38 protein-coding genes (2 of these 38 only partly in view) are annotated in these 57,671 nt (G+C 63.1%); 7 read left to right on the top strand and 31 right to left on the bottom strand.

Annotated features, from left to right (window positions below):
• From VG99_RS07375 to mobA, 18 genes are all read right to left on the bottom strand, one after another.
• A protein-coding gene (locus VG99_RS07375) for a Bug family tripartite tricarboxylate transporter substrate binding protein (protein WP_044499118.1) crosses the window boundary here: on the bottom strand, positions 1-168 show its 5' end (the start). It extends 819 nt beyond the left edge of the window; 168 of the gene's 987 nt are visible here — the first part of the coding sequence; its start codon is at positions 166-168; the stop codon falls past the left edge of the window.
• Between the two features lie 426 nt (positions 169-594).
• A complete protein-coding gene (locus VG99_RS07370) occupies positions 595-2,076 on the bottom strand; it encodes a carbon starvation CstA family protein (protein ID WP_044499116.1) in 1,482 nt (493 codons plus the stop codon).
• A 150-nt stretch (positions 2,077-2,226) separates the two neighbouring features.
• Positions 2,227-3,075, bottom strand: a complete 849-nt coding sequence (locus VG99_RS07365; RefSeq protein WP_204216698.1) for an oxygenase MpaB family protein — start codon at positions 3,073-3,075, stop codon at positions 2,227-2,229.
• Between the two features lie 38 nt (positions 3,076-3,113).
• On the bottom strand, positions 3,114-3,635 hold the full coding sequence (locus VG99_RS07360) for a lipocalin family protein (RefSeq protein ID WP_044499114.1): 522 nt from the start codon (positions 3,633-3,635) through the stop codon (positions 3,114-3,116).
• A gap of 114 nt (positions 3,636-3,749) precedes the next feature.
• Positions 3,750-4,337, bottom strand: coding sequence for an IMPACT family protein (locus tag VG99_RS07355; RefSeq protein WP_044499112.1), 588 nt, complete (start codon positions 4,335-4,337; stop codon positions 3,750-3,752).
• A gap of 177 nt (positions 4,338-4,514) precedes the next feature.
• Positions 4,515-5,861: an OprD family porin gene (locus VG99_RS07350; RefSeq protein WP_044499110.1), complete on the bottom strand. Its 1,347-nt coding sequence runs from the start codon at positions 5,859-5,861 to the stop codon at positions 4,515-4,517.
• 66 nt (positions 5,862-5,927) lie between these two features.
• Positions 5,928-7,781, bottom strand: a complete 1,854-nt coding sequence (locus VG99_RS07345) for a WD40/YVTN/BNR-like repeat-containing protein (RefSeq protein ID WP_044499108.1) — start codon at positions 7,779-7,781, stop codon at positions 5,928-5,930.
• 75 nt (positions 7,782-7,856) lie between these two features.
• Complete coding sequence (locus VG99_RS07340) at positions 7,857-8,936, bottom strand: Mrp/NBP35 family ATP-binding protein (protein ID WP_044499107.1); 1,080 nt, start codon at positions 8,934-8,936, stop codon at positions 7,857-7,859.
• 28 nt (positions 8,937-8,964) lie between these two features.
• Complete coding sequence (locus VG99_RS07335) at positions 8,965-9,747, bottom strand: ethylbenzene dehydrogenase-related protein (protein WP_044499104.1); 783 nt, start codon at positions 9,745-9,747, stop codon at positions 8,965-8,967.
• A 46-nt stretch (positions 9,748-9,793) separates the two neighbouring features.
• Positions 9,794-10,534: a molecular chaperone TorD family protein gene (locus VG99_RS07330; RefSeq protein ID WP_052508731.1), complete on the bottom strand. Its 741-nt coding sequence runs from the start codon at positions 10,532-10,534 to the stop codon at positions 9,794-9,796.
• Positions 10,535-10,548: 14 nt separating this feature from the next.
• Positions 10,549-11,529 carry a chlorate reductase subunit beta gene (gene clrB / locus VG99_RS07325; RefSeq protein WP_044499102.1) on the bottom strand — a complete coding sequence of 327 codons (981 nt, stop codon included), beginning with the start codon at positions 11,527-11,529 and terminating at the stop codon, positions 10,549-10,551.
• 12 nt (positions 11,530-11,541) lie between these two features.
• A complete protein-coding gene (clrA, locus tag VG99_RS07320; protein ID WP_204216697.1) occupies positions 11,542-14,319 on the bottom strand; it encodes a chlorate reductase subunit alpha in 2,778 nt (925 codons plus the stop codon).
• 112 nt (positions 14,320-14,431) lie between these two features.
• Positions 14,432-14,755 (bottom strand): c-type cytochrome, encoded by a 324-nt coding sequence (locus VG99_RS07315; protein ID WP_044499100.1) that lies wholly within the window; start codon positions 14,753-14,755, stop codon positions 14,432-14,434.
• A 107-nt stretch (positions 14,756-14,862) separates the two neighbouring features.
• On the bottom strand, positions 14,863-16,095 hold the full coding sequence (locus VG99_RS07310; protein ID WP_044499099.1) for a molybdopterin molybdotransferase MoeA: 1,233 nt from the start codon (positions 16,093-16,095) through the stop codon (positions 14,863-14,865).
• Positions 16,092-16,559, bottom strand: coding sequence for a molybdenum cofactor biosynthesis protein MoaE (locus VG99_RS07305; RefSeq protein ID WP_044501509.1), 468 nt, complete (start codon positions 16,557-16,559; stop codon positions 16,092-16,094). Before VG99_RS07305 ends, VG99_RS07310 begins: the two co-directional genes overlap by 4 nt.
• 6 nt (positions 16,560-16,565) lie before the next feature.
• On the bottom strand, positions 16,566-16,814 hold the full coding sequence (locus VG99_RS07300) for a MoaD/ThiS family protein (RefSeq protein ID WP_044499097.1): 249 nt from the start codon (positions 16,812-16,814) through the stop codon (positions 16,566-16,568).
• 12 nt (positions 16,815-16,826) lie between these two features.
• Complete coding sequence (gene moaC, locus VG99_RS07295; RefSeq protein WP_044499095.1) at positions 16,827-17,300, bottom strand: cyclic pyranopterin monophosphate synthase MoaC; 474 nt, start codon at positions 17,298-17,300, stop codon at positions 16,827-16,829.
• Positions 17,301-17,302: 2 nt separating this feature from the next.
• The gene (gene mobA / locus VG99_RS07290) at positions 17,303-17,902 is read right to left on the bottom strand and encodes a molybdenum cofactor guanylyltransferase MobA (protein ID WP_044499093.1); all 600 of its coding nucleotides are present in this window, start codon (positions 17,900-17,902) and stop codon (positions 17,303-17,305) included.
• A gap of 177 nt (positions 17,903-18,079) precedes the next feature.
• On the opposite strand from mobA, the gene moaA reads away from it, so the two are divergent.
• The 3 genes from moaA to VG99_RS07275 are packed head-to-tail and all read left to right on the top strand — an operon-like array spanning position 18,080 to position 20,835.
• A complete protein-coding gene (gene moaA / locus VG99_RS07285; protein ID WP_044499092.1) occupies positions 18,080-19,072 on the top strand; it encodes a GTP 3',8-cyclase MoaA in 993 nt (330 codons plus the stop codon).
• A 24-nt stretch (positions 19,073-19,096) separates the two neighbouring features.
• Complete coding sequence (gene moaB / locus VG99_RS07280) at positions 19,097-19,633, top strand: molybdenum cofactor biosynthesis protein B (protein WP_044499090.1); 537 nt, start codon at positions 19,097-19,099, stop codon at positions 19,631-19,633.
• 2 nt (positions 19,634-19,635) lie between these two features.
• Positions 19,636-20,835, top strand: a complete 1,200-nt coding sequence (locus VG99_RS07275) for a molybdopterin molybdotransferase MoeA (RefSeq protein ID WP_044499088.1) — start codon at positions 19,636-19,638, stop codon at positions 20,833-20,835.
• On the opposite strand, the gene VG99_RS07270 is transcribed toward VG99_RS07275, so the two are convergent.
• The 4 genes from VG99_RS07270 to VG99_RS07255 form a co-directional block, all read right to left on the bottom strand.
• The gene (locus VG99_RS07270; RefSeq protein ID WP_044499086.1) at positions 20,824-21,501 is read right to left on the bottom strand and encodes a sulfate/molybdate ABC transporter ATP-binding protein; all 678 of its coding nucleotides are present in this window, start codon (positions 21,499-21,501) and stop codon (positions 20,824-20,826) included. The two genes, VG99_RS07275 and VG99_RS07270, sit on opposite strands and share 12 nt — an antisense overlap.
• Positions 21,498-22,175, bottom strand: coding sequence for a molybdate ABC transporter permease subunit (modB, locus tag VG99_RS07265; protein ID WP_044499084.1), 678 nt, complete (start codon positions 22,173-22,175; stop codon positions 21,498-21,500). Before modB ends, VG99_RS07270 begins: the two co-directional genes overlap by 4 nt.
• A 5-nt stretch (positions 22,176-22,180) precedes the next feature.
• Positions 22,181-22,924 carry a molybdate ABC transporter substrate-binding protein gene (gene modA, locus VG99_RS07260; protein ID WP_044499082.1) on the bottom strand — a complete coding sequence of 248 codons (744 nt, stop codon included), beginning with the start codon at positions 22,922-22,924 and terminating at the stop codon, positions 22,181-22,183.
• Between the two features lie 160 nt (positions 22,925-23,084).
• The gene (locus tag VG99_RS07255; protein WP_044499081.1) at positions 23,085-23,891 is read right to left on the bottom strand and encodes a class I SAM-dependent methyltransferase; all 807 of its coding nucleotides are present in this window, start codon (positions 23,889-23,891) and stop codon (positions 23,085-23,087) included.
• Between the two features lie 144 nt (positions 23,892-24,035).
• Here VG99_RS07255 and VG99_RS07250 point away from each other — a divergent pair, with 144 nt between their 5' ends.
• Positions 24,036-24,779, top strand: coding sequence for an SIR2 family NAD-dependent protein deacylase (locus VG99_RS07250; protein ID WP_044499079.1), 744 nt, complete (start codon positions 24,036-24,038; stop codon positions 24,777-24,779).
• 19 nt (positions 24,780-24,798) lie between these two features.
• Here VG99_RS07250 and pgaD read toward each other — a convergent pair whose 3' ends face one another.
• From pgaD to VG99_RS07235, 3 genes are all read right to left on the bottom strand, one after another.
• Positions 24,799-25,242 (bottom strand): poly-beta-1,6-N-acetyl-D-glucosamine biosynthesis protein PgaD, encoded by a 444-nt coding sequence (gene pgaD, locus VG99_RS07245; RefSeq protein WP_044499078.1) that lies wholly within the window; start codon positions 25,240-25,242, stop codon positions 24,799-24,801.
• 691 nt (positions 25,243-25,933) lie between these two features.
• The gene (locus VG99_RS07240) at positions 25,934-27,703 is read right to left on the bottom strand and encodes an ATP-binding response regulator (protein ID WP_082050085.1); all 1,770 of its coding nucleotides are present in this window, start codon (positions 27,701-27,703) and stop codon (positions 25,934-25,936) included.
• Positions 27,704-27,789: 86 nt separating this feature from the next.
• Complete coding sequence (locus VG99_RS07235) at positions 27,790-28,398, bottom strand: response regulator (protein ID WP_044499076.1); 609 nt, start codon at positions 28,396-28,398, stop codon at positions 27,790-27,792.
• Positions 28,399-28,996: 598 nt separating this feature from the next.
• Between VG99_RS07235 and VG99_RS07230 the strand changes: the two genes are divergently transcribed.
• Genes VG99_RS07230 through VG99_RS07220 form a run of 3 tightly spaced genes read left to right on the top strand, consistent with a single transcriptional unit; the run spans position 28,997 to position 50,811 of the window.
• Complete coding sequence (locus VG99_RS07230; RefSeq protein ID WP_082050011.1) at positions 28,997-48,397, top strand: leukotoxin LktA family filamentous adhesin; 19,401 nt, start codon at positions 28,997-28,999, stop codon at positions 48,395-48,397.
• Entirely contained in the window at positions 48,397-50,037 is a 1,641-nt protein-coding gene (locus VG99_RS07225; RefSeq protein WP_158023891.1) for a ShlB/FhaC/HecB family hemolysin secretion/activation protein, read from the top strand. The genes VG99_RS07230 and VG99_RS07225 overlap by 1 nt, the downstream gene beginning before the upstream one ends.
• 24 nt (positions 50,038-50,061) lie before the next feature.
• Positions 50,062-50,811 carry a SapC family protein gene (locus tag VG99_RS07220; protein ID WP_044499072.1) on the top strand — a complete coding sequence of 250 codons (750 nt, stop codon included), beginning with the start codon at positions 50,062-50,064 and terminating at the stop codon, positions 50,809-50,811.
• A gap of 329 nt (positions 50,812-51,140) precedes the next feature.
• Here the strand turns inward: VG99_RS07220 and codA are convergent, their stop codons facing one another.
• The 6 genes in view from codA to VG99_RS07190 are tightly spaced (at most 51 nt apart) and all read right to left on the bottom strand, a layout consistent with a single transcriptional unit that may run on beyond the window.
• Entirely contained in the window at positions 51,141-52,364 is a 1,224-nt protein-coding gene (gene codA / locus VG99_RS07215; RefSeq protein ID WP_044499071.1) for a cytosine deaminase, read from the bottom strand.
• 51 nt (positions 52,365-52,415) lie between these two features.
• Positions 52,416-53,927, bottom strand: coding sequence for an amidohydrolase (locus VG99_RS07210; protein WP_044499069.1), 1,512 nt, complete (start codon positions 53,925-53,927; stop codon positions 52,416-52,418).
• Positions 53,928-53,953: 26 nt separating this feature from the next.
• Entirely contained in the window at positions 53,954-55,030 is a 1,077-nt protein-coding gene (locus tag VG99_RS07205; protein ID WP_044499068.1) for an ABC transporter ATP-binding protein, read from the bottom strand.
• Positions 55,031-55,045: 15 nt separating this feature from the next.
• Positions 55,046-55,846: an ABC transporter permease gene (locus tag VG99_RS07200; RefSeq protein WP_044499066.1), complete on the bottom strand. Its 801-nt coding sequence runs from the start codon at positions 55,844-55,846 to the stop codon at positions 55,046-55,048.
• A complete protein-coding gene (locus VG99_RS07195; protein WP_239419838.1) occupies positions 55,843-56,775 on the bottom strand; it encodes an ABC transporter permease in 933 nt (310 codons plus the stop codon). The genes VG99_RS07200 and VG99_RS07195 overlap by 4 nt, the downstream gene beginning before the upstream one ends.
• 45 nt (positions 56,776-56,820) lie before the next feature.
• A protein-coding gene (locus VG99_RS07190) for a polyamine ABC transporter substrate-binding protein (protein WP_044499063.1) crosses the window boundary here: on the bottom strand, positions 56,821-57,671 show its 3' portion. 289 nt of this gene lie beyond the right edge of the window; only the last 851 of its 1,140 coding nucleotides appear in the window; the start codon falls outside the window, past its right edge; it ends in the stop codon at positions 56,821-56,823.

Below are 57,671 nucleotides of genomic sequence, written 5' to 3'. Positions count from 1 at the left end.
CACACGGCGGGACAGCACGTCGGTGGTGCCGCCAGCGGCATAGGGTACGACCATACGGACGGTATCGGTCGGCCATTCGTCCTTGGCGTGGACGCTGGCAGACATCAGCGGCAGGGCCAGTGCGCCGCTCAGCGCGGTCGCCAGTGTCATACGAAGTAATTTTTTCATTTTTCTATACCTTTCTGAGCTGGATTGGGCCGGACTATGCGCAAACGGCTCTCTCCGGAATGTATCGCGAGAGCTGTCTGGGAGCGCACTTCTGGAACCAGATATCGGTAGACGGCAGTGACTACCTTAGAATGGCAATGTTCGCATAGCGAACAATGGTTTTTGCTGCGAACAAATCTAACGAAGAATGAACCTTGCGTCAAACAGCAATGTGGCAGGTAAAGCGGCTCGATTTTCCTCGCTGATGGGCAAGAAAGCCTGCATTACCGCAGTCTAGAAGGGATGTGAGTATGGGATGTCCGTAGCCGCCTGCGACCAAGGTAGTACGCCGCCCGTCCGCTATCGCTCGAGTGGACGGGTTGAAGGCAAACACCTGACCGGAGTCAGGTGTTTGCCTAGCGCGTTTTGCCGATTGCCACGGCGGTATTACGGCGCGCCAGCGTCCACCGCGACATGCGGGGCATGCTTGTTATGGGCAACCACCAACCCGATGAAACAGATCACACCCACCACGATGCCGATCAGCTTGCTGTACTCCATCGGCAGGTTGAGACCGATGCCGGCGGTGGCGATATAGGACACCGTGATGGCCGTACCGATGACCGCGGGAATGCTGGCGATCCAGTGGAAGGTGCCCCGGTCCAGCAGGTACTTGGTGGCCAGCCACAGGATGCTGGTCGACAGCAGCATGTTGGAGAAGGCGAAGTAACGCCAGATCAGCGAGAAGTCCAGGAAGGTCATCAGGTAGGCCACGCCCAGCAGGGGAGCGGCCAACGCCAGCCGGCGCATGGCCGATTGCTTGATGTTGAAGGCATCGGTGATGGTCAGGCGCAGCGAGCGGAATGCCGTATCCCCGGAGGTGATCGGGAAGATGGCGACCGCCAGAATGGCCATGACTCCGCCGAAGACGCCGAGATAGCCCGTGGCAATATGGTTGACCACCAGCCCCGGCCCACCCTGGTCAAGCATCGCCTTCAGCTCCACATAGCCACCAGGGAAGGTGGCAATGCCGGCGGTGGCCCAAACGCAGGCGACAATGCCTTCGCACATCATCGCGCCGTAGAACACCGGGCGAGCATACTTTTCATTGGTCAGGCAGCGGGCGATCATCGGTGACTGGGTGGAATGGAAGCCACTGATCGCGCCACAGGTGATGGTCAGGAACAACAGCGGCCAGACGGGCAGACCATCGGGGTTGGGGGCGAGGAAGTCATGCTCATGATGCCCATCGAAGAAGGCGAAGATATCCCCGAACTGGGGCAGGTGAGGTGCTTCCAGGATGACGGCGATAGCGACCAGGCTGGTCATCACGATCATCAGCAGGCCGAACAGCGGATACAGCCTGGTAATGATCTTGTCGATGGGCAGCAGGGTGGCGAAGAAGTAATAGGCGAGAATCACCAGCACCCAGAACGTATTGCCCCCCAGCAGCGTCCCTTCGAAGTAAGACAGGTTACTCAGCAGCCCGGCCGGGCTCATGATGAAAACCACGCCGACGAAGAACAGCAGCATGCAGGTGAAGATCAGCATGACGCCCTTGAACACCACGTTGTAATAGTGCCCGGCGATCTCCGGCAAGCTCTTGCCGTCTTCCTTCAGGCTCATGACGCCCGAGAAATAGTCATGCACCGCGCCGCCGACCACGTTACCAATGACGATCCAGACCAGGGCGATCGGACCATAGAGGGCACCCAGGATGGGGCCGAAGATGGGGCCGATGCCGGCAATGTTGAGGAACTGGATCAGAAAGGCCCTGGCCGGGCTGATCGCCACGTAGTCCACGCCATCATTCAGGCGCTGCTGGGGAGTTATGGCACCAGGATCTATGCCGGCCTGTTTTTCAACAAAGGGGCTGTAGAACTTGTAGCCGAGTATCAATATCGCCAAGCTGGCAAAGAAAAGCAGCATTTATCACGTTCCTCGTTATTAGTGTGCAGGGGTCTCACGGACCCTTGCCCTTCCTCAAGGCGCAAGCCCTTCAAGAAAAAGCCCTGCAAACTAACAGAGCGCAGCGGCGGTTGGCTACTAGCCTATGGTTGCAGCGTGAAAGGCTCTAGCTCAAGGCTTCATCCGCCGACTGGCCTGGGCCGGTGGCAGCTGGGGCAGGGGGAGGATACTGGCAGTGCGACCGAGCAGGCGAATCAGGCCGGCTTCGCCTGGGCGCAGGCGCCGCGACTGCAGGGAGGGGAAGTCCCGTACCGGCGCTGGCGTCATCTCCACCGCAGCGCGCACCAGCATCCGTTGTAGCGGGCGCAGCCAGGCCGGCAGCAGCGGCGCGTTATCCATCAGGTCGAGAAGTTCGCCCAGGGTGGGCGAGTCTTCCAGCGTAGGCGCGGTCTCGTGCAGCAGGCGTTCCCAGGCCGCCCAATCCGCCGGGGGCTCGGTCGCGCCATACAGATGGGCCGCTTCCTGACCCTCGATGAAGGCGCGGGACCGGTCGGCTGCCGACAGGGGTGTGACATAGCGGCTATAGGCCTCGGCAAAGCCCCATAGCGCAGTGGCGTGCACCCAACGCAGCAGCTGCGGGTCGTTGGCATGATAGGGAGTGCCATCGGGCGTGGTGCCGGTGACCCGGTCATGCATCCGCACCACACGACCGATCATGCGCTGCGCCTCGGCGCGGGGTGCATAGACGGTCACCAGCGCGGCAAAGCCGGTGCGACGCAATCGGGTGACGGGATCCTTGCGGAAGTTGCTGTGATCCCACACACCGGAGCGCACCGCAGGTTCGGCCAGTTCCAACAGGACGGCACCGACGCCGCCGATGAAGAGGGCGAGCGGGTTGGCGAAGATCCGCCAGGAAATACCGTCGGCAGGTACCAGGGCTTCAGCGCCGCGCGGGGCGCTGAAGTCCACATCCAGGCCCGGCGGGGGCTGCATCAGATCGCGAATAGCGGTAGGTAGCACAAGCGGGTCTCATCGGGCCTCGGTTATGACTGTGACCGTCATTGCGTCTCGGAGTGCTCCACTATTATCAATTCATCCAGGTCAAACCCTTCCGCGGTCGCCCGCGCCTTGAAGGCTTCCAGCTCCTCGTCGCTGACCTGCGGTGTGCGGGAGAGGAACCACAGGTAATCCCGGTTGTAGCCGGTGATATAGGCCCGGGAATAATCCTCGTCCAGGTCGAATACCACGTAGGAGCTGTAGAAAGGTCCGAAGAAGGAGACTTTCAGGTGGGCCTTGTCGGGTCCATCAACGAACTTGGCCCGGCCCTCGGCTTCCTCCCATTTGCCCTCGGCCTGCTTGTAGCCGCGGTTGACCACCTTGATGCTGCCGTCGTCATTCAGCTGGTACTCGGCACTCACCTGGCTCAAGCCCTCTTCAAAGGAGTGATCGAGCCGGGCGATCTCATACCAGGTACCCAGGTATCGCTCCTGGTCAAAGCCGGTGACCGGCTCGATATCCTTGGGCACTCCGGTACATCCGGCGAGAAGAAGCAGGGCGGCGATCATGCTGGGTAGTTTCATGGCTGATTCCTTGAAATGGGTTTGCTGAACCATAGCAGAGGCGGGACGGCTGCGCCCTTCGGTGAGCCACCAACGTTGACAGCACGGAGTACCAGGCATCCTTGCGCCCGAAAGCTAGGGCAAAACGGACCAACTGCATTCGCCCCGGGTCGCCGCCAGCATTTGGTCATGCAGCTCCTCTGCACTGGTCGCCGGCAAACGCAGGCTCAGTTGTACAGTGGTGCCGTGCCGGACCTCCAGCAGCTCGGCGCCGATCTGGGCCAGCAGGTAGCGGGCGGTGCTTTCATGGGCGTAGGGCAATTCGCAGTGCACCTGCACGGTCGGCACGTGGGCGATCTTCTGCGCCTGCAGCAGCGCCTGGGCAATCGCATCGGTATAGGCGCGCACCAGGCCGCCGGCGCCCAGCTTGATGCCGCCGTAGTAGCGCACCACGGTGGCCAGTACGCCGTCGAGCTGCTGATGCCGCAGCACTTCCAGCATCGGCCGGCCGGCGGTACCGGAAGGCTCGCCATCGTCCACCGCCGCACTGTGCCCGCCGGCCAGCAGGGCCCAGCAGACATGCGTGCTATCCGGATGGTCGGCCCGCAGTTCCGCGACGCGCAGCTGGGCGCTGGCCCGGTCGGCTATTGGCTCGACGCAGGCGATAAAGCGGCTTTTGCGGATTTCCAGGGTGTGGTGGACGGGTTGGGCAAGGCTGTACATGGCAACATCGGGTCAAGGCTGAATAGCGAGTATACGCCAGGGCGGGCATGGGCCGCAGCGACGGGACGGTCCGCCGCCGGACCTTGAGTGCAAGGCGCAAGCCTCGCCCCCCGCGGGGCAAGGCTGCGAAGTATCAGAGACGGGAGATCCGCTGTCCGCGAATGCGCCCACTTTGCATTAGAAAATCTCCAACGGGTACTCCACCACAAAGCGCAGCTCATTGGCTTCGCTGCTGAAGCCATTGTCGCGGTGGACGGCGTAGCTGGCGCGGACCGACAGGTCCTTTGCGGGGCCTGACTGCACTATGTAGCGGGCTTCCAGGTCACGTTCCCAGTGCTTGCCGTCCTTGCCTCCGGTACTGGCGCTGTACCAGCCGTAGACGCCGTTGGTCCCGCCGTTGTAGTGCGTGTCATCAATGCCACGGCCGGTGATGTAGCGGGCCATGAAGCTCAGGCCCGGTACGCCGTAGTAGCCCATGTCGATGTCATAGCGCAGCTGGTAGGACTTCTCGTTGGGGCCGTTGAAGTCGGAATACTGGATGGAGTTGGCTACCCAGATGGAGCCGCCGGTGTTGCCGCTGTCCATGCCGATATAGTCGAAGGGCTCGTCGCCATCCACCTGCTGGTGGGCCAGCATGAACCTGTGGGCGCCGGCAGTGTAGGCTGCGGATAGCGACCAGGTGGTGTTGTCGATCCGGCCGGCCAGTTCCCTGCCCGTGTCACGGGTCTCGTACAGGTTGAAGTCGAACGCCAGCGAGCGGTCGCTTGCCAGTGGCAGCACGTAGTTGAGCTTGCCGTAGTACTGGTTCCAGACATCCTCGAGTTCGGAGGCATAGAGCATGGCGCTGAAGCGGTCAGTGAGCTGGTAGCTGCCGCCCAGATAGTCGGCGCTGCTGGCGTCGACTGCGCCGCCGTAGGTGAGGGTGATCTCACCGTCACGGTTGGTGTTCATGCTGCCGTCGCGGATGGAGGTGAAGTGCCCGGCTTCCAGGTTCAGCCCTTCGATCTCATTGCTCAGCAGCTGGACACCCTGGGCCGTACCGAAGAACAGCCGCGAGCTGCCCATGCCGAACACCGGGTTGGTGGGGATGAGGTCGCCGGCCTTCAGCTCGGTCTTGCTGATGCGCGCCTTGAGGCTACCGCCGGCATAGGCGTAGTTTTCCTGCGCCTTGCCGTCAGAGCCGGTCGGCAGCAAGCCGGTGTAGGCCGTGCCGCCGTTGCGGTCGCTGTCCAGCTTGATGACGCCGACGGCATGGGCGTCAACGCCAACGCCAACGGTGCCTCGGGTATAGCCTGAGCTGAAGGTGGCACGCATGCCATGGACCCATTCGCGGGTATCGCGCAGGTCAGCATCGCTTGCCGTGTGCTTGTAATCACGGTCAAACAGATAGTTGCGGTTCAGCAGGTTGAGGCTGCTGCCTTCGATAAAGCCTGCGGAGGCGGCCTGGCTGTCGGCCATGCCGGGCAGGCTGGCGATGATCGAGGCGATGGACACTGCGATAAGACTGAATTTGCGCGCGTGCACGTGTATAGCTCCTTGCTTTCAGGAAAGTGTTGTTCAAAGGGGTGTAACTGGGGCGTGAGGGCGGCGTCAGGCCTGCTCACGCCGCAAAATGGTGCCGCGATCCCCTACCGCATAGATCGCACCGCCGGGGCTCGCGCAGACCGCCCGCAACCCGACATCGCAGCCACTGGGCTCGGCAATCCACAGCCCGCCTTGCAGCCGCAGTACGCGACCACGGGTGCCCACCGCGTAGGCGTTGTCGGCATTGGTGCCGGTGACGGCCAGCAGGTCATCACGCAGGCGAGTGGGTTGCAGCTGCCAGCGCTGGCCATCGAAATGGGCCAGGCTGCCGGAGAGGCCGACGGTGTAGATGTCCTCCAGGCTCGGACCCCAGACGCTGTAGAGGAAGTTCTCGGTGCCGACGTTGAATTCAGCCCAGTTCTTGCCGTTGTAGCGCAGCACCAGGCCGAAGTCGCCGACCGCGAGCATGCGGTCCTTGCCCCAGCCCCACAGGCTGTACAGTGCCGACTGGGTACCGCTGGCCATGCGCTTCCAGCCGAGGCCGTCGAAGTGCAGGATCAGCCCTTCATCGCCCACGGCATACAGATCATCGGGGCCACTGCCCCACATGGACAGTATGGTCAGATCAAGGTGCATATCATGGTGCAGCTGCCAGTCCTGACCATCGAAGCGGAAGATCCGGCCCAGCTGACCGGCGGCGAACAGTCCGTTACCGGTGTCCCACAGGCAGTGCACGGACAGCTCGCTGGGCGGCGGCAGGGCGCGCCAGCTATCACCTTCCAGCACCAGCACGGTGCCCGCTTCGCCACAGGCGTAACAGGTACCGTCGGCGGCGGCATGCACGCCCCACAACTGCCGGTCGGTGGGCGACGCCATGGTCGTCCAGGCGCTGCGCGGGGCAACGCCAGGCGGCGGGGCCAGGGCGGCAGTGAAATCGGCGGCCGCGGTCATGATGGTGCCAAAGTCGCCGACTGCCAGCGCTTCGCCGGTGGGCAGGGTGATGATATCCATGAGGTCATGGGGCATGTTGCTCTCGAGACGGTCGAGCTTGAAGTCCTTCAGGTAGTAGAGGTGGCCCTGGTCACCGACGATCAGTACGCCATCCTTGTAGGCCTTGAGTGAGCGCAGCCGGGGCATCGGCTGGTCGAACTTCAGTGCCTGGAACAGACCATCCTGATACCGCACCAGCTCACCACGGAAGCCGCCCGGGTCAACGAAATAGCGCCCGCCAGCCAAGAGTATCTGGTCTTCCAGCAGCAGGATGGCCTGGAAGCCGGAGCCCAGCGGGCAGTCCAGCTTGAGCCAGTTGCCGTCGAGCTGGCGCTGCAATACGGTCCCTTCCCCGCCAGCGGCGTAGACGGTGCCGTCTGGCGCGCAGGCCACGGCGCGCAGGTTGATGCGGGTCGGGGCTGGCTCGACGTGCCAGTCGCGACCGTCGTAATGGAGAATCATGCCGTCATCGCCGACGGCCCAGGCCTGGCCCTGGGCGTTGCCGTCGATGGCGAACAGCGGGGTGTTTTCCGCACAGGCGGCGAAACGGCCCTTGTCGTCGACCTGACCGCCGCGCACCTGCCGCCAGCTGTCGCCGTCAAAATGCAGCACACTGCCCATCCAGCCCACGGCGATGAGGTTATCGGCGCTCGGCCCCCAGATGCCGTGCAGCGGTAATTTGCCAGGCACCTCCATGTGCTGCCACTGCGGGTCGCTTTCATCAGCACCGCCGCGGTAGCGCAGGATCATGCCCTCGTCGCCGGTGACGAATACTTCGCCGTCCCCAGCCCAGCCGGACCAGAGCACGTCGCCGTCACCGGCGCCCACCTCCGGCACCCGGTGCCAGGGCGCACGGTGGGGCTGGGTGTTGTCGGCGCCCAGCAGCTGGCGGAAAAAGCGACGGCGTTCGGGGTTAGGGGCCTGGGTCATGGTGTAGCGTCCTCACGGGAATACAGAAGTACTGCAATGGCCACCGACACGCTGGCAGCGCGTCGGTGGCGGCATTTACTGCTGGTTGAGCAGGGCAGCCAACTCGCGGCGCAGGGCGTCGCGCTGCTCCGCAGGCACGGCTGCCAACGCCTGTTCCAGCTCGGGTGCCTGTTGGGCATCCTGGTTCATGGCCTTGAGCGAATCGGCGGCGGCAGCAGCAAAATTGGCCTTGGCCTGATTGACGCAGGCGGCTACCGCAAGCTTGAAGGCGCTGGCTTCGACACTGTCCGGGGCCTCGAGCACGATCGGTTGGCCGCTGTCCGAACCGCTGGCCAACGCCGGCGAGAAGGGCACCTGGGCCAGCGAGCTGACACCGGCCTTGTCCAGCGCTTCGGCCAGGTGGCCACGGGGGAACAGGTGGAACTCACCACCGCAGTGCGGGCAGGTGACCCCGGCCATGTTCTCCACCACGCCGAGCAAGGGCATGCCGCGCTCCTGGCAGAAACGTACGGCCTTGAGGCTGTCCATCAGTGCCACTTCCTGGGGGGTGGTGACCAGCATCGCCGCCACGTCCTGGCCTTCCAGCAGGTCGGACAGGGTGATCAGCTCGTTGCCGGTACCCGGCGGCATGTCGATGATCAGAAAATCCAGCTGCCCCCAGTCGAAGGAGCCGATCAGGTGATGCATGAAGTCGTGCTTGTAGGAATCACGCCAGACGATGGGAGCGTCGTCACTTTCCATCATGAACGCCAGCGAGCCGACCTGGATGGGGTGCGCCAGTGCCGGGGCACTGAAGGCCAGTGGCGACAGACCGCGCTTGCTGATGCGCACGCGTTCGCCGACAAAGCCGAAGAAGCGGCTCTGGTTGGGACCGTGGATATCCGCATCGGCAACGCCGACCCGGTAGCCCTGGGCCGCCAGCCCGGCGGCCAGGTTGGCCGACACCGTGCTCTTGCCGACGCCACCCTTGTTGGCCATGACCATGATGATCTGATCGATCCGGTTGAGCCGCGACTCCAGCACTTCCTTCTCATGGTGGCCCTTGTCGAGCCGGCATTCGGGCTCCTCCGGGCAGAACTGGCAGGCGTGACCCCGATCACAGTCCGCAGGCGCCAGCGCCAGCGGATCATGGGGATTGAATTGGGAAACCGACATGTTACTCACTCCTCTGCTGCAATCGTCTTCAGCCCTTGCTGTCGTCGGTATCCAGCAGAATCCAGGTATGGGTGACGCGCTTGTTACCGTTGCGCTCGTGGTCGCTTCCCTGCCATACAGCGAAGGACATGGGCACCATGCCTTGCTTGAAACTGACTTCATGGTCACCGGCGGGCTCCAGCGGGCGGGACATCACCACCTGCCATTCGTTGTCCAGGGCAATCTGCTCGGATACATAAAGGCCGTCACCGGATACGCTCTGTTCGGGCAGCAGTGTGGTGCTGCCGAAGCCGCCGGCGGCAAGGTTTTCCGGTGCGTCCTTGTCGGCGCGCCAGTACCAGATGTTGACCGGCTTTTCCGGCCCGCTGCCCATCATGTAGGAGGTGTCGGCGCCGTTCAGCGCGTACTGTACCGCAACGCCATCGCCGAAGGCGTCAACTTCGCTGGTACGGTCTTCTGTTTGGTCCTTCCAGTGCAGGCGCACATAGAAGCGTTCGCTGGTGCGTGCCACCTGGAAGTACAGGTGCTTGCCGCGCATGGCGCCCTCGTCAAAGCGCAGCGCGACCGATTGGTGCACCGGCGGCGCCGGGAACACCTGGGTACGGTAGGTCGGGATACGCTGCCAGATCAGGTCGTCAGGGTCGTTCTGGCTACGCAGGTAGATATTGTCGGGCAGGCGGGCCACCTTGATGGTGTCCCCGGGCTTGATTTCCAGCACGTTGGGGTTGGCTTCCGGGTGCTCGGCCAGGGCAATACCGGCGGTGCCGACCAGCAGGGCCAGGGAGCTGCGCAGCATGGTTTTCAGTTTCATGGCAAATCTCCTCACAGGGGGCGTCAGCCCCCGAGAACCGGCGTGGTCAATCCCACATCGGATGTGAATCGGTGTCGGACTGGATCCGGACGGCGCCGGGCAGCGGACAGGGGCCGACCTGGGCTGACAGCGCTGCCTGCTGATCGAGCACCCAGCCGGGCAACACCTCGACCAGATGGGCCAGTGTGGCATCCAGGTTCTTGTTCCGGTTCTTGGCGTAGCGCGTCTTGATCGCCTCCAGCAGTGGCGCCAGATAGCGGGCAATGAAGTCCCGCCGGGCGCGCTGATAGGGGCCGGTGTCCTGTTCGTGGATCAGTGCCCGGCGCTCCAGAAAGCACAGCAGGCAGCAGAACTCGAGCATGGCGACCAGGTGATCCGGCTCCTCGGCCAGGCCTTCGTCGGCCTGTGCGGTCTGCAGACCAAAGTGGCGATAGAAGGCCAGTATGTTAAGCAGATAGCTGCCCGGTGTCTCGCCGCCGAGCAGCTCTTCGTGGGCGCTGGCCGTGAGTGGCACCTGCATTTTCCGCCGTGCCTGCAGAAAGGTGCCGGTGAACCCGGTCTGGAGGGTGTCCAGGTCAGCGCTGGCCGGCAGTTGCGGCCAGGTTCCACCGGTGGCGGTCTGCCACGCTGGGGCAAGGGCGGCGTGTATCCGACCTTCCTCCAGCGCCTGCTGGGTTTCCTCCAGCGGGTAGGCAAACAGCACGGCGGCCAGCCGGTAAATGGTCTCCTGCGCCCCCAGCCGGTCGATCTCGACCGGTGTGGGCGCAGTGGGTGCGGTTGCAGTCATGCGTCTCTCCGTTCTCAGCTGAGCTTGAACATCTCGGCATGCTTGAAGCCGATCAGTGTGTCCATCAGCTCGCTGGCGCGGCCTTCGGCCTTCTCCTGGCGTTCGCGCTCCAATGTTGCCAGCGCCTCGCTGGTGGTCGGTCCGAACAGGCTTTCCAGATACTCCAGCGGGATGCGCTGCTCATCCATCGCCCGGCCATCAGAGGCGTACTTTGACGGCGAGGTCGGCGGCACATAGAACACGTTGGGCTGGGTGCCCCACTCACCGTGCAGCGGCAGCGCCACCTTGTACTTCTCCACCAGCAGGTGGATGGGGCCTTCCTCGTCGTCGCGGTAGCCGATCCAGCGGATCCGTCCGACACACTGCTGGGCGCAGGCGGTGGGCAGGCCTTTCTCGATGCGCGGATAGCAGAAGATGCACTTCTCCGACTTGGAAATTTCCTCGTTGAAGTAGATCTTCTTGTACGGGCAGGCGTTGACGCAGTAGCGATAGCCGCGGCAGCGTTCCTGGTCCACCAGCACGATGCCGTCTTCCTGGCGCTTGTAGATGGCGTTGCGCGAGCAGGCCGCCAGGCAGGCGGGGTTGTCGCAGTGGTTGCACAGCCGTGGCAGGTAGAAATAGTAGCTGTTGGGGTACTGCCCCTCACCCTGGTCCTCGTCCCAGTTGGCGCCCCAGGTCGGTTTGACGTTGGGGCGCAGCCAGGGGTCGGTGCCGGTCATCAGGGCTTCCTGATAGTTGTATTCCCACGGCACTCCGTAATCGTCCTGGCTGGGCTGGCGACCCAGGCGCAGTGCGCCCTCGGCATCGAAGCCGCCGCCCATATTCTGGTAATCGCGTGGGTAGCCCAGTCCGGGCTGGCTTTCCACGTTGTTCCAGTACATGAATTCCCGGCCGTTGCGGTTGGTCCACATCAGCTTGCAGGCTGTGGAGCAGGTATGGCAGCCGATACACTTGTTCAGGTCCAGCACCATGCTCAGTTGGCGTTTGACAGCCATGGCAATCTCCTCTTAAACAACCCGCGGGTCGGCGATATCTTCGGGTTTGGCCAGCTCGATGTCGAAACTCGATTCGTGCAGCAGCTGGTTGGCGTTCCACATGGCGTACTTGTAGGTCAGGTGGCCCCAGTCGCCGACCAGTTCCAGCGGTTGCAGGAAGGTGGCCATGGCGTTGTTCATCGGCTTGCGATGAATGTACTGATGCGGCTCCCAGCCGTGTTCCATCATGATCGAGTGCTCAGGAATGCTCGGGTAGAACTTGGCCTGGGCAAAGAAATCACCGGTGGAGTTGAACAGCCGTACCGTGTCGCCGTCCTTGATACCGCGCTTGGCGGCCAGTTTGGGGTTGATATAGATATTCGGCTCGCCGCGCTGCAGCCGCAGCATGTACTTGTTGCTGCGCCAGTTGGAGTGGATGCCCCAGCGGGTGTGCGGTGAATAGAAATGCAGCGGATAATTCGACGCTTCCGGACCGCCATACAGGCGGGCGGTGGGCACCGTGGACTTGAGCTTCATGAAGCGCGGATGGTCGACATAGAAGGTCAGACGCCCGGTCAGGGTTTCGTAGGGCTTCTTGTCTTCGGTCTGCGCGACAAAGGGGTTGTAGGGTTCGTCCTTGAGCAGTGGCTGGTTCACGCCGGCATGCTCGTTCATGACAATGAAACCCCGCTCGGCGGCTTGTTCCAGAGTGATGTCACCGAACTCCGGCGAGTTCTCCACGATGTAACGGCACACATCCTCGTCGGTCATGAATTTGCCGTTGCGGGTGAAATCGTCGTGGATGGTATGCAGGTCACGAGTGACCTCGCCATCTTCGATCGGGCCGATGCCGCGGGCAATGGCGCGCTCCTGGATCTTTTTGGTCAGCAGCACCAGGATTTCCCAGTCCGGCTTGGAATCACCGACCGGGTTCACCGAGGGGGTGAACACGTTACAGAAGCGGTGATAGCCCTGGGTACGCAGATCCCATGCCTCGTAGTGACTGGCCGCCGGCAGCACGTAGTCGGCCCACTCGGCGGTGGAGTCCATGCGCACGTTGATGCAGGCAAACAGTTCGCTGGCCTGGCGCAGGTGTTCCTCGCGGTACTTGTCGGCAAACTTGTTGCGGCGGAAGGTGTTGTCGGCGATCGAGATCATGCCCTTGATCTCGCCGTAATAGGGCATCCAGCCCTTGTCCAGCGACTCCTGGATCATTTCTTCCATCTCGTCCAGGTCAAAACCCACACGCTTCTTCAGCTTGGCATTATTGAAATGCTTGCGGGCGCCTTCCATCATGCCGCCACGCAGGAACTCGCCCAGACCGCCCGGCTCGTAGCGCGCGGACTTCTTGCCTTCATAGGTGGCCAGCTCGGTCCAGCGCGGGTGGTTCCAGGAAATCCACGAAGTATCCAGCCCACCGGTACGGCCGCCGTGGCCGGTCAGGGCCAGCGCCAGGGCGTAGCTCCAGCAGGTGTACAGACAGTTGGAGTAGCTGGAGGTGATGTAGCCGAGCATGACAATGGCTTTTTTCGCCTTGGCCAGGTGCCGGGCTTCCTGACGCACCACGTCCGGGTGGATATTGGTGGTTTTGAAGGTTTTTTCCGGGGTGAACTTGGCCGCCTCGAGCTTCACCTGTTCGAACACGGTGGTGACCTTGATGCCTTCGACGGTGAATTCACCTTCCAGCGCCGGATCAACGCCGTCGAGGCTGATGCTCTTCTCGTCACTGCCCATGGAGCCCTTGGCCTTGACGGCCTGGTTGCTGTTCAGGTCCCAGTGGTAGAACACCTCGTCACTGCCGCCTTCGACCAGATCGGCCTCGCGCAGCAGTTTGCCGTTGTCCTTGCGCACCAGCATCGGCAGGTCGCTCTGTTCTTTCATGAACGCCGGCTGATAGAGGTTCTCTTCGAGGATCACATTGACCAGTGACATGGCGAAGAAAGGATCGGAGCCCTGATTGATCGGCATCCACAGGTCGGTGTGGATGGCGCTGGGGTTGTAGTCGGGCGAGGTGCTGGTGATGCGCGCGCCGTTGTACTTGGCTTCCCAGATATAGTGCGCATCGGGAATCCGCGTGGCGTTGGGGTTGATCATGCCGAGCAGGATGTAATCGGCATCGAACCAGGCGTCTGAAGTGAAGCTCTCCAGCGGCGTACCGTAGGTCAGATGCGCACCGGTGAGCAGGTCACCAACCACGGTAAAACCGTCCAGCTGGATGCCGCCGACCAAAGAGGCAAAACGCTGCCCACCCGACTGGCGCACCATGGTCTGGTTGCCTGAGCCCTGGTGGGTCTTGAGTTTGCCCGGGCCGTACTTCTCGAAGATATCAATCACCTTGTCGGCAATCTCTTCGGTGGCCTGATCCCAGGAAATGCGTTGCCACTTGCCCTCGCCGCGCTCACCGGCCCGCTTGAGCGGATAGCGCAGGCGGTCGGCTTCATACATGGCGGTGGAGTGAATGGCACCCTTCTGACAACCGCGGGGGTTGGCATCCGGCACATTGGGGTTGACCTGGGGATACTTGGCGATCTGCTCTTCGCGGATGACGATGCCGTCCTTCACATAGACGTTCCACGCGCAGTTACCCATGCAGTTGATGCAGTGCGCGGCGTGACCGACGCTGTCCCAGGTCCACTCGTTGCGGTAGAGATCTTCCCAACTGCGGTAGGGATATTCAGTTGCCAGCGTATCGCCGATCGGTTCCAGCCGATTGAGCGACCAGACGTTGCCGCTGAGCATGGTGCCAGCGCCAGCGAGGCCGAGGCCCTTGAGCACATCGCGCCGTTTGACCTTCCACAAACCGAGACCCATAACTTTCTCCTCACCACGAGTGCTCCCGACGGCCACGCCGCCAAAGCACTGTGCAAAACGCCTGATGTATTGCTGCCTGAACGCCCGAGGCGCTCAGCGCAGCTCAAGGGGGTTATTGCTGGCTGTAGTACGCCGCAATATCTGCGATGTCCTGATCGCTGAGGTTGGCGGCCTGGGGGGTCATGACCATGGCCATGCCGCCGTTGCGCTCACCGGCGCGGTAGGCCTTGAGGGCCATGTCGAGGTAAGTAGCGGATTGCCCGTTCAGGCTGGGGTAGATATCGGCGGCAGCGCGGCCGTCAGTACCATGGCAGGCGGCGCAGGTAACGATTTTCTGCGCACCGGCGGCGGCATCGCCAGCGGCATTGGCCAGACCGGCAAAAGCCAGGCCACTCAGCAGCGCAGCGGCCGAGGTGTTCAGGAGCAAACGAAACATGGATTATTCCTCTTCAAGCAGTGGCGTCCATGCCTTATGTATTTTCACGCAGGTGAACCAGATGCAGTCAGTGTACCCAGCTTGGCAATGCCGACCGTTGACCCATGTCAATGAGCGGATAGTAGTGCCTGATAAGTGATGAATGGCACCGAGTCGCCCTGCTGGATGGAGTGTTGTGCAGGAATGACCACCATGCCGTCTGCCCAGCAGCAGTTTGCCAGCATGGCGGAGCTCTGCTGGGGATGCAACTGTGCAGTCAAGCGGCCGTCACAGGCCTGCAATCGCGCCTGCAGGTAGCGGGTGCGGGTACTGGTTTTCTGCCATTGGAAATCGGCGGTCACCGGGAGCACCTGGGCACTCGTGTGGGCCTGGCCCTGGGCCGCCAGCAGCGCGGGCCGGGCGATGATGAGCGTGGTGATGAGGCTGGCGCCCGGGTTGCCGGGCAGGCCTATCCAGGGAATGCTGCCGACCATGCCGAAGGCCAGCGGTTTGCCCGGCTGAATGGCGACGCGCCACAGGTTGATCCTGCCGAGCTGCCCAACGGCCGTCTTCAGGTAGTCCGCTTCGCCCACCGAGACGCCCCCGCTGCTGATCAGGATGTCCTGCTCGGCGGCGGCGCGGGTCAGCAGTTGCAGGGTGTCGGTGAGGTCGTCCCGCAGCCGTGGATACTGGTGTACCTCAAGCCCCCAGCCCTGCAGGAGGCTGGCGAGCAGATGACCGTTGCTGTCGAAGATCTGCCCGGGCTCGAGCGGCGAGCCGGGGTCGCGCAGTTCGTTACCGCTGCTGATGATGCCAATGCGCAGGGCACGGGTGACCTCTACCTCGGCGTAGCCCTGGCTGGCCAGCAGACCGACTTCCTGGGCGCGCAGTCGGGTGCCCTTGCTCAGCAACAACTGGCCGCTGCGGCTTTCTTCACCCTGCCGGCGGATATTCTGCCCGGTACGCACTGAACCGAAGGTAACCCCGCCGGCATCCGGCTGGCAGTCTTCCTGGGGGACCACGCAGTTGGCCCCGGGCGGCAGTGCCGCGCCGGTGAAAATCTGCAGGCAATGCCCGGCGGGCAGCGAGCGAATCGCATCGCCGGCGGCCTGGCAGCCGGCCAATGGCAGGCGTCCGCCTGTTGCAGGCAGATCGGCGGTGTTCAAGGCGTAGCCGTCCATGGCGCTGTTGTCCCATAGCGGAACGTCATGGCGGGCGTACACATCGCCGGCCAGTACCTGACCGGCGGCCCGATGCAGCGGCAGTCGGTGCGATTGGGTCGGGCGGGCCAACAGCTGAACCAGCGCCGCGGTGGCCTGCTCAATGCTGTGCAGGCCGGGCTGCTCACATACAGAACTCATGGCGTCTCCTGATCCTGTGACCAGCGGTGGGCGGCGTCCAGATCACTGTCCTTGCCCTCCACCCAGTGATTACCGGTGCTGGTCTGTTCCTTCTTCCAGAAGGGCGCACGGGTTTTCAGATAATCCATGATGAAGGCGCAGGCCTGGAAGGCATCCTCGCGGTGCCTGCTGGCGGCGGCGACGAACACGATGGGCTCGGCCAGGCCCAGCTGGCCGACGCGGTGCAGCACATGGACCCGTTGCAGCGCCCAGCGCTCGGTCGCTTCCTCGGCAATGCGCCGCAGGGACTTTTCGGTCATGCCGGGAAAGTGCTCGAGAAACAGCCCCGTGACCGTCTGCTGCTGGTTGAAATCACGCACATAGCCGGTGAAACACACCAGCGCGCCGATGGCCGGATCGCCGGCATGCACGCTGTTGGTCACCTGGCCCGGGTCGAAGGGAGCGGTCTGCACCTGGATGCTGATCAAGATCTAACCTCCGGTGACCATGGGGAAGAACACCACCTCGTCGCCGGCCTTGACCGGGGTGCTCAGCGAGCACATTTCCTCGTTCAACGCGCACATCAGTTTCGGATCCTCGAGGATGGTCCAAGGCGCGCCGCGCTGGGCCAGGTGGTCACGGATGTCGCGCAGGGATTGCCACTGCGGCTGCCAGTCGAGTTGCAGCTGGTCGGTCTGCAGTTCTTCCTTGTACTTGGCGAAAAACAAGACGGTGATCATTGCTGGCTCCTGTCAGTCCTGGGTGCGTACATAATGGCCGGATTTGCCGCCGAGCTTTTCTACAAGGTGAACCTGCTGAATCTGCATGTCCTTGTCCACGGCCTTGCACATGTCATACAGGGTCAGGGCAGCGATCGAAGCGGCGGTCAGGGCTTCCATTTCCACGCCGGTCTGACCGGCCAGCTTGCAGGTGGCAGTGATCAGCACATGCTCCGGCGGTTGGGCCTCAAGCTGCACCTTGATGCTGGTCAGCAGCAGCGGATGACACAGCGGGATCAACTCATGGGTGCGTTTGGCGGCCTGGATGCCGGCGATGCGCGCGACGGCAAATACGTCCCCCTTGGGGTGGCCGCCGTCCTGGATCATTGCCAGGGTCTGCGGTTGCATCTGGACCCGTGCCTGGGCGGTGGCCTGGCGCTCGGTGACGGCCTTGGCCGTGACATCGACCATATTGGCGCGGCCCTGATTGTCGAGGTGGGTAAGCATGTCTAATCCTGTGCTGGCGTCTGGGCCAGCAGTGTAAGTTCGTTGAAATTGGCCAGCCGCGGGTCATCGCTCGGATAGTCCAGCGCGATGGGCTCCAGCCCGAGCAGGGCACGCTGGACGCTGCGCTGCCCGGCCTGCCACTGCTGCTGCAGATAGGGCAGCGCGGCGGTGGGCAGCAGACTGAACAGGGGTTGCCAATAACTGCCCTGGCGTAGCATGACCGGGCGCGTGCCAGCGTGTTGCTGCAGGTGCTGCAGGATGCTGGCGTCCAGCCGGGGGGCATCACAGGGCAGGATCAGCAGGTAAGGGTGCCGGGCGATCCCGAGTGCTTCGATAATACCGATGAGGGGTCCGGGAAAATCGTCGCCGGGGTCGCTGATCATCTGGTCGGCCAGTGGCCGGTAGCGCTGGTGGTTACGATTGCAGGAGATGATCAGGTCATCGGTCAGCGGCCGGGCCACACGCTGCACATGCTCAATCAGTGCATGCTCGCCCCAGCGCACCCAGCCCTTGTCCTGCCCGCCCATGCGCTGGCCGCGGCCTCCGGCCAGCAGCAGGATACTGCTGGGAGGGGGCGAGGTGGACATGGGTGTGCCGGACATGCTCGAAGATACCTGTGTGAGGGGCGGTGTAGACTCGCGATGGATGCTAGTGTGGCACAATTGAATGGGCGCGTTGTTGATCGAGGTCACCTCGTCAGCAATACATAGCGTGTAGACTCGTCCTATCTGTGCAGCCCGGCTTACGCTGCAACTCAAATCCCCCACGGGAGTTCTGGTATGACCTCTACCTGGGTCGATGGCTATGGTCGCGCGATCGACTATGTCCGCATGTCAGTGACAGATCGCTGCGACTTTCGCTGTATCTACTGCATGTCGGAGAACATGACCTTCCTGCCGCGCCAGCAGATACTGACGCTGGAGGAGCTCTTACGCTGTGCCCAGCTGTTTGTTGCCAACGGGGTGACCAAGATTCGCCTGACCGGCGGCGAGCCGCTGGTGCGCAAGGGGATCGTTGGGCTCTGCGAGAGCATCAGCGCCCTGCCGGGCCTGCGTGAACTGGTAATGACCACCAACGGTTCGCAGCTGACCCGCTTCGCCAAACCGCTGGCCGAGGCTGGCGTCAAGCGCCTGAATATCAGCCTGGACACCCTGTGCCCCGAGCGTTTTCGCGAGATGACCCGGGTCGGTGAACTGCAACGGGTGCTGGACGGTATTGAGGCAGCCCGTGAAGCGGGCTTCGAGTCGGTCAAGATCAACGCTGTGGTCATCAATGGCCGCAACGAGGATGAAATCCTGCGCCTGACCGACTTTGTGGTCAGCCGGGGGCTGGATATCACCTTTATTGAGGAAATGCCGCTGGGCCATGTCGGTCGTAGCCGTGAACAGTCCCTGTTCAGCAGTGATCAGGTGCGTGATCTGCTGGCGCAGGAGTACCGGTTGCTGCCGAGCAGCGACAATACGGGTGGACCGGCGCGCTACGTGCATTTGCAGGACCATCCGCACACCCGGGTTGGTTTTATTTCTCCGCACAGTAACAATTTCTGCAGCACCTGCAACCGGGTGCGGCTGACTGCCGAGGGCAAGCTGCTGCTGTGCCTGGGCAATGAGCATGATCTGGACATGCGCGCCCTGTTGCGCCGCTACCCGCTCGATAACCAGCCCGTGCTCGAGGCAGTCCGGGCAGCCCTGCAATACAAGCCCGAACGTCATGATTTCAGCGCCGATGGCGAAGTGCAGATACTGCGCTTCATGAATGCCAGTGGCGGTTAACCATCTTTTTCCAAAGGAACAGCAATGAGCCACACCACCGCGGTTTTCGTGCCCCTTAATGTCGCCGTATTGACCATCAGCGATACTCGTACCCTGGAGACCGATACCTCCGGGCAGTACCTGGTGGATCAATTGGAAGCTGAAGGCCACCGGGTCGTGGAGCGCAAGATCCTGCAGGACAACCTTTACCAGGTGCGTGCACAGGTGGCGCAGTGGATCGCCGATGACAGCGTGCAGGTAGTGCTGACCACGGGTGGTACCGGTTTTACCGACCGTGACAGCACGCCAGAGGCGATCAGCTGTTTGCTGGATCGCACCATTGAGGGTTTTGGGGAATTGTTCCGGCAGATTTCCTACGAGGATATCGGCACCTCCACCATTCAATCCCGGGCCTTTGCCGGCCTGTCCAACCGTACCCTGGTGTGCTGCGTGCCCGGTTCCACCGGTGCTTGCCGTACCGCCTGGGAAGGGATTCTGCAGAAGCAGATGGATTCCCGTCAGGGGCCCTGCAACATGGTTCCGCACCTGGCTGCGGTGGCTGACTGCGGTGGCCGGGGCTGAATATGGCGCTGTTACCGCTTGATCGGGCGCTGCGCCAACTGCTTGATCAGGCTGATCAGCGGCAGCTGCGCGAGACCGAGACTGTTGCCACCCACGCGGCCGCCGGTCGCATCCTGGCTCAGCCGCTCATCGCCCGGCACACCCTGCCGCCCTGGCCCAACAGCGCCATGGATGGTTACGCGGTGCGCAGCGCCGAGGTCATACCGGGCCAGCCGTTGCCGGTCAGCCAGAAGATCTTCGCCGGGCAGATGCCCCCGCCGCTGCAAGCCGGCACCTGCGCCCGGATCTTCACCGGTGCGCCGCTGCCTGAGGGCGCGGACGCCGTGGAAATGCAGGAGAACGTCGAGCCTCAGGAGGATGGCCGGGCACGCTTCGGTCAGGCGGTCAGTGCCGGTCGCTTTATCCGTCCGGCCGGCGGGGAAGCACAACCCGGCGAGCAGAAGCTGGCTGCCGGCGTGCGGCTTGGGCCGATAGAGCTGGCCATGGCTGCTTCGCTGGGTGTGACCGAGGTGGAGGTCTACCGGCCGCTGCGGGTCGCGGTGCTGTCCACCGGGGATGAGCTGGTCGAGCCGGGCCAACCGCTGCAGCCGGGGCAGATCTACAACAGCAACCGCGTACTGCTGCAGCAATGGTTGCAACGGCTGGGCTGTGAAGTGTTGGACCTGGGCTGTCTGCCGGATAACCTGGAAGCGATTCGCGCACGCCTGTCGACGCTGGACGGTGTCGACCTGCTGCTCAGCTCGGGCGGGGTGTCGGTCGGCGAGGCGGATTATCTGGGGCAACTGTTGCGTGAAGAGGGCGAGGTGGGCTTTTGGAAGCTGGCGCTGAAGCCGGGCAAGCCGATGACCTTCGGCACCTATCGGGGCACGCCCTTCATGGGGCTGCCGGGCAATCCGGTGTCCACGCTGGTGACCTTTGCGCTGTTGTCACGCCCCTACATCCTGCGCCGGATGGGCATGCAGGCGGTGGCACCGAAGGGCTTTCCAGTGCCGGTGGATTTCGCCGTTACCCAGCCCGGTACGCGCCGGGAGTTCATGCGGGTCGGCTGGCGCCACGGCCGGGCGCAGCAGTATGACAACCAGTGTTCCGGCATTCTCAGCAGTGCCGCTTGGGCGGATGGGCTGCTGGAGATTCCGGAAAATACCACCTGCCAGCCGGGCGACCTGCTGACCTTCTATCCCTTCTCCGAACTACTCGGCTGACGCGGCGCCCTTGAGGCGCCCGGCCTCGACCTGCAGCACTGCGGCGTCGAAGAACGCCAGATCCTGCGGGTCGTGGCTGATGATGATCATGGGGATGCCCAGCTGACTCTGCAGGTCAGCCAGCTGCCGACGCATATGCTGACGCAGCGCCGGATCCAGTGCGCTGAAGGGCTCATCCAGCAGCAGGGCCTGCGGCTCGGTTATCAACGCCCTAGCCAATGCCGTGCGCTGGCGCTGGCCGCCGGATAGTTGGTGTGGGTACAGGTGCTGGACGTCCGTCAGCGAGAACCGTTGCAACCAGTCATCTATTCGCTGATCGCGAATGCCGCGCCGCGGATTAAGCACGCCGCGGCGCAGACTGAACGCAATATTCTGCCGGGCGTTGAGGTGTGGAAACAACGCATAGTCCTGAAATAGAAACCCCAGCTGCCGCTGCCGGGCGGGCACATTGATGGCGCGTTCCGAGTCGAACAGGGTGCGCCCGGCAATCTTGATCAATCCTGCGTCCGGGGTCTGCAGACCTGCCAGAGATTGTAAAAGCAGGCTCTTGCCGGAGCCGGATGGGCCATAGATCAGCAATCGTTGGGCATCGCTGCTGAAGGCCAGTTGCAAGTGGAAGCGCCGCGTGGGCGAAATCAGCGTCTTGTCCAGTCGCAGTTCGATCATGCCTGGCGGCTCCGGCCGTGTCCGCGCGATAGCCAGGTGGCGCTGAGCAGCACGCTGATGCACACCAGGGAAGTGATGGCGACCAGCAGGTTGGCAGTATGATCCTGGCCGGCCTGCACTGCCTCGTAAACGGCAATCGACAGCGTCTGGGTCTGCCCGGGAATACTGCCGGCGATCATCAGGGTGGCGCCGAACTCACCCAGCGCCCGGGCAAAGGCCAGCAACAGTCCGGCCAGAATGCCGCGCCAGGCCAGGGGCAGAGTAATACGGAAGAACACCGCCAGCTCGCTCTGGCCGAGTACACGGCCAGCCTGTTCCAGTTGTGGATTGACCTCCTCGAAAGCGGCGCGGGCCGGTTTGAATACCAGCGGGAAAGCGACTACCGAACTGGCCAATACCGCACCTTGCCAGGTGAAGATCAGGTTGATGCCGAAGGTGTCATGCAGCCAGTTGCCCAAGGCGCTGTTGCGGCCGGTCAGTACCAGCAGGTAATAGCCGAGCACGGTTGGCGGCATGACCATGGGCAGGGTCAGCAGGCTGTCGAGGAGGTTGCGGCCCGGAAAGCGCGTGCGGGCCAGGAAGAAGCCGGTGGCAATGCCCAGCACCAGATTGATTGCGGTCGCCCAGCCGGCCACCTTGAGGGACAGCAGCAGCGGAACCCAGACGTTATCCATCACACTCAGTTCGCCGGGCCGAAGCCGTAGCCGGACAGAATGTGCTGTCCGGGCCCGTCGAGCAGAAACTGCATGAACAGCGCGCTGGCCGGTTTATCCGCGCCGTCGGTAGTCACCGCGACCGGATAGCGGATCGGCTGCGGTGTCGGCACGTGCAGTTGCATGCGGACCTTGTCGGGCATCAGCGCCGCATCGGTGGCGTAGACAAAGCCGGCATCCACCTCGTTGCGGGCCACGTAGTCCAGCGTCTGGCGTACGTTCTGGGTGCGGATAAACTTGTCGTGCAGCGGCTGCCACAGCTGCAGGCCGGCCAGGGCGTCGCGGCTGTAACGACCAGCCGGTACGCTATCCGGATTGCTCACGGCAATCCGGGTGAATTCGGGTCGGCGCAGGTCATCGAGCGACTGAATGACCGCGCCGGCGAGCGGCGTGATCAACACCAGTTCGTTGCTGACGAAGTCGCGACGGCTGTCTGCATCCACCAGCTTCTGCTGTTCGGCCTGATCCATGCTGAGCTGGTCGGCGCTGGCAAAGACGTCTACAGGCGCCCCACGGGCGAGCTGCTGCAGCAGGATGCCGGAACCGGCGAAATTGAGCCGTACCCGGTGCTCGGGGTGGGCCTGCTCAAACGCCCCGGCGATCTCCCTGAATGCGTTGGTCAGGCTGGCTGCGGCGGAGACAGTAATGTCATCGGCATGGACTAGCGGCACCCACCAGAGGAGCAGGGCGGCAAGCAGGCTTTTACGCATAGTGGCTCCCGGCGTGAGACAGTTTCGCCATGAATAGGCCCTTGGTTGGAGGTCGCCAGGCGCGGTCGACAGGAGGAAGAGTATACCCCAGCGGGAGCCCCGCTTCGCCTGAGCTGTCCTGCCGGCACTAATATCCCGGGGGCAATCCGCCTGGCGATGATCATCCAGCCGATTGATGGGCAGGCGGTGTCCAGCTCATGAAGGCCCAGCGTGTCGGCTCGCCACCCTGCTGCGCATATGCCGGGTCGCGCTGATACCAGGCGGTGAGTTTTTCCTGCTCTTCGGCACTCAGCTCACCGAAGCTGGCCCGTACCTTCTCGGTCAGCTGTTCAAGGCTGGCGCTGCCGGCCAGGCGGCTGGGCGATTCAATGTAATCCAGGGTCGGATGGATATTGCGCTGGTACAGCAGATTGATGATGTACATGTGATCGGGAAAGCTGCGGTCTTCCCGACCCAGAAGCTCGGCTATTTCGCGGCTGTCAAAGCGCCCGCCGACGAGCTGAGTCAGATAGACCTTCTTGCGGGCATGCCGGTTGAGCTTGTCCAGCGCATCCGCCATGTCCGCCACGATGCTGGCCCGCGACACAACCGCAATATCGCAGACCGGCACAGCGCTCCAGTCGTCGTCCCAGGACGCCAGCACCGGTTGGACATTGTCCAGCCGCAGCTCCTTGGCATTCTGTAGCAGGGCATCAAGCATGCCCTGGCTGTAATCGAGACCGTAGACCTGTCTTACCTGGGGTGCCAGCGCCAGGCCGATGGTGCCGGGGCCGCAACCCACATCCAGCACGGTATCATCCGCTGCGCACTGCACCCGGCGGACAAAGTCGGTGCGGTAGGGACTGTCCAGCACGCTGGTGCGCATGCTCGCGGCCTTGCGGTCCCAGTCATCTGGCGTCTTGAACAGGCGGCCACTGCGCGCCAGATGCTGGCGATATAACTGCGCAAAATCAATCGACTTAATCATCTCAACTCGCCAGTGGGTGAGGGTGGAGCGGGTTTATGTGAGCCATCATACCAGCCAGACTGGCGGCTCATGGCCCCTGCCGTTGACATTGCCGGAGCAGTGCAGGACGGTGTCGATAGGCATCACTGACTATTGGAGCATCTTATGGCAGCCCGACCAGACACCCTGCATGACCTTGTCGAGAAGGCCGGTCACATCCTGGTTTTCACCGGTGCGGGCGTCTCCGCGGAAAGCGGAATTGCTACCTTCCGCGACGCCCTGACCGGTCTCTGGGCGAATAACGATCCCCAGCAGTTGGCGACGCCGGAGGGCTTCATCGCCGACCCCGCCCGGGTATGGGGCTGGTACCAATGGCGGCGACAACAGCTGCTGAGTCGCGAACCGAATGCGGCCCACCGGGCGATTGCCGCGCTGGCGCAGCGGGTGCCGAAGGTCACGGTAGTGACCCAGAATGTGGATGACCTGCACGAGCGGGCCGGCAGCGACGCGGTGATCCATCTGCATGGCAGCTTGCTGACGACCCGCTGCTTCGACTGTGAAAAACCGGCCCAGGTCCCGGTCGACGAGGTACCGCTGGACGGCGCAGCCATTACGCCCCCCAGCTGCGGTCACTGTGGTGGGATGCTGCGGCCAGGGGTGGTCTGGTTCGGCGAGGCGCTGCCGGAGGACGCTTGGCAGCGGGCGGTAGCGGCTGCGCAATCAGCGGATCTGGTGCTGGTGGTGGGCACCTCGGGACTGGTCTACCCGGCGGCGCAGATTCCCCAGTTGGCGTGGGAGGGTGGGGCGACGGTGGTGCATGTGAATACCGAACCGGTGCCGGTGGCGGCCGAGCGTGAGCACAGCCTGGTCGGGCCGGCGGGGGAGGTGTTGGCCGAGTTGCTGGGGTAGCGCGCCCGGCTATCCCGCATCAAGCGTGACGGACGGAGGCGGATGAGCTCCTGGGGTAGCGCGCCTGCACATTGCTGATATTGCCGTCACCATCATGGCTGACAACAATGCTGCGGGTCTCCTGCATCTGTTGCAGGCTCGTGGCGGCTACCCCCAGCAGGCTCGCCAACGCGTCATTGGACAACTCGCCCCGGCGCGTGCGCCGCTCCACGGAAAAGCGATACCGGTTGTACTGGGCCCACAGGATCAGCAGCAGGCCGTTGGCCGTCGCAATCAGTGCATACATGCTGATGGTATTGATGCTGAGATTCAGCGGTCTTGGTCCAGCGTCGGGCTGAACCTGCAACACGTTGATCAGGCCCTGGTAGATCAGCCAGCCAAAGCCGGCCCAGGCGAACAGGGTGAGCAGGGTATCCAGCAGTCTGGGCAATAGCTTGCGTTGGGTGACTATCAGGTGACTCATTCAGCGTTGCGGGCGCTGGCGGGCAGCTCTTCCCAGACAGCTACAACCTGGCGGTCGTCATCTGCCCAATTCGCCACCTGCAACCAGTCGGCGTGCTAGTCAGAGCCCAGTCTGCTGCGGTTCTGACCCAACCAGTGCAACAGGGGGGCGGTATCTCCGGCCCTGGCCTTGAGTACAAGGTTATCGTAATCCGCAGGGGATGCCGTGGCGGGGAGAACATGCAGCAGCAGGCTCAGCGTCAGGCAAGCCGAACGAAAGATATTCCAACAAACCCTGTCGGGCATATATATGTGATTCATGTGAGCCTGCGTTTCGCTTATACAACTTTTGCGACTGATTCAATAGACTCCGCACAGCGGCGGGGACTATCACTGCTTCCTTGCAATAACGCGGCCCTAGGTGGCGCGCACACATCAGGTGGCTGACGATGGCCTGAATATGTGTTGCGTCAATATATGGTCGGATATTGCGGGTGTGTCACGTTGTTGACGCTCCGGCATCTTAGCACCTAATTTGCGGCCTGCAAAAAAAGATGGCGAAGCGACATGCTGGAGCGCGTACCAAGTTCAAGGCGATATGAGATTGAAGCAAGGGCAGGTTGCGTTTTTTAGCTGGGGTGCGCAGTCCATCTGCGGCAGGGGGATTGACCGCCTGAAGTCAATACTGTGATGGAGCCGACGGCCCATGCTCGTTAGGCGCGGTTCTCGGGTGACGCGGTAGTCCCGGTCGGTTCCAGCTGCTCGCTGGCGGGTGGTGTTGAGGATGCTTCGACAATACTGATCAGCGATCGATATAACTGCGATGGAGATACGGGTTTGTGCAGCAGCGGGATGCCACTACTGCGTGCGTCGCGCAGGCGCGCCGGTGCGGTATCCCCGGTGATGATCAACGCGGGCACCGGGCGGCCCAGGACCTCGCGTACGTGGCTGATCACCTGGGCTCCCGTCTGGTTCTCGCGGAGCCGGTAGTCACTGATCAGCGCCTGCACGGACCAGGTGGTTACCTGTTCTTCCGCCTCGCTGATGGACTCAGCAGTACGGCATTCGCAGCCCCAGTTCTCCAGCAGATCGATCATGCCCTGACGGACAATCATGTCATCCTCCACGATCAGCACGCGCAGCCCTTGCAGGCGCTTCGAGTAGAGTGGGGAGGTATCGGGCGAGGGTTTGAAGACTTCCTCGATCAGCATGCCCTGGGCCAGTGGTACATGTAGGCGAAAGGTGCTGCCGCGCCCAACTTGGGAGATCAGGCTGATGCGGTGGCCGAGGGAGTTGGCCAGGCCTTCGGTAATGGCCAGGCCCAGGCCGAGACCTTTGAGGCGATCACGCTCGGGATTGCCCAGCTGGTGAAACTCGCGAAAGATTGCCCGGGTCTGGTCCGGGGCGATGCCGATCCCGGTATCGACGATCTCGATCTGCACCTGCGCCCCGCGTTTGCGGCAGCCGATCAGCAACCCTCCGGTATGGGTGTAACGGATCGCATTGGTAATCAGGTTGCGGAGCATCAACTCCAGCAGGCTGGGGTCAGAATCGACGGCAAATGCCGTTTCGCGGCAGCGATACACGAGGTTCTTGGCATCTGCCAGGCTACCCAGCTCGTTTTCCAACTTGTGCAACAGCGGCTGCAGGCGAAACGCCTTGCGCTGGGGTTCCACGACGCCGGCCTCGATGCGCGAGAAGTCCAGCAGAGTATTGAGCATCTGCGCTGATGCCTGGCTGGCGGCGCGCGCATTGCTCAGTATCTTGCTTTGCACGGGGGACAGTTCACTGCGTGCCAGCACCTCCAGAAAGAGTTCCTGGGCGTGCACCGGCTGGCGTAGATCGTGGCTGGCTGCGGCAAGGAACTTGGACTTGGCCAGATTTGCTTCTTCTGCCCTGCCGCGGGCGCTTTCGGCGCGCTCGCTCTCAATCTGGAGCCGCTCGATCAACTCCAGATTCTCGAAACGCAGCATCAGGGTTTCCCGGGAGGCGCGCTGGGCCATCAGCGCCTGGCCTACCTGACCCACCAGATAGAGCGTGCAACCCATTGCCAGGACCACGAAAGATCGATCGTCCATGATCAGCAACTTGCTGGACATACTCGCCAATTGCGAGAGCTGCATGCTCAGGTAGAACGGAAACACCGGGGCCAGCAGTGAAACGGCATTGCCGCTGACGCCCGCGAGGGAGGCGAGGGTCAGCAACTGTTCTGCGAGACTGGCCTGGCCGATAACGATCCATACCAGCGATCCCCAGGCGGCGCCCTCGAGGATCTTGATAAGGCACATATGGCGAATGTGCTGGTCGGTATTATCCGCGTCGATGCCCCGTTTGAGCGCGATACTGGCGTAACTGACGCAGAGGATGCGACTGGCCACCACCGCTGCCAGCCAGCCGAGCAGGATGGTCTGGTTTTCCGGCTCGAGCAGGATCAATGTCAGCAGGAAGGCCAGTGCGCTGCCCAGGTATAGCGACGATCGCATGTTGCGAAATACCAGACGAACCTGCTCAACACGGATGTCGCGGGCCCGATCGGTGCTGGTTCGCTGAATCGCCACGGTGTCTGTACTCAGCTGACCAGTCCCCGGCGGCGTGCGACAAAGGCTGCTTCGGAGCGGCTGGATACCTGCAGCGCCGCCAGGGTCGCCTGCACATGGCCGCGCACGGTGTTTTCAGAGAGATTCAGGCGGCGCCCGATCATCTTGTTGGACAACCCTTGACAGAGCAGATCGAGTACCTCGTACTGCCTGGGCGTCAGCTTGGGCGATGTATCAAGCGCATCGTCGGAGAGGTCATCATGCCCCGGTAACTGCTCACCCAGCAGGGCTTGTGAGACCAGCTCCAACATGCGTGCTGGAGCTTCTGCCTTGCAGATGAACCCATCCGCCCCGCGCTTGAAGGCGTTGCGTATCACCTGCCCATCCTGTACTGCAGATACCATTACAATCCTGGCTGTGGGCCAGCGACGCTTCAGAGAAGCAATACCATCCAGGCCATTCAACCCCTGAAGCTGCACATCAAGCAGAATCAGCTCAACTTCGTCTTCCGGGGAGTGGAGTGCCTGTTCAATGGAGGCGGCCTCGGAAATATCTATTGCTCCCAGACCAGCAGACAGCACCATGCCTATCCCGGAACGGAACAATGCATGGTCATCTATTAATAGTAAGCGTAACGGCATGCTGGCAATTCAATCGCACCTGATTCGCCTGTGCAAGCATTCAGTCCAAATGGACTATTGGGAATAGCCACACATGGGATTAACTTGATGCGCGCTGGAGGTCGTCAGATACCCGGGCGCAGCGCCGGTGTTGAATGAAAGCCAGTCAATATTTAATGGTCGACGCACTCTGTCGTCGGCCAGCGGACTGTCATACCGCTGCCTGTTCATCTCACAGGGCACGGAGTTCATTATCCAGGGACGTTCAAATGAAGGAAGGAAATCGAGGGTGGTCATGGGCCTATCAAAAGGCGCGTAGTTGCCATATCTCTGCTCTTCACGCGTGCTACCGCGCCACCCGCTACGCCTTGTTCGGTGATACCGGCGCTTTTTCCAGTCATGGCGGCTGGCGGCGAACCCGCATCTGCCGCAAATGAGTCTGTGTCTATTGCCTCGGAATGAAGGCTCCGAACAGCAGTCTTAATGGACTATATCTTTACGATAGACCGGCTTTTATCTTAACCCCACAAAAAACCATCCGGCAGACAAAGAGTTGTTGCGGCGAGCCTCGTCTGCGCGAATTCGCACAGTCTGCCATGTATTACAGGGACGTTAAGTCATGTCGAAGAAAAGCCGCTCGAATGGTATTGGTCCATCCAAAGGTTATTGCGGGCCTGCAGACGTTTTCCGTCTGAATCGCCTGGCGGCGGCCGTGCTGCTGGGGGTTGGCGCAGCGCCGGTCTGGGCGGCGGCCGGGCCGGGTACCAATAACATCACCCTGCATCCGGGCATGACCAGTGCCACCAGCATGGTGACCAATGGTGCGGTGACCGATATCACCACCGGTACCGTGCGGGGTAACACGGGCTTCAACTCCTTCGGCCACTTCAACGTCAACAGTGGCAATACGGTCAACCTCCACGTGCCCACCGGCAAGGCCAACCTGGTCAACCTGGTGCATGACTCGCGCGTGGTCATCAACGGCACGCTCAATGGCCTCAAGGACGGGTCCATCGGCGGCAACATCATCTTCGCTGATCCCCATGGGCTGGTTGTCGGTGCCTCGGGTGTGGTCAACGTCGGCAGTCTGACCGTCACCACGCCGAACGCAACGCAGATGAGTCAGCTGGCCGCGACCTTCACCAGCGGAACCGACACCGCCGCCGACACGGCCGTCAGTGATCTGATGGCGGGCCGCTACAATGCCGGCTCCGGCGACGTCATCATCCAGGGGCAGGTCAACAGCGCCAGGTCGGTCAACCTCTTCGCTGCCAGCGCGGCAGTGGCAGCCGGTGCGTCGATCGAGGCGGGCGCGCAGATATTCCAGGCGACGGTCAACACCGACGGTCTGGTGGACGCCACGGCCGCAGTACGCGGCGACGGCAGCATCACCATCGTTGGCCAGCACGACGTGGAAATAGCCGGTGAGCTGCGCGCGCTCATGGCCAACGGCGGCGGTGGCAGTGTGTTGGTCAATGCGCCGGACATCACGATCGCCTCGAGCGGGGTCATCGACACCCGGGCAGCGGCCGATTCAACCGAGGCCGCCGGCAACATCACGCTGCAGGCATTCAGTGACGTCAGCTTCAGCGCGCTCAATGCCGATGGCAGCAAGATCGACGATATCGACCGGCTGGAAGACGCTATCCAGACCCAAGGCAAGGCCAATCTGGGTGCCAGTCACAGCGTCGCGCGGATCGAGATTCAGGAAGGCGCCGTGCTCGATGCCGGGGCCAGGGCGGGCGGGGCGGCCGGCGATGTACGGGTAGAGGCCCTGGCGGTGGATCGTCAGCTGGGTGGCTACGCCCAGGCGCACTCGTCGATCGACGTCGGCGGTACCCTGATCGGGAATGACATCACCGTGCGGTCGGTGACCCAGGTCGAAGTGGATTCGGGCCTGTTGAGCTCGATCTTCAGCATGGCTGAACTCGATGCCATGGTCGACAAGGTCAAGCAGCTCAACGCGGGCTGGACCGATGAGCAGGCCCTGATGCATGTGTACACCGTGCTGGTGGATGCGGTCAGCGAGCTGCGCGATATCTCCGAGGTCCCGCCGTCCAACTTCAGTGAATTCGTCACCCTGCTGCCTTACGCGACCTTTGCCGTCGCCGAAGGCACTTCCCGGGTTACCGTCGCCGGTACGGCGAACATTCAGGCTGCCGGCGATGTGGCCCTGTCTGCCGACACCACCCGCAGCGTGGATACCGCCAACTTCTCGCTGCCTGTCATCACCTCCAAACTGCCGTTCAACGCCGGCATCGCCTATGGCCGTCTGGCGGGCGAAACCAGGGTCGAGATCCTGGATGATGCCCGGGTCGACGCGCGGGACCTGAGCGTTACGGCGCACAGCGACAACACCCTGAAGGTGGAAGGCACTGCGGCCACCACACGCGACGGCCAGGGCAGCAATGCCACGACCCTGTCAGCGGCCTTCAGCATGGCGCATACCGATCTGCGCACCCTGGCGACCGTGGCGCGGGACGCAGTACTGACCAGCGGCGACCCGGCGCATACCGGTGTAACCGGTAATGTCAGCGTGACTGCGGTGACCGAGCAGACCCTGAGCAATACCGCCTCGTCCAAGAGCGTGGGCCAGGGGGCGATGGGTGGTCCGGCCGTGGCGCTGGCGCTGTTCAACAGCGACACCCGTGCCGAGTTCGATGCCGACCTGGACGCCAGCTCCCTGAGCGTCAATGCCGCGAATATCATCAGTGAACAGGCCAACAACGCCAGCGTACAGGCGGGCAAGGCACTGGCGGACAGTCTGCAGGCCAAGGTACTGTCTGCGGAGGACTTCCGCCGTTTCACCGCCGCCGTGGGCAATAAGGTCAAGACCTTCCTCGGCATGACCATCAAGCCCGACGGCGCCCCGGTCGAGAGCCAGCTGCGGCTGGGCTCGGCCGTGGCCGTGAGTATTGCTGATCACCAGGTCGAAGCGCGTATCGGCGGCGGTGGCCAGCAGATCAACCTGGATGGCAATCTGTCGGTGACTGCCCTGCAGCAGCAGAGCGGTCTGGCCAACGGCGCGGACAGCCGCGTCCTGGCCGATACCGAGAAGGACGACGGTACCAAGATCGGCATCAGTGTCGCCGCGGCGTACAACCAGGTGACGCAGAAAACCCGCGCGCTGATCGGCAACGACGCGGATATCACCGCAGGGCGCATCGGCGTGGCCGCGCGCAACGTGCAGACGCTGAATCTGGCGGGCCTGGATCGCTGGGGCTCACTGGATGAGGTGTTCGAGAACCTGAAGACCCATGTGCCTGGGCTGACGGCCATTCCCGGCAAGCTGTCCTCCGTTTATGCCAACGCCAACAGCAACTCTGAAGACGTGGGTGTGGCGGGCTCGGTGGCCGTGCTCAATACCGACATCGACGCCATCGCCTGGGTCGGTGACAACGTAACGCTCAAGGCTACCGCCACCGGTAATGACTGGCAGTCCAGCCCCTATGCGTTCCTGCCGGTCAAGCGCGATGCCGAAGGCGAGGAAGTCGCCTCCCGCAAGGCACTGCGTGAGCATGTCTGGGACTGGGACGCGGCGGTGGATGTCAGTGCCGCCAACGAGATTCAGCAACTGGCGATAGCCGGTAATTTCTGGACCACCCTGTTCGGCAACACCTCGGACGGCAAGGCCGTTGGCGGCGGCGTCAATGTGCAGGTCACCGACAACGAGGCCAGCGCCGGTATCGGCGCCAACGGTAACGTCACCGGCAAGCGCGTGGATGTCACGGCTACCCAGGATGAACTGATCATCGGCATCACCCCCTCGGCGGGCAAGGGTGCCAGCGTTGCCGGCACCGGCGCGATGGTGATCAGCGTGGTCAACTCTGATGTCAACGCCTCCATTCACAACAGCACCGCGGTCAATGCCGAGCAGGTGGGAATTACCGCCGAGCACAAGCTGGGCCTGTGGAGCGCCGCCGGGGCGTTGGCGGTGTCCGACGAAACCGGTGTGGGCGCAGGCATCGGCGTCAATGTGGTACATACCGATGTGCAGGCGCTGGTCGGCGATAACCGTGGCCTGCGTGGCGATGTGCTCGGCGGCGGTGGTGCCGGACTGGTCAATGCCACCTGGACCGTGGACGAGCTGCTGGTCAACGCCGAAAGCACCGGCCAGGTCGGCTCTTTCAGTGTGGCCGGTGCGGCAGCACGCACCGCAGAAGACGGCGGCGACCAGGGCGAGGCCGATGACAACAACGCCGATGGCGGCCTGATGGGCGCGGTCGAGGGCATCGGCAAGGGTCTGTTGCAGACGATCTTCGGGGATACCTCCGCCGGCTTCCAGAACACCATCGGCGCAGCCAAGGACGGAGCGTCCTCGATCAAGGACACTGTGGTCGCTGTCCCGGACAAGATCGGTGAGGTCATCGACAAGATCAAGGGTCTGTTCGACGAGTCTCCGGACCCGGGCACCGGCAAGTCCAAGCAGTCCCTGGCCGTCGCGGGCTCAGCCAGCGTCAACGTGGTGGGCCAGAAGACCCGCGCCCGCGTGGGCGACATCGTACTGGATCCACGCGATCCGGCGCGCAAGGGCAGCAAGGTAACGGTGCTGTCGCTGAACCAGACGAACCAGATCAGCGGCTCGGGCAGTGGCGCCTTCACCCTGGCCGGCGGCCAGCGCAGCCAGAGCAGCGCCGGGATCGCCGGCGCCATGGCCTATAACCACCTGTACAATCTGACCGACGCGCAGCTGGTCAACACCACCCTCAACGACAATGATGCGCTCAAGGTGCAGGCCGCCAGCGCGGGCGACCAGGTCGCCATGGGACTGGGTATCGCCGCAACCACTGCCGGCGACAACAATACCTCCGTTGCGATGTCGGTATCCGGCGGCGTGATCACCAACACCACCTCCGCCTCGGTGGTGGACAGCACCGTCCATCAGCGGGCCGGTGAGAATACCGGCATTGCAGTCACGGCCTATGACCGTACCCGCACGCTGCTTGGCGGCGGCTCCTTCTCCTTCGCCTCCGGCGGCCACGGTAATGCGACCAGCGCTGGCGGCTCGCTGGTGCTGGCCGTACAGAAGAACACGCTCAGTGCCCAGTGGCTGGGCAGCAGCGCGACCGATTTCAATCGCCTGGATGTGTCGGCCAACAGCGCGGCGCGCCTGCTTGCGGGCGCGCTCGGTGTGGCGGCCAGTACCGGGCAGAACAGCAACTCGGGTTCGGGCTCCATCGCGCTGGTGATTGTCGATAACGACGTGCGCGCCAAGGTCGACAAGCATGGCAGCCGTGATTCGTCCCTTGAAGGCGGTCAGGTCAACGTCAGCGCCGCCAGTGTTGCCGGCCTGTCGGCCCTGGACAGTCTGTTCTCCACGGCCGGCCTGACCGCGTTGAGTCATACGGATCTGGACCTCGATGGTGAAGATACCGTCCAGCAGATCGACGGCAGCATCGATACCCAGGACGACCTGTTCGCCGAAGACGGCAGCAGCACCGGTGCGACCACCCAGCAGAATCTGTTCAGCGGTGAGCTGGCGGGCGAGGCGGTGCTGGCAGTGGCCGGCAACCTGGCCGTGTCCGGCAAGAACTCGGCCGGTGGCGCGGTCAGCGTGGTGTATACCGGGAGCGACTACACCGCGAGCCTGGCCAACACCGAGGTGGATCTCTCCGGCGACCTGAACGTCAATGCCGGCAATAACACTGACGTACTGGCGGCTGCGGTGGGCGGTGCCGGCGGCAAGGAGAATGCGGTGTCCGGCTCGGTGACGGCCGTGGTGGCGCGGGGCAGCATCAACGCCAGCGTCGACATGTCCGGCAAGACCCTCAGGGCCGACAACCTCAACGTCAATGCCTTCAAGAGTGGCGGCGCCTACTCGCTGGCGGGCAACGTTACCGCCAGTACCAACAATGCCTCGGTGGGCGGCGCTATCAGTCTCAACGACATGGAACAGGATGTGGCGGCCCGTGTGCGCAACGGTCGCTACATTCTGGCCAGGGATGCCGCCGTGGATGCCGGCCTGCAGAGCCGCATCATGACCGCTGCGCTGTCCGGGCAGGGCTCCGGCAGCGGCTCCGCCGTGGGCGGGGCAATCACCTTCAACCGGATCGCTGACACCACCAACGCAGGGATGGAAAACGTCGTCCTGAGCGCGCGTGATCTGTCGATCAACGCCAGCCAGCCCGACCTGGGCGCAAGCATCTGGTCCATCGCTTTCAACCTGTCGGCTGCCGGTGGCGCGGCGGGCGTGGGTGGCGGCGTCGCGGTCAACCTGATTGACGCGGAACGCAGCGCCAGCCTGACTGACAGCGATGTCACCCTGACCGGTTCGGCGTCGCTGAACTCGGCGCTGGACGGCGAGATCTGGGGTGTCGGCATCGACGCGGCGGGGGGTAATACCGCCGGCGTGGGCGGCTCCATCGTGGTCAACGTGATCGACGGTGAAGATGAGGTGCTGGTCGACAACAGCCGGCTGGTGACCACCGGTGCGCACCAGACACTGGGGCTGGACGTCAGTGGCGGCGACGGCCTGACCATCGCCTCGCTGACCGGCTCGGTCAAGGGCGGTGGCACGGCAGCCGTTGGTGGTGCGGTGTCGGTCAACCGGATTGGTGCGGACCGTACCGCACTGATCCGCAACAGCCGCGAGATCAGCGGTTTCTCCCAGGCGCACCTGCGCAGTGGGGCCCAGCAGAACATTTACGCCATTGCGGTAGCAGGCGGTGGCGCCGGTACCGTGGCGGTCAACGGCTCCTTCACCAGCAACGTGCTGCAGGGCACCGAGCGCGCGACCATCGAGGGCAGTACCCTGAATGTGGGCGCACTCGATCTGTCCGCGGCCATTGGTGATCGCACCATCTGGAGCCTGGCCGGCGCCTTTGGCGGCGCGGGTACCACCGCCGTCGGGATTGCCGACACCAACAACATCATCCTGTCCAAGCGCCTGGCTGAGGTCATCGACAGCGACCTGACCGTCGGCGGGGCACTGAACCTGGCCAGCGGCGGCTCGTCGAATATCCGCTCGGTGGCGGTGGGTGCCGGCGGTGCCGGTACGGCGGCCGTGGGTGGTTCGCTGGCGATCAATGTGGTCGAGGGCGAAGAGCGCGCAGAGATCAGGGATTCCGAAGTCGAGGCCGGTTCGCTGGTGGTCGACGTCAGCCGTGGCGATACCGATATCAAGACCCTGGCGGGTAACGCCCAGGGCGCCGGTACCGCGGCGGTGGGTGCGTCCATTGCGGTCAGCACCATCAATCAGAAGCGCATTGCGCGCATCGTTGACAGCGCCATCGAGCTGGGCAGCGGCAGTGGTCGGGTCAAGGCCGCCACCGGCGGTCATATTCTCACGCTGGCCGCGGCCGGCGTGGGCGGCGGCACCGCCGGGGTAGCGTTCTCCAACACCAGTAACAACATTGCCGCCCAGACCCGTGCCGAGGTCATCCGCAGCGGTGGTACGGCCGGCAATCTGGACGTGCTGGCCAGCGACACCTCCAGCATCCACGCGGGCTCCGGCGGTGTGGCCGGCGGCGGTTCCGCGGCAGTCGGCGTGGGCACGGCGATCAACCGTGTCGACAGCGAGATCCATGCCAGTCTCACCGGCAACCTGGGGTCAGGCTGGGCGCTGCGCAACCTGCGCATCGAAGCCAATTCCGCAGCCGACATTATCGCCGGCATCGTGGCCGGCGGCGGGGCCGGCAACGCAGCGGTGTCCACCGTTGGCGCCACCAATATCATCCAGACCCTGACCCAGGCGCACATCGGCGCGGGCGCTCAGGTGATTGCGCAGAACAACATCGCGGTCAGCGCGCGCAATCTGGACAGCATCCTCGGGTCCTCCGTGTCGGCGGCCGGTGCCGGCAATGCCGCCATCGCGGCGCTGGCCACCGTCAACGTGGTGGAAACCAATACCAAGGCCTTTATCGACGGCAGCACCACCGCGGTCAGCGCGCTGGGCCGTGATGCGGGCGATCGACTGCTGGTGGATAACGGTGCGCTGAACAACGCGCCGGACGATGACCATGAATGGATCTCCGGCGACCAGTTCAACCCCTACCCGAACCTGTCGGTCAAGCAGCACCACATTACCGGGCTGGCGGTGCAGGCCAGTTCCGTCCAGCAGGTCGGCCAGATCGCCCTGTCGGCCAGTCTGGCTGTGGTGCCGCTGGCCAGCGCGGCGGTCTCCGGGGTGGTCAACACCACGGTGCTGGGCGGCAGTACCCAGGGCTATATCGACGGCGCGCGGATCAACCAGGCCATTGGTGCCGGCAGCGCGCAGAACGTGCGGGTAGGCGCCAACAGCCACAGCTACACCGCCGGTTACCTGGCGGCCGTGGCGGGTGGCCCGAGTGCGGCGGCGGTCGGCGCCGGCGTCGACAACACCGTCATCAGCCGTCTGACCCAGGCCCGCCTTACCGGCGTGCAACTGAACAGCCGGGGCCTGACCGAGGTCGCGGCCGGTTCGGGGCAGTATGTCTCGACCATCATCGCCAGCCTGGCCGGCGCCATTGTGGCACCCGGCATTTCCTCCAGCCTGGTGATCCTCGAAAGTGAAACCGACGCGCTGGTCGATGGCGCCAGCCAGCTTGACGTGGGCTCGCTCAAGGTCAGCGCCAGTGCCCTGCAACGGCTGACGCCGAACGCGGTCAGTGCCACCGGCGGTGCGGTGGCGGTCTCCGGTGCGCTGGCCACCTTGTACAACCAGAGCGTCACCCGCGCCTGGCTGGGCACGGACCTGAACGCGGCCACCGGGCCGCGTACCCGGGTGCTCAGTGGCCGTACCGAGGTAACGGCCGAGAACAGCACGGGCATCGGCATGCACGTAGCGAGTGCCGGCGGCGGGGGAATGGCGGTCGGCGGTTCCATCGGTATCGCGGTTGTGGAAACCACGACCGAGGCCGGTGCCAGTCAGGTCGATTTCGGCGAGACCGGCCGGTCCCTCGGCCATCTGTCGATCAGCGCCAAAGACAGCCTGACCGTGCGCAATACCATCGGCGCGGCCGTGGCGGGCGGTACCAGCGTTGGCGGCAGCGCCAACGTACTGGTGGCCAACAGCGCCACCCGTGCACTGTTTGATCGCTCGACCCTGGTTGGCAGCCAGTTCACCCTCAGGGCCCTGCGTGAAGGGGATATCCGGCTGAATACCGTCACCGGTGCGGTCGGTAGCAGTGCTCTGGGCGGCAGTATGGGGCTGGTACTGCTGGGCTCCGGCGCCACCGCGGTGACCGCCGGTGATGAAAACTTCGACGCCATGGATGAGCTGGACCAGGGTGGCGATGGCAGTCTCAGCCAGGCCAACCGCATCGGTCGGGCCGACAAGACCGGGGATCTGACCTACGACGCCACCGAGTGGAACGAAGAAACGCAGAAGTACGAGCTGGTAAGCAAAACCGATTCGGCCACCAAAGCGCGCGTCAACAGCAACAAGACCGATCTGGACGACCGTTTTGAAGCGGGCAGCCTGCGCAAGCACGAGACCCTGGCCCGGGCCAGCAACAGCAGCATCACCACCAGTGGTGCTGCCAGCATCACCGCCGAGGACCGGCTGCACAGCCGCAACCTGGCCGGCGCTGCTGCCGTGGCGGGCACCGCCGCAGTGGGCGGTGGCATGGCGCTGACCCTGTCCAATGCACGGGTAGCTGCCGAACTCAACGGTGGCACCAGCCGCACCGGGTCGCTCAATATCGACGCCCGGGCGAGCACGCTCGCCGGTTACGATAACGCAGTCGAGGTCGAATCTTACGCCGGCGGCGCGGGTTTCGGCGTGGGACTGGGGGCGGCACTGGCCATTGGGCAAATGCGCAACGACATCGGCAGCCGCATCAGTGGCACCCATACCAGCACGGGTGCGATGAACCTGAATGCCAGCGATACGTTCAATCTGGATCTGGATGCCCTGGGCGCCAGTGCTGGCGCGGCGGCGGTCGGGATTGTGGTCGCCAGCGGCGACCGTGACAGCAACGTTACCGTGCAGGTGGCCGACGATGCACAGTTGACCGGGGGCGCCATCAATCTGAGCGCACGCGGCGAGGGCGGCATCGATGTCTACGGCGTGGCTGCCGCGGGAGGACTGTTTGGTGCCGGCACCGGCGTTGCCTCGGTCGCGGTCGAGCGCACGCGCGTTCAGGCGCTGGTTGGCGACGATGTCATGCTCAATGGCGGCACCGGCGGCGTCTCGCTGGACGCCAGCGTGCTCCCGCAGCTCAATGCCTATGCCCTGGGGGCGACAGTTGCCGGTGGAGCGGCGGTGGGCGCGTCCTATGCGCGGGCCCAGACGGCCAATACCGTCACCGCCAGCCTGGGCGACCGGGCCGATGTGCGCGGCACAGGCGGCCTGCGCCTGAAATCGACACTTGAATACAACCGCACCGGCAGTGAGATTGATCCGGATCAGGCCAACGTCCGCGCCCAGGCCATCGCCGGTAGCGGCGGTCTGTTCCTCAGCGCCAATGCAACCATTGCCGAGGCCCTGAACACAGCGACCGTCAAGTCCCTGACCGGCTCGCACCTGAAGCTCCCCGCAGGGCGCATCGAGATTCTGGCGGATGCTCGCAGCCATCAATATGCCGATGCGCTCGGCGTCGCGGTGGGCGGTCTGGCGGCGGGTGCCTCGGTGGCGATGGCCGAATCGGACAGCACCACCCTGGCGCGGCTGGGCGACTTTGCCAATGACCGCGATGGCGATGTAGTGATCAGCGATCTGCTGGTCGATGCCAACGCCGAGGACATCAATCAGGCCAAGTCGGTAGCGGGCAGTGGCGGTCTGATTGCCGGTAATGCGTCGGTAGCCAGTACGCTGACCAAGGGCTCGGCCCTCGCGCAGATCGGCGACTCGGTAGAGATCGCCATGCGTAACCTGGCAGTCAATGCTGAGTACCGGGCGATCTTCGGTACCCACGCCAACTCGGTGAATGCGGCTCTGGCCGGCGCCAGTGGTGCCGGGAGCGAGAACCGTGTGTTGGCCAACAGCCAGGCCAGCATCGGTGATAACAGCCAGCTGGCGGCGCAGAAGGACCTGATTGTCACCGCCAATAACAACATCTTCAGTCATCACCTTGGCGCAGCGGCATCCGGTGCTGGCGGCGGGGTGATCAGTGGGCAGGCGGTGTACAGCGACACGCACATCGACAGCAAGGCCCATGTGGATGTGGGTGACAATGTCGATCTGTATGCAGGCATCAATGCCGCCGATTACAGCTCCCGCCTGCTGCTGCGTGCGTTCACCCGCATGCAGGTGAGCGAGTCCGTCACCCTGAGTACCGGCGGCGCGATTGCCGGCGGCGGCGTGGGTGTGAACAGCGAAGCGAATCTGAACAACACGGTGACCATTGGTGACAACGGTCTGTTGTTCTCCAGTGGCTCGCTGGGCGCAGGCACCTACAGCCAAGCCGGCATGTCGCTGGAGGCCCTGGCCAGCACCTGGGGCGCAGCCGGTGTAGCCGATGCAAGCGTTGACGGCGACCTGAACTCAGATCAGTCCCTGTCGGTGGGCCGCAACACCCGGTTGGAGGCACTGGGCAACATTACCCTGACGGCGGGCGACGATCCGGAAGGGCTGTGGCAGAACACCCTGCAGCTCACCTCGGTGGCCAACAGCACGGTGCGCGGTATCGTCGCGATACCTACAGTGCGCGCTGACGCCCACATCAACAACAAGGCCAGCACGGTCCTGGCGGAGGGCAGTCAGGCCCTGGCGGCGCGCAATGTTCGCGCCGGCAGCTATTACGGTCTGGTCAATGCACAGGCCGACGGCGTGGCACGGGGTTATCAGCTGGGCTTCATCCCGGTGACCAGCCGCAACAGCAACGCGGACATCAACCGCGACATTGCTGCCACGCTCAACGGCACGCTGCTGGCCGGCCGTTACCACGAACTGCTGATCAATATCGCCGCCGACGGGACCATCACCCAGTCAGCTGGCCTGCCGATCAGTGCGCTGAAGCTCACCAACTTCAATCCGCGTCAGTTCCTCGATACCTTCACTGATATGGATGCGGTCACCCGTGCGGTGATGGAAGGCACCATCTCCGGTACCCATGTCGGCGCCATCGAGCTGGGTGACATGCTCGCCGCCGGCGGTACCGTTACCATCAACGCCGATACGCTGTCCGGCAACGGTACCGTGACCGCCAATGGCGGCCCGCGCATCCAGGTGCTCAACCAGAGTGCCAATTACCTGCTGGTGGGCAATGCGCTGATCCCGGATCAGCCCGGCGGCCGGGTGTACTTCACCGGGGCGGCCGCGCGTTCGCAGTTCAATGGACAGGTCAACGAGGTCGCGGCTGACCGCCGAGCCGAGATCCGTATCGACAACAGCTACGGCGGCAACGTCGGCAACGTCGGTTACGGCCCGGGCATCTTCCTGGTGGGCGATATCCTCAACCAGGGCGGCCTGGTGCACATTTCCAACGCTAAGGGGTCACTGGGCCAGTTCGGTGTGACCTACGGCCAGCAGGTGCTGGTGGAAGTCCCCAATGGCTCGATGACGGTGTACCAGCCCAACAGTTACTGGTCGGTCAACAGCAATCCCTTCTCCGAATGGCGCTCCTTTGCCGGCGTAACCGGCTCGGCCAATGTCGCCCTGGAGCTGATTGGCAATTACCTCTACGGTGGCAGTGGTGTTAACAATTCGGGAACGCTGACCGAAGAGCTGGTCTACCGTGGCCCCTACGACAGCGAATCGTCCGGCTCCAGCATACTGCTGTTCGGTGGCTGCCTGCCTGCCTCGGTAGGGGCCGGTTTGAACTGCAGTGAAGCTACGGCGAAATCCTTCACCGGCAGTGCGTTCCGCTTCCGCGGTATCAGTAACACCAACTCGTGGATGCCGATCATCACCTACCGCTCACTGTACAAGAGCGCTATGGCTTACGAACAGGCCAATATTGGCGCGGGCGGTGATGGCCGCCGGGTGGTGGGTGGCCAGGTGGGTATCCAGGCGAAGTATATCGATATCAATGGCACCATCAGCAGCGGTATGGCGACCAATCGCTCGGTGACCATCAGCGAGGCGTTGGATACCTGGATCAGCCAGCATGGCTGCACCACCGGCCTGTGCGTGGAAGCGGTGGATATCCCCACGCATCTGCTGACCGCTTCCGGGGGCCAGCCGATTGGGGCCAAGTACGATTTCGTCAACCAGCGCATTGTGCTGGATGATGTCAACGCCTCCGGCGGCGGCTTCATCTATATGCGCGGCGGCATTATCAGTACCAACCCGACGGGTCGGATCGAGGTCAACAATGGCTTCGGTGAGGTGACAATCGACAACCGCTCGGCGCACCAGCTGCAACTCGGCGACATCGATACCGGGGTCGGTTCCGTGGGCATCGTACAGATCGTCGATACCTTCAAGAAAACGACCGGCGGCCGGGATTTGAGCACCTGGTATGTGCACGACCAGAACAGCGGTCTGAGCGTGTACGACAACCGCAACGGCGCCAGTTCCGTGCTGGATGCCCACCTTGTGCACAGCTCCTCGGCCAGCACAGCCACCTACAACCCACTGGACAACTTGCGTTTCGAGTGGACTCAGGAGGCTGACCTGTCCCGGACCATTATCAGGGACGGCGATAATCTGAGCGTCAGCAACTGGGCCTGGGACTACATCTCGCCAAATGATCCCTGGAAGGTGTCCGAAGGGGAGGTAGTAGTACGTGATCTGGATAACGTCTACGAACAGCACATCAGCGGCAGTCTTGGCAGCAATTACAATTTTGCGGTCAATTATCACGGTTGCGATGGCGGTATCGGCTCCAGTTGTAACTGGGATTTCAAAGCCAGCGGTCGCTATCCGGCCGGCCACGCGCGGGCAGGCGAGTATTACGCGCAGTGGGTTTACCAACTGCCGCGTTCGGCGACGCTGACTATTGATCATTCGGTCAAGGCAGATAATCCCTTTGCGATCGCCTTCGTCGGCAATTCGAGCGGACTGATTGACGCCAAAACCAACAACAACCTGATCATTGGCGGGCGGCTGAGCAACGCCGGTGGCCTCACGCGCCTGCAGGCCGCCGGCAATATCATCAACGGCAGTGACGGCACCAGCTTCAGTCAGCAGCTGGACATGACGGCGGGTGGTTACGTCGGCCAGGCAGGCCGCGCCGTGGTGGCCGGTCTAGCTGCCGGTGGCACGCTGAGCGCCGTGTCCGGCGCCGCCGGCATCAATCTGGATCTGACCTCCGACGTGCTGGTGCGCAACATCAATGCCGGCAACGGTCTGGGTGATGTAGTGGTACGGGTGAATGGCAACCTGGGCGCCATCGGCGGCCTGGCTGCCGGCAGTGCCCATGTGACAGGGCGTAACCTGGATCTGTACGCGACCGGTGCCATCGGCAGCGGTGCAGCGCCCCTGCGGGTCATTGCCCAGGAGCAGGCCACCGCCGGCGGCGGCAGCACCCATGGCAACCTGAACGCCTTTGCTGTCCGGGATGTCTTCCTCAACGAGATCGCAGGGGATGCCTGGGTCGGCCAGATCGTGTCGGAAACCGGTGATGTCTGGCTGAAGGTGGACAACGGCTCGCTGTACGATGCCGGTCAGCGCCTGGCCTCCGACACCCTGGACGAAACCCAGCGTCAGCAGATCTGGGAGAAGCTCAAGCTCACCAGCGAATATGGCGCCGAGGCCAACATCCAGCAGGGCACGGTCAAGCCGTTCGAGGATCAGGTCGTCAGTCAGTACCGCGAGTACTGGCGCCTGAAGGAACTCGGCAGCCTGCGGGGCGACACCTTCGTGCTTGCCGCGGACAGTCTGGACTTCTATCGCCCCCTGGCGGAGCTGCAGGCGGGGCGCACCGGCCTCAGCGACGCCGAGGTGCAGAGTTATGCCGCCGAGCGCTACAACGGCCATGCCCTGTTCTTTGCGGGCGTGTTTGGTGAAGACTGGGCCGAGCAGACGGCGTTCCAGTCGCTGCGCACCGACTTCAGCTATACCGCCAGCGCTGAGCAGATCGCTGCGCTGACCCACGACGCGATCTGGACCGAAGGTGAACTGCGCTATGCCATCGACTCCACTGCGATGGGGTCGGCGTCGAGCACCCCGGTTGGCGCGGCTGATCCGAACGTTGTCGGTCGGAATGTCACCCTGATTACCGGCCAGAACATCGGCCGGCTGGGCGACAGTCTGCTGATCAACTTCGACGATCTGCGCAGCGGCAACCTGACTCCCCAGGAGGCCGCCGCGCTGGCCATCGCCAACGCACCGGGTGATGTGGTACTCAACCGCGACGACAGCGGGCAGGTGGTCAGTCTGCAGGTCAATCGCACCCAGCCGTTCTACGTGGCTGCCAGCGAGCGCTTTGATGCCACCACCGGTGGCGCGCTGTACCTGCAGTCGGCCGGTAATCTGAATATCGGCACGGTGCGCAGTGGGGGCGATGCACGCCTGGCTGCAGCCACCAGCATTCTGGCCAGCAATGGCGCAGGCAGCCTGATCGTTGGCGGGGATCTGACGCTGCTGGCGGGCACCGGCAACCTGGGTACCGTCAACGATGACGACATGCTCTCGCTGGATGTGGCCGGCCGCCTGCTGTCGGCCTCGGCAGGGCAGCATATTGGCCTGCGCTGGCTGGGCGATGACTTCCGTATCGGCCGCGTGTTCGCGGTAGGCGATCTGCGTCTGGATGCCCCGAACGGCAGCCTGCTGGGTCAGTACGAGGGACTGGCCATTACCGGCCAGAATATCCAGCTGAACGCCCGTGATGACATTCTTGGCCTGGATGGCGCCGCGCTGGTCATCGATCAGGCCTCGGTGGAAGGCGAGCTGGGGGCCACTGCCGGTGGCGATATCCGCCTCAGCAATACCGGAGCATTGCATGCCGGGGTCATCCGCGCCGGCGGCAATCTGTATCTGGACGCGGCGTCCACCCTGAGTGGCCGCAGCCTGCACGCCGATGGTGACCTGCATGTGGCGGCGCCGGAAGCCATGGACCTGCAGCAGCTGTCCGCGGGCGGCAATCTGTTGGTCAGCACGCTGGATACCCTGCGTCTGCGCGACCGGGCGCTTGCCGGCGGCGATGCCACCTGGATGGGTGCCAGCCTGTCGATGGATGCTGGCAGCCGGATGCAGGCCGCTGGCCTGCTGGCCATCAGCACCGACGGTGACATGTCGCTGGGCCAGCTGTTCCGTGCCGGTCAGGCCGATGGTGCACTGTTCAATCTGCGCGCTGGGGGGCGGATCGACGCGAACGGCGATGGCCAGGTCAACCTGCGCGCCGAGCGTACCGGGTCGGCCATCGTGCAGGCCGAGCAGGGCATCGGCCGTGTCGATCAGGCATTGCTGGTTGACCTGCCCGAGCTGACGCGTACCGAAACCCGCCAGGGTGATATCGTCCTGCGCAATCTGAGCGCACTGAGCGGCACCCTGATGAGCGCTGAAAACGGCAGCATCAGCCTCGGTAATGCAGGCCAGGGTGTGCAGCTGGGGAGCATGCTGGCAGCCGACAATATCCATTATCGGGGCGGCGATCTGCAGGTTGATGTGCTGGAAGTCGGTGGCTGGTTGCAGGCGCAGATGTCGGGTGACCTGCATCTGGGCCAGGCAGAGGTCGGCGAGTGGGCTGAACTGGTCGGCAGCAGCGCCGACGCGCGATTGGGCTGGGATACCCTGAATGTGGGGCAGTCCCTGCAGGTACGCGGACCGGGCCATTGGTACGGCGACAGTGCTACTGCTGGTCAGGACGTGCAGTTCAATGTCGGCAGTGCCGATCTGGGCGAGCTGGAGAGCGCGGCCGGTAATCTGCTGCTGCAGGCTGCGGGCAACTTTGCCGCGGTGGGCTTGCACAGCCCGCAGGGCCGGATTCAGCTACAGGCCGGGTCGGTCGAGCTGGGCACAGCGGCGACCGCCGGGACGCTCAGCGTACACAGCCTGGGCGGCCTGACGCTGTTCAATGGTCGCAGCGGCGACGATATGACCCTGACGACCGAGTCCGGGTCGCTGGGCAGCATTCGCTTTGGTCTGGAGGCGGATGCGGGTGCAGTGAATGGTCTGCAGCCGGCAGATCTGTACTCGGATGCCAATATCCTGATTCAGACCGACGGCGACATCGTCGGTGGCAATGCCGAGGCGCAGGGCACTGTGCAGATGACGGGCCGCAACCTGCGCTTCGGCCGGGCCGAGAGCCTGACTGCCGATGTGCTGCTGCACAGCCAGGGTGCTGCAGCGCAGGGGCATGGCAACCTCAATGCGTTCAAGGTGCATGCCGGGAACGACGTTGTCGTCCATGCTACCGGTAACCTGGATGTGGTCAATGTCGATGGCGCGTCCTCACTGCGCGCGGGCCGTGACCTTGATGCCATTGTTGCGGGCAACCTGAACGTCACTGGCGCTGCCGAGGCCGCGCGCAACGTCAACTTCCAGGCGGGCGGCACAAGCCATCTCGACGCCGTCATCGCCGGTCGCAGTGCGCTGCTGCACTCCGATGGCGCAGTAAAGGTTACCGATGGGGTAACCGCAGGTGGCGAAGTCACCATTACGTCGGTGCGCGGCGGCATCACCATGGGCACGGGCATTGAGTCCAGCGGCCTGTTTGACAACGCAGCGATCAATGGCGACGTGACGCTGAGTGCCAGCGGCGATATTACCCTGCCGCTCATCACTGCCGGCAATGGTGCCATCACCGCGTCGGGCCACGACCTGACATTGGGGCAGCTCAGCAGTACAGGTGACATTATGCTGCGCGCGGCTGGCGATCTCAGCGTCGACCAGAGCCTGAGCGCGGGCAGCCAGAATTGGCAGGCCGAGCAGGGCACGGTCACGGCGGGTGATGTACAGGCGGCGGGCGACTGGTACCTGACTGCGGGGCAGGCGCAGATTGATACCGCGGTGATCAGCGGTGATGTCGATGCCGTTGTCAGCGGTGACCTGCGCCTGAACGCGCTGAGCGCCGCGAGCGCCCTGTTCGATGTCGGCAGTGCCTCGCACATCGGCAAGCTGGACCTGGTCGGCAGCCTCGGGCTGCAGGTCTCCGGTGCGCTGAACCTGCTGACGGCGAACGTGGGTGGCGCTGCCACGCTGCAGCACACCGGCGCCGCCGGTACCCGCCTGCACTACGGCGAGCTGACCATCGGCGACAGTCTGACAGTCACCGGTCTCGGCGACTGGAGCGGCGATAGCGCCCTGGTAGATGGACAGGTTCATTTCGATGTGGGCAGTGCCGAGCTGGGTCGCCTGCAGAGTACCGGAGGTGACGTACTGCTGAATGTCGCGCGGTCGCTCGCGGTCGATGAGCTGCACAGTGACAGCCAGTCCATTGACGTCACCGCCGGTGGCGCACAGCTGGGCAATGTCAGTGCGGCCACTACGCTGTCGGTTCACACCACGGCTGATGACCTGCTGATCGGCACCGGCACCAGTGGCGGTGATCTGACACTGACCACCCAGGCAGGCTCCCTGGCCAACATTGCGTTCGGCCCGCTGGCCGACCCGGCCACGCCGAATGTACTGGCGCCGGCGCACCTGACGTCGGGCGCGAATATCCTGGTACACGCCGATGGCGATGTGCGGGGCGGCAACGCCGAGGCCCAGGGGCTACTGCGCATGATCGGGCGTAACCTGCACTTCGGTCGTGCACAGAGCCTGCAGGGTGATGTTGAGCTGAACGCAGTCGGTGATGCCCAGCAGGGTCACGGCAACATCAGTGCGCTGAAGGTGGATGCCGAGCGGGACATCCGCATTACCGCTACCGGCAACCTGGGTGTTGTCAATGTCGACGCTGACGGGGCGCCTTCGCTGCGCGCCGGCCGCGACCTGAGCCTGGACATCGGCGGGGCGCTGAACGTCACGGGTCTTGCCCAGGCGGGGCGTGATCTGACCTTTATCACCGGGGGTGACATCACCAGCGAGAACATCATCGCCGGACGTCATGTTCGGGTAGTGTCCGGTGGGTCGGTTGAGCTTGAGCAAGGTGTTGAGGCGGGCGGTAATGTTCAGTTCTCCGCGGCCGATAACCTGTCCATGGGCACGGGCATCCTGTCCCATGGCAGGTATGACGGTCAGCCGCTGCGCGGGGATGTGGTGCTTGAGGCAGGCGGCAACATGGATGTGCCGACAATTACCGCTGCCAATGGCGTCATCCGTGCCAACGGCCATGACCTGCGTCTGGGTCAGCTGATGAGCAGCCAAGTCATCGAGCTGCTGGCCACCGGCGGCATTCGCGTCGGCAGCAGCCAGAGTCTGGGTGACCAGAACTGGCAGGCAGAAGAGGACATCCAGTTTGATCAGTTGCTGACCCAGGGTCAGGCTCTGCTCGACAGTCTTCTGGACACCCGCGGCGGCGTGCTTCGGGCCGATCAGGGAGCCGCGCTCAATGCCGGCTGGCGAAACGGCGTGGCAGGCAACGGAAGCATAGTGCTTGATCAGGCGCAGGCCCCCTGGCTGACTCTGTGGGCAGGCAAGGGCATCAGCCTTGCCGACGCCCGGATCGATCAGTGGGCTGATCTGCATGGCCAGGACATCGTATTCCACGGTCGCCATACCGGTCCGGGGAGCTTCAACCTGCGCATCGCCGGCAGCGGCCAGCAGTTTGCCGACCGCCTGATGAGCGAGTTTGACGCAGCGCACATCGTGGTTTCGCAGTTCCACGTGTCTGACAGTCAGCTGAGCATGACCGGTGATCAGCTCGACATTCAGGATGCGCAGGGCGTGGATCGCATGTCGCTGCAGACCGGCCAGGCCGTTATCCGCATGGATAATGGCAGCCCGGCGTACCAGAGCGACGCTGACATCCAGCTGTATGAGCTCGACCGCGCCTTCAGCTTCCAGCAGAACGGTGTGACCAGCACCACCAACGCCTATGTGCTGCACCGCGCATCCACGCATCTGGTGCTGGTGCCGAACTACATGGAGGAGCACGAAGCACCCGGCGGTATCGAGTACCAGGACATGACCGGTGCCCGCTATGCCGAGCAGCTGCTGTCCACCGGGTTCTCGCTGACACGCTTGGGGTCGCTGCTCAATGCGGCTGCCCTGCGCCGGGCACCGGATGACCTGCCGCTGTTCCGCTATCCGGCACGTGCCGATCAACGTATGAACCTGGACCTGCCCGAGCAGCCAGCAACCAGTGATGAGGTAACACAGTGGGTATTCTGATGGCAATGCGCTTGAGTGGTGTCGGCGCGGCGGGACTGCTGCTGGCAGTCCAGGCGCAGGCGCAGGTGGTACCGTCGGTACCGGATCTGCCGGCGCAGTTCGATCCCGGCCTGCAGCGCGAACAACAGGAACGGATTCTGCGCCAGCAGGAAGTGGAAGAGCGGGCCAGGCGTCTGGAGATACCGGCGCTACAGGGCGAGGCGCCGGAGGCCCAGCAATTGCCGTCATCCGGTGAACGCTTTGTCCTCCAGGGCATCCATTTCAACCCGTCGGTCTTTATCGAGGCGTCGACCCTGCAGGCGATGGCCGCCGACTATGTCGGCAAGCCCATCAGCTTCGCCGACATCAACGAACTGCTGCGCAAGCTCAACGCCTTGTACGAGGAAGCCGGGCAACTGACCGCCCGCGCCGTTGTCCCGCCGCAGAGCGTCGACAATGGCGTGCTCAGCGTCGTGCTGGTCGAGGCCAAGGTGGATGGATTCGGCTGGGAAGATGCCCCCCGGCATGTGGACGAGGCCTTCTATCACAAGCGTATCCGGATAACTCCCGGCGAGACGCTGGACAGCCCGGCACTGATGGCGGCTATTGAGCGTTTCAACGGCACCTCACCGGGACCCCAGGTCAGCGCCAGTCTGGCGCCCGGTCAGCGCTTCGGTACCACGCGGGTCAATCTGCATGCCTTCGAGCCTGATCGTTTGCAATGGTCGCTGTTTGCCAACAACTACGGCAGCGAGGGTACGGGGCGCGAACAGTACGGCGGCAGTCTGACCTGGTTCTCGCCGACCGGGGTAGCTGACGCGCTCAATGCGGTCATCGTTGCCACCGAGGGCACCGAATACGGCAGCCTGCGCTACAGCCGCCCGGTCAATCGGCACAACGGCGTGATGTTCGCGGAAGTGGGCACCAATACCATGAGCATTGAGCGCGGCCCCTTTGCGGCGCTCAACATCGAGGGTGAATCCACCACCTACGGGGTGGGCTACGATCAGCCCTGGTGGATAGACAACAACTGGATGCTGCTCGGGGGCATCGGCTACAGCCACCAGAACTCGGAATCCACCATCGAAGGCCTGCAGCTGAGTGAGGTGGATATCGACGAAGTGATCCTCAAGGGTCAATTCGAATACCGCGCAGCGCCCTGGTATGGTCGATACGAGCAGCGCGTCCGGCAGGCGTCCACGGACAACGCGATCAACGGCGAGAGTGGCAACTACCAGCTGCTCAACGGCATGGGCTATCTCAGCCGCGCCATAAAGACCGATTACGAAGTGGTTGGCCGGCTCTCCTGGCAGTACGCGACCAAGAGCGAGAGTCTGCCGTCCAGCCTGCAGTACCAGTTCGGCGGTATCAGCAGCGTGCGCGGGTATGACTCCGGCGTGATTGCCTCGCCGCAGGGGGTAACGCTCAATCTGGAAGCCTACTGGCGCATCAACGACATGTTCCAGCCGTTCATCTTCCTCGATTACGGTAAGGCCATGGAGCTCGGCACGGCGGATGTGGACCTGCAGAGCGCAGGCATAGGGCTCAATTTCAACTGGACGCGGCGCGTGAGTCTGAGCGTGGTCGCAGCCAATACCTTGGAAGACGTGACACCTGACCAGGATAGCGGTCAGGTATTGGCGCAATTGGTAATTCGTTAACCGTACAAATGGAGTAGGTCAGGCATGACAACTATGTTGCTTTACAAGGAAATCAAAGCTCTCAATCGCGATGCGCACAAGGTCCTCAAGGTCAGGCTTGCGGAGGATTGCGCCTTTGCCGCAGAGACCCACCTGGTGCCGCTGGCAGGCCTGGAATTCTTTCAGGCCGCACGGCACTACCCGATCGTGTTCATCGGGCAGGACGATCAACTGATGCCGATCGCGCTGCTGGGGCTCAAAGAAGGGCAGAACAGTTACCTGGACGAGTCCTACAAGTGGCAGGCAAACACCTATATCCCCGCGTTCGTACGGCGTTACCCCTTCGTCCTGGCACAGGACGACGCTGATAATTTCACCGTCTGCTTCGACGCCGCCTACAGCGGCTGGAATGAGGAAGAAGGCCGTGAGCTGTTCACCGCAGACGGCGAAAACTCCGCCTATCTGGACGAGATGATCCAGTTCCTGCAGAACTTCACCGTTGAAATGGAGCGCACCCGAGAGCTGGTCAAGGCGCTGAACGAGCTGCAACTGCTCACCCCCCGCACCCTCCAGCTGACTCACCCCAGCGGCGAGAGCTTTATCATGCGCGACTTCCATGCGGTGGACGAGGCTCGCTTCGCTGAGCTGACCGATGAACAGGTCCTGAGCCTGCACAAGAGCGGCTTTTTGGGCTGGATCTACGCCCACCTGATGTCCCTGGGCAACGCCAACCAGCTGTTCGAAAATTACCTGAAAAACAAGCCCGCCGACGTTGCGGAGCCGGTGAAGCACTGATGCTGGGAAGGTAATGTCCTTCTGCTCCTGGTAATACCGCGGCAAAGCCCCGGCCTGAGTGATCTGGTCGGGGCTTTTTCTATGGTGCCCTGCCAGTGTGGTCTAAGCGTGTCGAGGATGGGCGCTCCATGATCACCGGGCTACCGGTGTGGTCACCAACAGCGGAAGCACCTCGGGCGTAGCCGGGTGCAAATCGAGACTGACGACGATACCGACAGCAGCGCCCAGACAGTCGCGCCTGGACGCGCCAGGTTATCATTCGTGCGAAGGCGGGAATCCCCCCGCACGACCCGGTTGCATGAGGGGTACATGCCCACCCCTTTAGCGCGCTATCTGGACACCAGTACCCTGCCGTCACGAATGGAGGCCAGCACCGGCTTCTGTTCCAGCAGGACCTCGTAGGGGGAGCTGCCGTGGAGCACTATGCATCTGGCCGGTAGACCTGGCTCGATGCCGTAATTCTGCAGATTCAGTGCGGCCGCCCCGTTGGAAGTGATCAATTCGAGGCAGCTGTCTATCCAATCCATGCCAAGCATATGGCAGGCGTGCAGACCGACATCCAGGGTGCGCAGCATGTTGCCGTTGCCCAGCGGATACCAGGGATCGCGGATGGAGTCCTGACCGAAGGCCACCTTGAGGCCGGCTTCGAGAAGCTCCGGTACGCGCGTCAGGCCGCGACGCTTGGGATAGCTATCGAAGCGGCCCTGCAGATGCAGGCTTTCGGTAGGCATGGACAGGAAGCGCAGGCCGGAGCGGGTCAGCAGGCGAAATAGCCGGCTGCAGTAGGCGTCATTGTAGGAGCCCATCGCGCAGGTGTGGCTGGCCGTTACCCTGGCGCCGTAGTCCAGGCGCAGCGCCTCCGCCGCCAGTACTTCCAGAAAGCGCGATTGCGGGTCATCGATCTCGTCGCAATGCACATCCACCAGCAGGTCATGTTTGTGCGCCAGTTCCATCAACCAGCGTACCGAGGCGACACCGTCGTCTCTGGTGTATTCGAAGTGGGGGATACCGCCGACCACATCGGCTCCCAGCCGTATCGCCTCTTCCATCAGCTCGTGCCCATGCGGGAAAGAACAGATGCCCTCCTGGGGAAAGGCGACTATCTGCAGATCGACCAGCTCCGCCACGCGCTCGCGTACCTCCAGCATGGCGTTTAGCGCGGTGAGCGAGGGGTCGGTGACGTCCACATGGGTCCGCACATGCTGAATGCCGTTGTCGGCAAAGAGGTGCAGGGCTCGTTCCGCGCGACCTATTACATCCTCTCGGCTTAGCAGCGGTTTGCGATCAGCCCAGCACTCGATACCCTCAAACAGGGTGCCGCTCTGGTTCCAGCGTGGCTCGCCCGCGGTAAACGCAGCGTCAAGGTGAATGTGAGGCTCGACAAAAGGTGGGCTGACGAGATTGCCGCGGGCGTCCAGGTCCGCCGGCCCGGCGTCGCAGCTGGCCTGCTGCGGCTGGATCTGGCCAAAACAGCCCTGGCTGATGGGGATATGAAACAGACCCTCCCGGCCGGGCAGCCGGGCATTGATGATGGCGTTGATGGTGTGTTGCATGGCGTCTCCCTGCTGCCCCGCGCGGTACGCGCGGGCAAAATTACCGGTTGATCAGTTCCAGGCGGTATCAGTACCCAGCCGGTGGATACCGATATCCATCTGGTTGCAGTGCCGATGAATGGCGGCAATGCCTTCCGCCAGGGCGGCATTTTCCTGTTCGACGGTAGTGTGGTATGCCAAGAAGGCCGGCATCAGGGCACGCAGTTCGGCGAGAATGGCCGCCTCGTCGATTCGAGTCAGTTTGCCGTTATCCACCACGATCTCGCCGTTAACGATGACCTTTTCGATGGACGAGCCGTTTTCACAGTAGACCAGATGGTTGCGAATATCATTGAGCGGCATGAAGTTGACACTCTGCATATCCAGTATCAGCAGATCGGCGCGCTTGCCGACTTCCAGTGAACCCGTGATGTTATCAATCAACGCACTCCGGGCCCCGCCGACGGTGGCGGCGTGGATGACCTCACTTGCGTTGAGCCAGCGTTCGTAGTTTGGGGTGGAGACATTGTGCAGCAACCCGGCGGCCTTCATGACGTCGAACATCCTGGCACTGTCATTGGAGCAGATGCCGTCAGTACCCAGGGCCAGATTGACACCCGCATCCAGCAGCTTGCGCACTGGGGCAATGCCGGCGCCGAGTTTCTGGTTGGATATCACATTGTGCACCACGGAAACGCCAGCGTTGCCCATCAGTTCTATATCCCGATCGGTAACCCAGACGGAATGAGCGATGGTCACGCCCGAATGGAGAATGCCAAGATCATACATGTGCTGCACCAGCGTCTTGCCGTACAACGCCGGACCGGTGCAACCCTGGACCTTGGTTTCAACAATATGGGTGTGGAAGGGAACCTGCCACTGCCGCGCCAGTTCATCGGCCGCCTGGAGCAGGGTGTCGGAGCAACGCTGGGGAGCAGAGGGCGCCACCATGAAGCGGATGCGTCCGGACCGGCCGTGAAACTCCTGATAGGCCGCCTTGGCAAAATCGACGAATTCGTCAGCCGATGGCGGCGCCATATTATCGAGCTGCGCTTGGCACGACGCCGGCAGAAACTCCCGAGAGAACGGGATGGTATCCAGATAGGGTTTGTCGATCATGTGGCCTGACACGGTGGCACGGATGCCGATGTCGTCGTAGGCCTCTACCGCTGCGTTGAGCTGACCCAGGGTTTGGGCCGGCGATTCGAACAGGTCATCGGTAATGCAGGTAGTGCCGGTTTTAAGCGCCTCGATGGCGACCAGCATGCTGCGCAGATAGATAATACGCTCGTCGACACTGCTGGTACCCAGTACAGGGTAGGAATACAGCATCCAGAGCTCCAGCGGCAGGTTGTCGTAGCGCCCTTTGAACAATGCCTCACCAGAGTGCAGGTGACTGTTGATGAGCCCCGGCATGACGAGCTTGCCGGTGCCGTCGATCACGGTCGCGTCCGGCGGGGCGAGCAGGTGATCGCCCACCTCGCGGATACTGTCGCCTTCGATCAACAGATCGCCCGTAAAGGGTGTGGAGCCATGGGTGCTGTCCATGGCGAGAATGGTGGCATTGCGTATTAAAATCGACATGCATCGTGCTCCTGTTTGGGTTGTGTTCAAGCGCTGAGCAGCAGGCTGTCCGCGGCCTGCCAGCGGGCTACTACCGGAGCGCCCACCAGGTAGCGCCTGCTATCCAGCTCGCGCATGCTGGTTTGCACCTGCAGCTCTTCGCCGGCATCACTTTCCAGATGCAGCGTCGCGGTGGAGCCCATGATTTCTATGGTGGAAATGCATGCCTCAATCTCGTTGCCATGGCCCAGCCGGCGGTCATCCAATTCGATACGGTCTGCAGGTACCATCAGGCAGTCTGCCTGGTTGGGATCCAGGGTGGTCGGACGCTCGACGACAATGTCCCGTACGGCAGTGGTGAAGCGGTAGCCGCGGTCATCGGCGTGCAGCTGGCCGGCGAACAGATTGTTACCGCCGATGAACTCGGCGACGAAGCGGTTGGCTGGCTTGCGATACAGCTCCTGGGGGGTAGCGACCTGCTGGATGCGACCGCCGCTCATGACGACCACGCGATCGGCCATGGCGAAGGCCTCGGACTGGCTGTGGGTGATGTAGATGAAGGTAATGTTGAGCTCACGGTGCAGGCGCACCAGCTCGGCCTGCATCTTGATGCGCAAATGCGGATCCAGGGCCGAAAGCGGTTCGTCCAGCAACAGCATTTCCGGCTCGTTGGCCAGCGCTCTGGCCAGTGCGACCCGCTGGCGCTGGCCACCGGAGAGCTGATCAATACGACGATCGGCAAACTCCAGAATGCCCATGCGTTCCATCCATTCCTCGGCCTTCTTCACCCGGCGGGCGCTGGGAAGGCCGCGCTGCTTGAGCCCGAACTCGACGTTCTTGCGCACCGACATCAGCGGGAACAGTGCATAGTTCTGCCAGACCAGCGGCGCGTCCCGCTTCCAGGCCGGATCCTCGTTGATGCGGCGACCCCATAGGCGGATTTCGCCGTCGGTTGGCGAATCCAGCCCGGCGATCATGCGCAGCGTGGAGGTCTTGCCACAACCCGAGGGGCCCATGATGGCGATGAACTCACCCTTCATCACGGTAAGCGATACGCCGTCCACAGCCTTGGATGTGCCGAATTCTTTCTCAAGATTATCCAGTTCGAGCATGGTGACTGACATTGTTCAGTCCTCCGATCAGTTCTGAGTGCGGCCACGACGGCCATGGGTGAATAACTGGGAGAGCAGGATCAGGGCGATGCTCAGCCCGAATACCAGGGTGCCAACGGCATTGATTCGAGGACTCACTTGCCCCTGGAGCATGGCAAGGACTCGCACCGGCAGCGTCTCGTTGGTACCGCCGACAAACCAGGCAATCATGAATTCATCGAAGGAAATCGCTGCGGTAAGGAACAGGCAGGCAACGATGGACGGCAGACAGAACGGCAGAATGACCGACCGCAGCGTGCTCATTTGCGTAGCCCCCAGATTCCAGGCGGCGGCCTCAATATCCGGATCGAGGCTGGCCAGGCGCATGCGGATCAACGCCAGGGCAAAGGGTGCACAGAGCACGATATGCCCAACGATGATGCCCGGCATGGAGCCGGCCAACCCGATGCGTGATTGGAAGGTGAGCATGGCCAACCCCAGGATGACTACCGGTACCAGCGGCGGGAGCGTCAGCAGCGCCAGATACAGGTTCTTGCCCAGGAACCGGTAGCGGTAGTCGACATAGGCACCGGCAAAACCCAGCGCGGTCGACACCACGGCGGTACACAGCGCGACGGTGAGGCTTGTGCTGACGCCGCGGGAAAGAGACGCGTCATTCAGGACCTGCCGAAACCAGTCCAGAGTCAGCCCGCCCATCGGCAAGCTGGGGTAGCGGTTAACATCGAAGGCGAATACCACCGTGGTGAGTATGGGGGTAAAGACAAAGATGAAGATCAGACCAACGTAGCCGTACAACACCACATTGGAATGGGGCTTGGCAGCGTTCATGCGGCAGCTCCTTTCTTCCGGTAGGCCAGGGCCAGCATGCTAAGCACAACAGTGAGCAGGGTGAGGATCATCACCACGGCGACCACGGCGGCACGGGGCCAATGGTTGCCCGACTTGACCTGATCGGTGAGCAGGATGCTTAGCGTCGGTGGGCGGGATCCGCCCAACAGCGCCGGCGAGATGTAATCACCAAACGACAGTACGAATGCGAAGGTCCCTGCCAGGATCAGACCGATGCGCGCCGAGGGAAACAGGACGGTGAACAGCGTCCGGCGGTGGCTGCATCCAAGGTTATATGCCGCTTCGATCAAGCGCTGGTCGACGCTGGCAATGGCAAAGGTCTGGATCAGAATGACCAGCGGCATAACCAATGTCAGAAAACCCACCACGGTGGCGGTAGTGGTGTTCAGAATAATTACCGGCTCCATGCCGACCAGGGCCAGCACACTGTTGATAATGCCGTTGGGACTGAACACGATCTGCCAGGCGTAGATACGTACGGGGTAGCTGGTGAAAAAAGTCACGATCAGCAGCAGCATGGCCAGGCGTTGGGTGAAGGGCGACACCTTCCGTGCCAGGGTATAGGAGACCGGCAACGCCAGAACACTGGCCAGTATCGCGCTCAGAGCCGCAACCCAGAAGGTATAGATATAGGCATTCTTGAAGAAGGAGGCGTTAAGCAGGTGGGTCCAGTTGCTCAGGACCATATCCGGGGTCAGGCGGAACATCTTGACCGACCAGAAAGTCATTGCAATCAGGACCAGCAGCGGGCCGATAAAAAATGCCAGCTGCCAGACCAGGGGTGGGACCGCCAGTCCGAGTGCAAAGCGCACCCCGTGCGTGCGCCGTGGTACGGGCCGTCTGCCCATACTGGCTACCGGAACTGGGCCGTCGCCGGTAGTAGCGGGAATGACCGTTCTACTGTTCATGACACTTCTCCGCAGGTAGGGGCCGACAGCGCCGGCCCGTTCAACTCAGGCCGACTTGAACGCCGTCCATACATCGTTCCAGCGGTCGATATCCTGCTGCACCGGCAATTTACGCAGGTGGATCTTGCCCTTGGCGTAGTCGTCCATGACATTCGGGCCGTCGAGGGTCAGCCCCAGCATCTTGGCATCCTCCGGGTGACGTTCATTCAGCAGCTCCCAGCCTTTGCGGTTAGGAATGGAGGCGACATAGGCCGGCAGGCGAGCGGTGCGGATCTGCCCCTCCGGGGAGGTCATGTACTGGATGAACAGCTTGGCCAGATCCTTGTTTCGTGAGGACGACACGATCGACAGCGACTCGGTCCACTGCAGTCCGCCTTCTTCGGGCACGATGGCAGCGACGGGCACGCCATCCTGTTGCAGCAGGTTAACTACCCAGTCGCCGATACCCGGGATGATGGCGGCGGTGCCGTTGGACAGCATGGAAAACAGGCTGGACATGGAGTAGAAGCCGCTGACTTGAGGGGCCAACGAGGTAAGCGACTTGCTCAGCAGATCGAACTGCGCATTATTGATATCGAAGGGCAGCGGGTTGTGCTGATGCAGACTGAGGCAACCCATGGTCGGCAGGTACCAGTCGAACATACCCAGGCGACCCTTGGCCTTTTCAGACCAGAGCGCGGCATAGGAGCTGACTTCCTCGGGGGTAAATACATCGGTGCGATAGGCCATGCCGATATAACCGAAGCGCAGCATGACCGAGTACAGGTCATCACCGTCCCAATGTCCCTCAAAGCGCTGGAACTCGGGGAAGAAGTCCGCGATTGGATAATCATCAGGGTTCAGCTTGTCGATGAAGTTGCCCATGCGCAGCATGTCCACATACTCGGCATCGGCCA

This window comes from Pseudomonas saudimassiliensis, assembly GCF_000939975.1.
Lineage (GTDB): Bacteria > Pseudomonadota > Gammaproteobacteria > Pseudomonadales > Pseudomonadaceae > Halopseudomonas > Halopseudomonas saudimassiliensis.
The sequence above is the reverse complement of the archived record's forward strand: the minus strand, read 5'-3'. Positions and strand labels throughout refer to the sequence as shown.

Bases quoted from the DNA above. Each gene is read 5' to 3' on its own strand.
- VG99_RS07370 (WP_044499116.1), bottom strand. From the start codon at position 2,076: ATGCTGCTTTTCTTTGCCAGCTTGGCGATATTGATACTCGGCTACAAG.
- VG99_RS07360 (WP_044499114.1), bottom strand. From the start codon at position 3,635: ATGAAACTACCCAGCATGATCGCCGCCCTGCTTCTTCTCGCCGGATGT.
- VG99_RS07355 (WP_044499112.1), bottom strand. From the start codon at position 4,337: ATGTACAGCCTTGCCCAACCCGTCCACCACACCCTGGAAATCCGCAAA.
- VG99_RS07345 (WP_044499108.1), bottom strand. From the start codon at position 7,781: ATGACCCAGGCCCCTAACCCCGAACGCCGTCGCTTTTTCCGCCAGCTG.
- VG99_RS07340 (WP_044499107.1), bottom strand. From the start codon at position 8,936: ATGTCGGTTTCCCAATTCAATCCCCATGATCCGCTGGCGCTGGCGCCT.
- VG99_RS07335 (WP_044499104.1), bottom strand. From the start codon at position 9,747: ATGAAACTGAAAACCATGCTGCGCAGCTCCCTGGCCCTGCTGGTCGGC.
- VG99_RS07330 (WP_052508731.1), bottom strand. From the start codon at position 10,534: ATGACTGCAACCGCACCCACTGCGCCCACACCGGTCGAGATCGACCGG.
- clrB (WP_044499102.1), bottom strand. From the start codon at position 11,529: ATGGCTGTCAAACGCCAACTGAGCATGGTGCTGGACCTGAACAAGTGT.
- clrA (WP_204216697.1), bottom strand. From the start codon at position 14,319: ATGGGTCTCGGTTTGTGGAAGGTCAAACGGCGCGATGTGCTCAAGGGC.
- VG99_RS07315 (WP_044499100.1), bottom strand. From the start codon at position 14,755: ATGTTTCGTTTGCTCCTGAACACCTCGGCCGCTGCGCTGCTGAGTGGC.
- VG99_RS07310 (WP_044499099.1), bottom strand. From the start codon at position 16,095: ATGAGTTCTGTATGTGAGCAGCCCGGCCTGCACAGCATTGAGCAGGCC.
- VG99_RS07300 (WP_044499097.1), bottom strand. From the start codon at position 16,814: ATGATCACCGTCTTGTTTTTCGCCAAGTACAAGGAAGAACTGCAGACC.
- moaC (WP_044499095.1), bottom strand. From the start codon at position 17,300: ATGCTTACCCACCTCGACAATCAGGGCCGCGCCAATATGGTCGATGTC.
- mobA (WP_044499093.1), bottom strand. From the start codon at position 17,902: ATGTCCGGCACACCCATGTCCACCTCGCCCCCTCCCAGCAGTATCCTG.
- moaA (WP_044499092.1), top strand. From the start codon at position 18,080: ATGACCTCTACCTGGGTCGATGGCTATGGTCGCGCGATCGACTATGTC.
- moaB (WP_044499090.1), top strand. From the start codon at position 19,097: ATGAGCCACACCACCGCGGTTTTCGTGCCCCTTAATGTCGCCGTATTG.
- VG99_RS07275 (WP_044499088.1), top strand. From the start codon at position 19,636: ATGGCGCTGTTACCGCTTGATCGGGCGCTGCGCCAACTGCTTGATCAG.
- VG99_RS07270 (WP_044499086.1), bottom strand. From the start codon at position 21,501: ATGATCGAACTGCGACTGGACAAGACGCTGATTTCGCCCACGCGGCGC.
- modB (WP_044499084.1), bottom strand. From the start codon at position 22,175: ATGGATAACGTCTGGGTTCCGCTGCTGCTGTCCCTCAAGGTGGCCGGC.
- modA (WP_044499082.1), bottom strand. From the start codon at position 22,924: ATGCGTAAAAGCCTGCTTGCCGCCCTGCTCCTCTGGTGGGTGCCGCTA.
- VG99_RS07255 (WP_044499081.1), bottom strand. From the start codon at position 23,891: ATGATTAAGTCGATTGATTTTGCGCAGTTATATCGCCAGCATCTGGCG.
- VG99_RS07250 (WP_044499079.1), top strand. From the start codon at position 24,036: ATGGCAGCCCGACCAGACACCCTGCATGACCTTGTCGAGAAGGCCGGT.
- pgaD (WP_044499078.1), bottom strand. From the start codon at position 25,242: ATGAGTCACCTGATAGTCACCCAACGCAAGCTATTGCCCAGACTGCTG.
- VG99_RS07240 (WP_082050085.1), bottom strand. From the start codon at position 27,703: ATGCGATCGTCGCTATACCTGGGCAGCGCACTGGCCTTCCTGCTGACA.
- VG99_RS07235 (WP_044499076.1), bottom strand. From the start codon at position 28,398: ATGCCGTTACGCTTACTATTAATAGATGACCATGCATTGTTCCGTTCC.
- VG99_RS07230 (WP_082050011.1), top strand. From the start codon at position 28,997: ATGTCGAAGAAAAGCCGCTCGAATGGTATTGGTCCATCCAAAGGTTAT.
- VG99_RS07225 (WP_158023891.1), top strand. From the start codon at position 48,397: ATGGCAATGCGCTTGAGTGGTGTCGGCGCGGCGGGACTGCTGCTGGCA.
- VG99_RS07220 (WP_044499072.1), top strand. From the start codon at position 50,062: ATGACAACTATGTTGCTTTACAAGGAAATCAAAGCTCTCAATCGCGAT.
- codA (WP_044499071.1), bottom strand. From the start codon at position 52,364: ATGCAACACACCATCAACGCCATCATCAATGCCCGGCTGCCCGGCCGG.
- VG99_RS07210 (WP_044499069.1), bottom strand. From the start codon at position 53,927: ATGTCGATTTTAATACGCAATGCCACCATTCTCGCCATGGACAGCACC.
- VG99_RS07205 (WP_044499068.1), bottom strand. From the start codon at position 55,030: ATGTCAGTCACCATGCTCGAACTGGATAATCTTGAGAAAGAATTCGGC.
- VG99_RS07200 (WP_044499066.1), bottom strand. From the start codon at position 55,846: ATGAACGCTGCCAAGCCCCATTCCAATGTGGTGTTGTACGGCTACGTT.
- VG99_RS07195 (WP_239419838.1), bottom strand. From the start codon at position 56,775: ATGAACAGTAGAACGGTCATTCCCGCTACTACCGGCGACGGCCCAGTT.